The organism is Cupriavidus sp. D384 (assembly GCF_001652915.1).
Classification (GTDB): domain Bacteria; phylum Pseudomonadota; class Gammaproteobacteria; order Burkholderiales; family Burkholderiaceae; genus Cupriavidus.
On record NZ_BBQI01000090.1, the window covers coordinates 1 to 56092 of the forward strand.

55 protein-coding genes (1 of these 55 cut by a window edge) are annotated in these 56092 nt (G+C 65.6%); 22 read left to right on the top strand and 33 right to left on the bottom strand.

Annotated features, from left to right (window positions below; translation table 11 throughout):
• Window positions 1-1255: mechanosensitive ion channel family protein (locus A9J21_RS17740; RefSeq protein ID WP_066737982.1), on the bottom strand; the 1255-nt coding region annotated here is incomplete at its 3' end.
• 104 nt (window positions 1256-1359) lie between these two features.
• Complete coding sequence (locus A9J21_RS17745) at window positions 1360-1677, bottom strand: multidrug efflux SMR transporter (RefSeq protein ID WP_066737984.1); 318 nt, start codon at window positions 1675-1677, stop codon at window positions 1360-1362.
• 108 nt (window positions 1678-1785) lie between these two features.
• On the opposite strand from A9J21_RS17745, the gene A9J21_RS17750 reads away from it, so the two are divergent.
• Window positions 1786-2679 carry a LysR family transcriptional regulator gene (locus A9J21_RS17750; RefSeq protein ID WP_066737986.1) on the top strand — a complete coding sequence of 298 codons (894 nt, stop codon included), beginning with the start codon at window positions 1786-1788 and terminating at the stop codon, window positions 2677-2679.
• Between the two features lie 39 nt (window positions 2680-2718).
• On the opposite strand, the gene A9J21_RS17755 is transcribed toward A9J21_RS17750, so the two are convergent.
• Window positions 2719-3909, bottom strand: coding sequence for an HD-GYP domain-containing protein (locus A9J21_RS17755; protein WP_066737988.1), 1191 nt, complete (start codon window positions 3907-3909; stop codon window positions 2719-2721).
• A 492-nt stretch (window positions 3910-4401) separates the two neighbouring features.
• Here A9J21_RS17755 and A9J21_RS17760 point away from each other — a divergent pair, with 492 nt between their 5' ends.
• Entirely contained in the window at window positions 4402-5499 is a 1098-nt protein-coding gene (locus A9J21_RS17760) for a J domain-containing protein (protein ID WP_066738896.1), read from the top strand.
• A gap of 115 nt (window positions 5500-5614) precedes the next feature.
• On the opposite strand, the gene A9J21_RS17765 is transcribed toward A9J21_RS17760, so the two are convergent.
• The 7 genes from A9J21_RS17765 to mltG all read right to left on the bottom strand — a co-directional run bounded on the left by A9J21_RS17765 (window position 5615) and on the right by mltG (window position 10988).
• Window positions 5615-6358 (bottom strand): ankyrin repeat domain-containing protein, encoded by a 744-nt coding sequence (locus A9J21_RS17765; RefSeq protein ID WP_066737991.1) that lies wholly within the window; start codon window positions 6356-6358, stop codon window positions 5615-5617.
• Complete coding sequence (locus A9J21_RS17770) at window positions 6351-7148, bottom strand: TatD family hydrolase (protein ID WP_066737993.1); 798 nt, start codon at window positions 7146-7148, stop codon at window positions 6351-6353. Before A9J21_RS17770 ends, A9J21_RS17765 begins: the two co-directional genes overlap by 8 nt.
• A gap of 16 nt (window positions 7149-7164) precedes the next feature.
• Complete coding sequence (locus A9J21_RS17775; RefSeq protein ID WP_066737999.1) at window positions 7165-7674, bottom strand: GNAT family N-acetyltransferase; 510 nt, start codon at window positions 7672-7674, stop codon at window positions 7165-7167.
• Between the two features lie 43 nt (window positions 7675-7717).
• Window positions 7718-8137, bottom strand: a complete 420-nt coding sequence (locus A9J21_RS17780; RefSeq protein ID WP_066738001.1) for a PilZ domain-containing protein — start codon at window positions 8135-8137, stop codon at window positions 7718-7720.
• Between the two features lie 128 nt (window positions 8138-8265).
• Complete coding sequence (locus A9J21_RS17785; RefSeq protein ID WP_066738003.1) at window positions 8266-9297, bottom strand: DNA polymerase III subunit delta'; 1032 nt, start codon at window positions 9295-9297, stop codon at window positions 8266-8268.
• Window positions 9298-9382: 85 nt separating this feature from the next.
• Complete coding sequence (tmk, locus tag A9J21_RS17790) at window positions 9383-9985, bottom strand: dTMP kinase (RefSeq protein WP_066738005.1); 603 nt, start codon at window positions 9983-9985, stop codon at window positions 9383-9385.
• Window positions 9986-9989: 4 nt separating this feature from the next.
• Complete coding sequence (gene mltG, locus A9J21_RS17795; RefSeq protein WP_066738007.1) at window positions 9990-10988, bottom strand: endolytic transglycosylase MltG; 999 nt, start codon at window positions 10986-10988, stop codon at window positions 9990-9992.
• Window positions 10989-11240: 252 nt separating this feature from the next.
• Here mltG and A9J21_RS17800 point away from each other — a divergent pair, with 252 nt between their 5' ends.
• The 3 genes from A9J21_RS17800 to A9J21_RS17810 all read left to right on the top strand — a co-directional run bounded on the left by A9J21_RS17800 (window position 11241) and on the right by A9J21_RS17810 (window position 13482).
• Entirely contained in the window at window positions 11241-12251 is a 1011-nt protein-coding gene (locus A9J21_RS17800) for a folate-binding protein YgfZ (RefSeq protein WP_066738009.1), read from the top strand.
• A 19-nt stretch (window positions 12252-12270) separates the two neighbouring features.
• Complete coding sequence (locus tag A9J21_RS17805) at window positions 12271-12561, top strand: DUF4936 family protein (RefSeq protein ID WP_066738011.1); 291 nt, start codon at window positions 12271-12273, stop codon at window positions 12559-12561.
• Window positions 12562-12624: 63 nt separating this feature from the next.
• The gene (locus A9J21_RS17810; RefSeq protein WP_066738013.1) at window positions 12625-13482 is read left to right on the top strand and encodes an NRDE family protein; all 858 of its coding nucleotides are present in this window, start codon (window positions 12625-12627) and stop codon (window positions 13480-13482) included.
• Between the two features lie 114 nt (window positions 13483-13596).
• Here A9J21_RS17810 and A9J21_RS17815 read toward each other — a convergent pair whose 3' ends face one another.
• Window positions 13597-14250 carry a GntR family transcriptional regulator gene (locus tag A9J21_RS17815; protein WP_082926495.1) on the bottom strand — a complete coding sequence of 218 codons (654 nt, stop codon included), beginning with the start codon at window positions 14248-14250 and terminating at the stop codon, window positions 13597-13599.
• A gap of 78 nt (window positions 14251-14328) precedes the next feature.
• Between A9J21_RS17815 and A9J21_RS17820 the strand changes: the two genes are divergently transcribed.
• The 3 genes from A9J21_RS17820 to A9J21_RS17830 all read left to right on the top strand — a co-directional run bounded on the left by A9J21_RS17820 (window position 14329) and on the right by A9J21_RS17830 (window position 17332).
• On the top strand, window positions 14329-15090 hold the full coding sequence (locus A9J21_RS17820) for an enoyl-CoA hydratase/isomerase family protein (RefSeq protein ID WP_066738017.1): 762 nt from the start codon (window positions 14329-14331) through the stop codon (window positions 15088-15090).
• A 64-nt stretch (window positions 15091-15154) separates the two neighbouring features.
• The gene (locus A9J21_RS17825; RefSeq protein ID WP_066738019.1) at window positions 15155-16141 is read left to right on the top strand and encodes a tripartite tricarboxylate transporter substrate binding protein; all 987 of its coding nucleotides are present in this window, start codon (window positions 15155-15157) and stop codon (window positions 16139-16141) included.
• Window positions 16142-16177: 36 nt separating this feature from the next.
• On the top strand, window positions 16178-17332 hold the full coding sequence (locus A9J21_RS17830) for a CaiB/BaiF CoA-transferase family protein (RefSeq protein WP_066738020.1): 1155 nt from the start codon (window positions 16178-16180) through the stop codon (window positions 17330-17332).
• 28 nt (window positions 17333-17360) lie between these two features.
• Here the strand turns inward: A9J21_RS17830 and A9J21_RS17835 are convergent, their stop codons facing one another.
• Window positions 17361-17795, bottom strand: coding sequence for a GNAT family N-acetyltransferase (locus tag A9J21_RS17835; RefSeq protein WP_066738022.1), 435 nt, complete (start codon window positions 17793-17795; stop codon window positions 17361-17363).
• Between the two features lie 187 nt (window positions 17796-17982).
• Here A9J21_RS17835 and A9J21_RS17840 point away from each other — a divergent pair, with 187 nt between their 5' ends.
• The 7 genes from A9J21_RS17840 to denD all read left to right on the top strand — a co-directional run bounded on the left by A9J21_RS17840 (window position 17983) and on the right by denD (window position 24924).
• Window positions 17983-18726: a FadR/GntR family transcriptional regulator gene (locus A9J21_RS17840; RefSeq protein ID WP_066738025.1), complete on the top strand. Its 744-nt coding sequence runs from the start codon at window positions 17983-17985 to the stop codon at window positions 18724-18726.
• A 21-nt stretch (window positions 18727-18747) separates the two neighbouring features.
• Window positions 18748-19647, top strand: a complete 900-nt coding sequence (ltnD, locus tag A9J21_RS17845; RefSeq protein WP_066738027.1) for an L-threonate dehydrogenase — start codon at window positions 18748-18750, stop codon at window positions 19645-19647.
• Between the two features lie 4 nt (window positions 19648-19651).
• Window positions 19652-20926, top strand: coding sequence for a 3-oxo-tetronate kinase (gene otnK, locus A9J21_RS17850; RefSeq protein ID WP_066738029.1), 1275 nt, complete (start codon window positions 19652-19654; stop codon window positions 20924-20926).
• Window positions 20923-21564, top strand: a complete 642-nt coding sequence (locus A9J21_RS17855; RefSeq protein WP_066738030.1) for an aldolase — start codon at window positions 20923-20925, stop codon at window positions 21562-21564. The genes otnK and A9J21_RS17855 overlap by 4 nt, the downstream gene beginning before the upstream one ends.
• Before the next feature lie 187 nt (window positions 21565-21751).
• A complete protein-coding gene (locus A9J21_RS17860) occupies window positions 21752-23110 on the top strand; it encodes an MFS transporter (protein WP_066738032.1) in 1359 nt (452 codons plus the stop codon).
• 28 nt (window positions 23111-23138) lie between these two features.
• On the top strand, window positions 23139-23921 hold the full coding sequence (gene otnI, locus A9J21_RS17865; protein ID WP_066738034.1) for a 2-oxo-tetronate isomerase: 783 nt from the start codon (window positions 23139-23141) through the stop codon (window positions 23919-23921).
• A gap of 31 nt (window positions 23922-23952) precedes the next feature.
• Window positions 23953-24924: a D-erythronate dehydrogenase gene (gene denD, locus A9J21_RS17870; protein ID WP_066738036.1), complete on the top strand. Its 972-nt coding sequence runs from the start codon at window positions 23953-23955 to the stop codon at window positions 24922-24924.
• Between the two features lie 196 nt (window positions 24925-25120).
• Here denD and A9J21_RS17875 read toward each other — a convergent pair whose 3' ends face one another.
• The 3 genes from A9J21_RS17875 to A9J21_RS17885 all read right to left on the bottom strand — a co-directional run bounded on the left by A9J21_RS17875 (window position 25121) and on the right by A9J21_RS17885 (window position 27720).
• Entirely contained in the window at window positions 25121-25558 is a 438-nt protein-coding gene (locus A9J21_RS17875) for a YbgC/FadM family acyl-CoA thioesterase (protein WP_066738038.1), read from the bottom strand.
• A 61-nt stretch (window positions 25559-25619) separates the two neighbouring features.
• A complete protein-coding gene (locus tag A9J21_RS17880; protein WP_066738040.1) occupies window positions 25620-26603 on the bottom strand; it encodes a tripartite tricarboxylate transporter substrate binding protein in 984 nt (327 codons plus the stop codon).
• 118 nt (window positions 26604-26721) lie between these two features.
• Window positions 26722-27720, bottom strand: a complete 999-nt coding sequence (locus tag A9J21_RS17885) for an alpha/beta hydrolase (RefSeq protein WP_066738042.1) — start codon at window positions 27718-27720, stop codon at window positions 26722-26724.
• 284 nt (window positions 27721-28004) lie between these two features.
• On the opposite strand from A9J21_RS17885, the gene A9J21_RS17890 reads away from it, so the two are divergent.
• Entirely contained in the window at window positions 28005-28526 is a 522-nt protein-coding gene (locus A9J21_RS17890; RefSeq protein WP_066738044.1) for an O-acetyl-ADP-ribose deacetylase, read from the top strand.
• Window positions 28527-28589: 63 nt separating this feature from the next.
• Here the strand turns inward: A9J21_RS17890 and A9J21_RS17895 are convergent, their stop codons facing one another.
• The 17 genes from A9J21_RS17895 to A9J21_RS17980 all read right to left on the bottom strand — a co-directional run bounded on the left by A9J21_RS17895 (window position 28590) and on the right by A9J21_RS17980 (window position 48674).
• Entirely contained in the window at window positions 28590-29510 is a 921-nt protein-coding gene (locus A9J21_RS17895) for an alpha/beta fold hydrolase (protein WP_066738897.1), read from the bottom strand.
• A 66-nt stretch (window positions 29511-29576) separates the two neighbouring features.
• The gene (locus A9J21_RS17900; RefSeq protein ID WP_066738046.1) at window positions 29577-30479 is read right to left on the bottom strand and encodes an SDR family oxidoreductase; all 903 of its coding nucleotides are present in this window, start codon (window positions 30477-30479) and stop codon (window positions 29577-29579) included.
• A gap of 87 nt (window positions 30480-30566) precedes the next feature.
• Entirely contained in the window at window positions 30567-31502 is a 936-nt protein-coding gene (locus A9J21_RS17905) for a glutathione S-transferase family protein (RefSeq protein ID WP_066738047.1), read from the bottom strand.
• 40 nt (window positions 31503-31542) lie between these two features.
• Window positions 31543-32385: a class II aldolase/adducin family protein gene (locus A9J21_RS17910; RefSeq protein ID WP_066738048.1), complete on the bottom strand. Its 843-nt coding sequence runs from the start codon at window positions 32383-32385 to the stop codon at window positions 31543-31545.
• Window positions 32386-32422: 37 nt separating this feature from the next.
• On the bottom strand, window positions 32423-33436 hold the full coding sequence (locus A9J21_RS17915) for an NADP-dependent oxidoreductase (protein ID WP_066738049.1): 1014 nt from the start codon (window positions 33434-33436) through the stop codon (window positions 32423-32425).
• A gap of 86 nt (window positions 33437-33522) precedes the next feature.
• Complete coding sequence (locus A9J21_RS17920) at window positions 33523-33954, bottom strand: PaaI family thioesterase (protein WP_066738051.1); 432 nt, start codon at window positions 33952-33954, stop codon at window positions 33523-33525.
• An 81-nt stretch (window positions 33955-34035) separates the two neighbouring features.
• Complete coding sequence (locus A9J21_RS17925; protein ID WP_066738898.1) at window positions 34036-34818, bottom strand: SDR family oxidoreductase; 783 nt, start codon at window positions 34816-34818, stop codon at window positions 34036-34038.
• A 76-nt stretch (window positions 34819-34894) separates the two neighbouring features.
• Entirely contained in the window at window positions 34895-36754 is a 1860-nt protein-coding gene (locus A9J21_RS17930; protein WP_066738053.1) for an acyl-CoA dehydrogenase, read from the bottom strand.
• 123 nt (window positions 36755-36877) lie between these two features.
• Window positions 36878-38056 (bottom strand): acetyl-CoA C-acyltransferase, encoded by a 1179-nt coding sequence (locus tag A9J21_RS17935; protein ID WP_066738055.1) that lies wholly within the window; start codon window positions 38054-38056, stop codon window positions 36878-36880.
• Between the two features lie 78 nt (window positions 38057-38134).
• Complete coding sequence (pncA, locus tag A9J21_RS17940) at window positions 38135-38800, bottom strand: bifunctional nicotinamidase/pyrazinamidase (RefSeq protein ID WP_066738056.1); 666 nt, start codon at window positions 38798-38800, stop codon at window positions 38135-38137.
• A gap of 39 nt (window positions 38801-38839) precedes the next feature.
• Complete coding sequence (locus tag A9J21_RS17945; RefSeq protein WP_066738057.1) at window positions 38840-40921, bottom strand: 3-hydroxyacyl-CoA dehydrogenase NAD-binding domain-containing protein; 2082 nt, start codon at window positions 40919-40921, stop codon at window positions 38840-38842.
• Window positions 40922-41770: 849 nt separating this feature from the next.
• Window positions 41771-42484 (bottom strand): ABC transporter ATP-binding protein, encoded by a 714-nt coding sequence (locus tag A9J21_RS17955; RefSeq protein WP_066738061.1) that lies wholly within the window; start codon window positions 42482-42484, stop codon window positions 41771-41773.
• The gene (locus A9J21_RS17960) at window positions 42481-43257 is read right to left on the bottom strand and encodes an ABC transporter ATP-binding protein (RefSeq protein WP_066738063.1); all 777 of its coding nucleotides are present in this window, start codon (window positions 43255-43257) and stop codon (window positions 42481-42483) included. Before A9J21_RS17960 ends, A9J21_RS17955 begins: the two co-directional genes overlap by 4 nt.
• Window positions 43254-44567, bottom strand: a complete 1314-nt coding sequence (locus A9J21_RS17965) for a branched-chain amino acid ABC transporter permease (protein WP_066738064.1) — start codon at window positions 44565-44567, stop codon at window positions 43254-43256. The genes A9J21_RS17960 and A9J21_RS17965 overlap by 4 nt, the downstream gene beginning before the upstream one ends.
• A gap of 3 nt (window positions 44568-44570) precedes the next feature.
• Window positions 44571-45518 carry a branched-chain amino acid ABC transporter permease gene (locus tag A9J21_RS17970; RefSeq protein WP_066738071.1) on the bottom strand — a complete coding sequence of 316 codons (948 nt, stop codon included), beginning with the start codon at window positions 45516-45518 and terminating at the stop codon, window positions 44571-44573.
• A 105-nt stretch (window positions 45519-45623) separates the two neighbouring features.
• Window positions 45624-46883, bottom strand: coding sequence for a branched-chain amino acid ABC transporter substrate-binding protein (locus A9J21_RS17975; RefSeq protein ID WP_066738073.1), 1260 nt, complete (start codon window positions 46881-46883; stop codon window positions 45624-45626).
• 162 nt (window positions 46884-47045) lie between these two features.
• Window positions 47046-48674 carry a 3-(methylthio)propionyl-CoA ligase gene (locus A9J21_RS17980; RefSeq protein WP_066738074.1) on the bottom strand — a complete coding sequence of 543 codons (1629 nt, stop codon included), beginning with the start codon at window positions 48672-48674 and terminating at the stop codon, window positions 47046-47048.
• 444 nt (window positions 48675-49118) lie between these two features.
• Here A9J21_RS17980 and A9J21_RS17985 point away from each other — a divergent pair, with 444 nt between their 5' ends.
• The 6 genes from A9J21_RS17985 to A9J21_RS18010 all read left to right on the top strand — a co-directional run bounded on the left by A9J21_RS17985 (window position 49119) and on the right by A9J21_RS18010 (window position 53469).
• The gene (locus A9J21_RS17985; RefSeq protein ID WP_066738076.1) at window positions 49119-50678 is read left to right on the top strand and encodes a YdiU family protein; all 1560 of its coding nucleotides are present in this window, start codon (window positions 49119-49121) and stop codon (window positions 50676-50678) included.
• Between the two features lie 46 nt (window positions 50679-50724).
• Window positions 50725-51132, top strand: coding sequence for a peptide-methionine (R)-S-oxide reductase MsrB (gene msrB, locus A9J21_RS17990; protein ID WP_066738078.1), 408 nt, complete (start codon window positions 50725-50727; stop codon window positions 51130-51132).
• A gap of 94 nt (window positions 51133-51226) precedes the next feature.
• On the top strand, window positions 51227-51781 hold the full coding sequence (locus A9J21_RS17995; protein ID WP_066738080.1) for a septation protein A: 555 nt from the start codon (window positions 51227-51229) through the stop codon (window positions 51779-51781).
• Window positions 51782-51822: 41 nt separating this feature from the next.
• Entirely contained in the window at window positions 51823-52107 is a 285-nt protein-coding gene (locus A9J21_RS18000; RefSeq protein WP_066738083.1) for a BolA family transcriptional regulator, read from the top strand.
• A gap of 35 nt (window positions 52108-52142) precedes the next feature.
• The gene (locus A9J21_RS18005) at window positions 52143-52937 is read left to right on the top strand and encodes a peptidylprolyl isomerase (RefSeq protein ID WP_066738085.1); all 795 of its coding nucleotides are present in this window, start codon (window positions 52143-52145) and stop codon (window positions 52935-52937) included.
• Between the two features lie 199 nt (window positions 52938-53136).
• Window positions 53137-53469 carry a hypothetical protein gene (locus A9J21_RS18010; RefSeq protein WP_066738087.1) on the top strand — a complete coding sequence of 111 codons (333 nt, stop codon included), beginning with the start codon at window positions 53137-53139 and terminating at the stop codon, window positions 53467-53469.
• A gap of 148 nt (window positions 53470-53617) precedes the next feature.
• On the opposite strand, the gene purL is transcribed toward A9J21_RS18010, so the two are convergent.
• A protein-coding gene (gene purL / locus A9J21_RS18015) for a phosphoribosylformylglycinamidine synthase (protein WP_231906980.1) crosses the window boundary here: on the bottom strand, window positions 53618-56092 show its 3' portion. 1512 nt of this gene lie beyond the right edge of the window; 2475 of the gene's 3987 nt are visible here — the last part of the coding sequence; the start codon falls outside the window, past its right edge; it ends in the stop codon at window positions 53618-53620.

The following is a 56092-nucleotide window of genomic DNA, read 5'->3' on the forward strand; positions in this document are numbered from 1 at the left end:
CATGCGCGCCGCGTGGCGAATCGCGCAGCCCGCTCAAATCCGCCCCCGAAGGCGCCTGGTACAGGCGCAGGCCCAGTTCCGGCAGGATCGCAAACAGGTGGTCGAAGATGTCGCCCTGGATGCGCTCGTAGTCCATCCAGCCCGTGCGCGTGCTGAAACAGTAGACCTCGATCGGAATGCCCTGCGAGTCTGGCTCCATCATGCGCAGGTTCAGCAACAGGTCGCGGTGGATATCGGGGTGCGCCCGGAGGAACGCGATGCCATAGGCGCGGAACGTGCCCAGATTGGTCAGGCGCCGGCGGTTCACGGGATCGGTGTCCTGCCCCTGCAACGCGCGGTTGGTCTGCTCCACTTCCTGCTGCTTGACCTCCAGATAGTCGTGCAGCAGCCGGAAGCGCATCAGCGCCTTCACTTCGGTATCGTCCAGGAACCGTACCGACGTGGCGTCGATGCGCAGCGTGCGCTTGATGCGGCGCGCGCCGGACTCGAACATGTGCCGGTAGTTGCGGTAGCTCTCGGAGAACAGCTTGTAGGTCGGCACCGTGGTCACGGTGTTGTCCCAGTTCTTGACCTTGACCGTGTGCAGCGCGATATCCATCACGAAGCCGTCGGCGTTGGACTGCGGCATCTCGATCCAGTCGCCGATGCGCAGCATGTCATTCGATGTGAGTTGCGTGCTGGCCACCAGCGACAGCAGCGTGTCCTTGAACACCAGCAGCAGCACCGCCGACAGCGCACCGATACCGGACAGCATCCAGAGCGGCGAGCGGTCGATCAGGATCGACAGCACCAGCACGCCGCACACCAGCCACAGCGCCAGCTGGGCAATCTGCACATAGCCCTTGATCGACCGCGTCTGCGCGCGGCGGCTGTTGGCGAAGACGGTCTGCCAGGCACCGAGCACGCCTGACAGCATCAGGAAAACGCTGACCCACGTGCCGGCATGCGCCAGCCGCTCGATCAGGATCGAGAACTTGCCAAGGTCCGGCACCTGGCTGATGCCGACCGTGATCACGGCCAGGAACACCGCGTAGCCAAGCCGCCGGTAAGTGCGATGGCGCATCAGCGCGGCCGCCCATTCGCGGTTGCCCGACAGGCTCAGCACACGATAGACCACACGGCCCACCACACGGGCCACCAGCCATTGCGCGACGGCGGCAATCAGCGCCAGCGCCAGCACATATAGCGAGATCTGCGCCCACGGATGGGCGGGAATGCGTTGCTGGAACAGATCCAGCAGGGCGTCAAATGTCATCAAGGCAATGCAAGGAGATTCGGTTCGGAACAGCCGACAAGTCTACTAGCCATGCGTCCCGGCGCCACACTTTGTATGCCTGACCCTGCAAATTCGGATTTGTCTTACGCCGGCAGCAGCTTCAGCCCGCCAATGCCGACGAAGATCAGCGCCATCAGCAACAGCCGCGCCGGCGACGCGCTTTCGCCCAGGAACACGATGCCGATCAGCGTCACGCCGATGGCCCCGATGCCGGTCCACACCGCATAGGCGGTGCCCACGGGCAGATGCCGCAGCGCCGCGCTGAGCAGGTAGATGCTGGCCAGCGCCGCGCCAATGCCCAGCAGCGTCGGCCCCGGACGCGTCCAGCCGTCGGTGTGCTTCAGGGCCAGCGCCATTACGATCTCGATCAGTCCCGCCACGACCAGCAGCGTCCACGCCATGTTGCTCTCCTCGCATCGGGCAACCCCGGTTGCCCTTCCTGGAGCCACACTGTAGGCTCTGCAGATTGGCATAACCATTCGCACAAATCGCGGAAAGGCAATGCAAAAATGCAGGAGGCAGATTGGGACGACCTGCGCGTTTTCCTGGCCGTAAGCCGGCGCGGGTCTTTGGCGGCGGCGGCGCGGGCGCTGCGGGTCAATCATTCCACCGTGTTGCGGCGGCTGAACAAGCTTGAGGAAGACCTTGGCACGCGGCTGTTTTCGCGCGATCTGGGCGGCTATGTGATAACCCCGGCCGGTGAAACGCTGGCCGGGCAACTCGATGGCGTGGGCGAACAGATCGATGCCGCGCAACGCGTGCTGGCCGGGCGCGACACCGAACTGAGCGGGCCGCTGCGCGTGACCACCACCGATACCCTCGCCTACGGCCTGCTGATGCCGGTTCTGGCCGATTTCCGGGTCCGGCATCCCGGCATCGAGTTGCAGGTGGTGATCCACAACACCTTCCTGAACCTGACCCGCCGCGAGGCCGACGTGGCCGTGCGCCCGGCTGCGGCACCGCCCGAGCACCTGCTGGGCCGGCACGCAGGACGGCTGCAGACCGCGCCCTATGCGTCGCGCGACTATCTGCAGCGGATGGAAGCGCCCGCCCAGGCGCACTGGGCCGGCCATTGGTGGGTGTTGCCGGACGACAGCCTCGCGCACCTGGCGCAGGCGCGCTGGGCGCTTGCCAACGTGGCCGCCGACCGCTGCGCGGTGCGTGCCGACAGCCTGGTCGCCATGGCGCAGGCCGTGCGGCTCGGCATGGGCGCGGGCATGCTGCTATGTATGCTGGGCGACGCCGATGCATCGCTGGTGCGCCTGGCCGAGCCGGAGCCCGCGCTCGACACCCCGCTCTGGCTGCTGACCCATCCGGATCTGCGCCATAGCGCACGTGTGCGCGCCTTCAACGACTTCGTAACCGACGCGCTGCGGCAGTCGCCGTGGGTGCTCCAGGACTGAAGCACCCACCGTGCGTTGCCGCGCCCTGCCCTGCGCGACCTACCTTGCGTGCGGCGCGTACATCGCCATCAGCTGGTCGTCGCTGAAGCCCCATTGGCGAGCGTCCTCGAACGCAATCACCGTATCGTCGGCCTGGGTCAGGTCCAGCACCTCGGGCGGCAACGGCTTGGCGTCGGTCACCGAGTAGAACACCATCACGCGCGGCCGCAGCGGCTCGCCTTCGTTCTGGCCGCAGACCACCGCCAGCCGGCCCGAGCGCAGCCGCAACACGGTGCCCAGCGGGTAGATGCCGATGGTGCGCGTAAACGCCTTGAACACGCGGCGGTCGAACAGCGTATCGACGCGTACCGCGATGTATTCCATGGCACGCGCCGGCGACCACGCCAGGTGGTTCGGGCGCGGCGAGGTCAGCGAATCGTAGGTGTCGCAGATGGCCGCGATCTTGGCGTGGACGCTGATCTCGTGCTCCAGCAACCCGAACGGATAGCCGCGCCCGTCCACCCGTTCATGATGGTGGACGCAGACATCGAGCGGAATGTTGGTATAGAGCCGCGCCTCGTTCAGTATCCGGTAGCCGGCCGACGGATGGCGGCGCATCTGCTCCGCTTCGGACGGCGACAGGTCGCCGCCCTTCATCAGCAGCGATTCGGGCAGCGTCAGCTTGCCGATATCGTGTACCAGCCCTGCCAGCCCGAGTTCGCGCACCTCGCCGTCGGGCAGCTTGAGGTTGCGGCCCACGGCGATCATCAGCGCGCAGACCGAGAACGAATGCAGGTACGTGTAGTCGTCCTTGACCTTGAGCCGGGCCATCGCCAGCAGCGCCTGGGAATGGCGCGACAGCGATGTCGAGGCCGAATCCACCAGCAGCAGCGCGCCGTTGGTTTCCAGCGCGCGGCCCATGCGGACGTCGTTGAACAGGTTGCCGACCAGCGCGCGGCCGGTCTTGATCAGCTCGCGCGCGCGCTCCAGTTCGTCCTCGAAGCTCGCTTCCGGATCGTCGGTGGCGTCGTCGGCCTCCATCATGTCCGGCGCCGCCGGTGTCGGCAGGTTCCGGCCCTTGAGGATGTCGATCCAGACGTCCTGCACGTTGGCGGACTGGATCTGCTCCACCTGCTCGTCGCTGGTGACCAGAAAACGCGATCGCCAGAACGGATGGTTGATCCACGGCCCGCCCAGCCTTGCCACGAACATGCCAATCTGCAGCTGTTCCGCCTTGATTCTTCTCAGCATGCAATCGCCCCTATCAAATGGCGCACGAAGCCCATGCCTCGCGTACCCGTTCAAGCGGGGCTCTGGTCGGGCCGGCCCCTTGCTCTGATTCTTATCGTTGGCCGCCATTATCGGCAGGCTGCCGGATTTCTTTAGTGTTTTCTGTTCGGACGCCGATTCCGCGGCATCTGCCCGATCCCACGCCACCTGCTCTTCGCCAGGCAGACGGTTGGTGCAAGGCCGCATTTGCGCGCCGACGGACAGCATGCCAAAAGTCAGACCCATCCAGACCATGTTGCCCCAAAAAACAACACCAGCGGCCACGGCGCGATGCGCACGACCATCGCGCCGCCGGGCGGGCGGCCTGGCTGCTTTGTTCGGCACCCCGCAGACCCCATCCCCCGGTTGCGTGAAACTTGTCGGCGCCAGGCCTGGCCTGCGCGTTCAGGCTTGATATTCGCGGCGAATTGCCGTTATCTGTTGTCGACCACCGCCATTGCGTCTTTCTGCTTGATGCACACCCACTACGACAACCTCAAGGTTTCACGTGACGCCCCGACCGAAGTGATCCGGGCCGCCTACAAATCCTTGAGCCAGAAATATCATCCCGACCGGCACGCGGACAGCGAGGAAGCCAATCGCATCATGCGGCTGCTGAACGCGGCCTACGAGGTGCTGAGCGACCCGGAACGCCGGGCCGAGCACGACCAGTGGATCATTGCCGAAGAAAAGCGCGAGGCCGAGCGGACGCTACGGCAGGCGCAGGCCCAGCGCGCATCGGCGGCCCAGGCCCAACGCCAGGCCGCGCAGCGTCAGCAGGCCGCGCGCCAGTCGGCCGCCCGCCCGGCGCAGCAGGCCCGAGCCGCCGAGCCGGAGCCTGCCGACGCGCCGCCGTTCCGTTCACGCAAGGCACGTCCGGAACGGCAGGAGCGCCAGGAACGCACCCGCCGCGCCGCCCGCGAGCGCGGCGCCGACGGTCCCGCCGTGCCGCTGCCGAAATATGGATCGATCGCACTCTATGCCGCCATCGGCGCGATCATCGTCATCATGCTTGGAGACTGGTCGGGCCCCGGAGAGGCGACGGCCAGCGGTACCGATGCCCGCCCAGTGCCCGCCAGCGCGGCGCAGGCGCAGGCGCCCGCATTGGTCAGGACTGTGTCGCCGGGCGTGCAGCTCGCCAGCCGCGAGCGCGGCTATACCCGGCCGTCGATGACGCCGCGCGGCATGCCATGGCCCGATCATTCGGGCTACCTGCCGGGGTATCCGGTACTGAACGGGAATGGGTTGTCGACGCTGACGGTGGACAATTCGGGAAGCGCGTCCGACGTGCTGCTGAAACTGGTGGCCGTCGACGGCAATGCGCCGCTGCCGGTGCGCACCAGCTTTGTGCGCGGCGGTTCGTCGTTCACGATGGAGAATATTTCGCCCGGCGCCTACGACCTGCGCTACCAGAGCCTGGATTCCGGCGAGATCTTCCGCTCGGAACGCTTCGATCTCTCGGAAGTCCGCGAGGCAGCGGGCACCAGTGCCAATCGCAATGTCTTCAAGCTGTACGCGGTGCCGGGTGGCACGTCGCGCTCGGTGACAATCTCCGAGCGCGAATTTCCCTGAGGCGGAGCCGGGGCTGGACACCGGCTCGGGCGGCCCTGCACGCGATGGCGGCAGGGCTCAAGACTTCAAAGACCTCTGCAGGCCCAGGTAGAGACCTTTTAGGCCTCGGTAGACCTTAGTAGGCCTTGGGCTGCGGCTGGCTGTTCGGCGCCACATAGGGCTTCGGCTTGGGTGCCGGAGCCGGCACATTGCCGTAAAGTTTCTGCCAGCGGGACTTCAGGCCGTCGGCGATTTCCTTCTGGTTGTACTGCTCGGCGAAGTCGACCACCGTCATGCCTTGCTGGTTCTTCAGGCGCATGTCCGCACCTTCGTCCAGCAACAGCTTGACCGTCTCGATATGCCCGCCACGCGCCGCCATCATCAGCGGCGTGGTGCCATTGGGGCTCTCGGCGTCCAGATAGGCGGCATGGTCGACCAGGTACTTGACCACGTCGTTGTGCCCGTTCGTCGCGGCGTAGTGCAGCGGCGCCCAGCCCTTCTTGTTGACCTCGGCCTCTTCGCCATCGACCATCAGCTTGATCATGTCGAGATCGCCATTGAGCGCCGCCATCATCAGCGCGTTCTCGCCGGCCGGGTTGGTCTTGTCGAAGTCGATGTTCTTGGCCTTGATCAGCGCCGTGGCCGCCTTCTTCGACTTTTCGCGCAGCGCCACCACCAGCATCGGATTGCCGCGGTTATCCACCAGGTTGGGGTCCACGCCCTTGGCCAGCAGCTTCTGCACGGTATTGCCGTCGTCGAATTCCACGGCCTTGCGCATGTCATCGGCCGGTGCAGCCTGCACCAGCGCGCAGCCGGACATCGCCGTCAGGCCTACCAGGGCCATTGCCGATGCCAGGCGTCGAATCTTGATATCAAGCATGAGAATTCCTGTCTATGTGCTTGAAAAGACGAAAGAAGTTATCCGTCGTCTGCTCTGCCACGGCCTCCACGGGCACGTCGCGCAGCCTGGCGATGAATTCGCCCACATGGCGAACCCAGGCCGGCTCGTTGGTCTTGCCGCGATACGGCACCGGCGCCAGATACGGCGAATCGGTTTCGATCAGCATGCGGTCCAGCGGCACCTTCTTCGCGGTTTCCTGCAGGTCTGCCGCGCTCTTGAACGTGACGATGCCCGAGAACGAGATGTAGAAACCTTCGTCAAGCGCCTGCTTCGCAATGTCCCAGGTCTCGGTAAAGCAGTGCATGACACCGCCGGCCTCGCGCGCATTTTCCTCTCGCATCAGGCGGATCGTGTCGTCGGCCGACGACCGGGTATGGATGATCAGCGGCTTGCCGGTCTGGCGCGCGGCGCGGATATGGGTGCGGAAACGTTCCCGCTGCCATTCCATGTCATCGACACTGCGGCCATTGAGCCGGTAGTAGTCCAGGCCGGTCTCGCCGGTGCCCACCACGCGCGGATGGGCGGACAGCGTCACCAGCCGCTCCAGCGTCGGCTCTTCGGCATCTTCCTCGTAGTCGGGATGCACACCCACCGACGCGTAGAGGTTGGGGTGCTGCTCGGCCAGCGCCAGCACGCGCGGAAAATCCTCCAGCGTCACGGAAATGCACAGCGCATGCGTGACCTGGTTGGTCTTCATGTTTTCCAGCAGCTGGGGCAGACGCTGCGCCAGTTCCGGAAAATCGATATGGCAGTGGGAATCGACAAACATGGTGCGTACTCCGCGCTCAGCCCAGGCGGCGGCCCAGGATGACGAGGTCGCGCTCGACCCCATCCAGTACGGCCACGCGCGGCAGGTCGCCCCAGCGCGAGAAGCCGTGGCGCTCGAACAGGGCCAGGCTCGGTGCGTTGTGGCCGAAGATAAAGCCCAGCAGCGTGTTGACGCCCACCCGGGGTGCATGCGCGATGGCCTGTTCCAGCAGGAAGCGGCCCAGGCCCTTGCCACGGAAGTCCTCGTGCAGGTAGATCGAGACTTCGGCGGTGGCGCCATACGCCGGGCGGCCGTAGAAATCCGAAAAGCTGACCCAGCCGGCCATGCGGCCATCGGCGGCTTCGCATACCCAGAGCGGGCGGCGTTCGGGCAGGTGCGCCGCAAACCACGCCTCGCGCGAAGCCACGGACACCGGCTCCGTATCGGCCGTCACCATGCGCGACGGCACGGTACTGTTGTAGATGTCGACGATGCCAGCCAGGTCGTCACGCGTCGCCAGACGCACCGCAAAACCGCTATTACTCATAAAAACAGACACTTGCGAAGCAAGCTTCGCATCTCGCATGAGGTTACAAGGTCTGCGTGGGCCGCCCCGATTCGATGGTCTTGCCCAGCAGTTCTTCCACCGCGCGCTTGAGCGCACGGCCATTGTCGTCGTCCGGCAGATGCACGCCCACACCAGGGGTCTTCATCGGCGTGCCAGCCGGCGTGATCCAGGCAACAGTGCCCTGCACCTGGTATTTCTGCGGCCGGTCCAGCAAGGAAAGCACCAGGAAGACCTGCTCGCCCAGCCGGAACGGGCGGTTCGACGGCACGAAGATGCCGCCGCGTGCCAGGAACGGCATATAGGCGCCGTAGAGCCCGGCCTGGTCCTTGATCGACAGCGACAGCACATTCGGCCGCTGCGGCGCGCCACCTGTGGCGGGCCCCGCCGGATTGACTGGCGCGGCTGGCGCTGGACGCGCCGGCATCGTGACTGGTGCATTCATGTTTGACCCCTGCAGTGCTTTGCCCGCTTGGGCGGGCTATGGAATATGGGAAATGCGTGGCTCGACTTTTACCACGTGTGCCCATCGATGCCTATGTTTTTGGCTTCGCCCTGCCGGTTTTGTCGCTTTCAGCGGAACAATTGCCGGTAATCGAGAAAAACCGATTCCATGACCAGCCGCGCCGCCAATGGGTGGTTCTCGCTGCGCCGGTGGTTGACCAGCCGGGCGGCAAACCCCTGCAGCCGATGGGCGTCGGTGGCACCGGCGCAGCGTCCCAGCGCCGCCTGCTCCTTCGGAAAATAGCGCACGGCGCCCGTGCCCAGGCTCAGCGCCAGCAGGTCGTAGGTCCAGCGCTGCAGCACGCCCAGCACGGCCGGGACCGGCAGCTTCTGCAGTTGCTCGGCCGCCGCCAGCGGATCGAACGCGGCGCCGGCGCCCAGCTGGCCCACCAGCAAGCGCTGCAGCGGCTGCTCTTCGGCTTCGGCGGCATGCAGCGCGGTCAGCGGCGCGCCGCCCGACAGCGCCAGTTGCGCCTCGACATCGGCCACGCCCTGGCTGCGCAGCCATTCCAGCGCGGCGGCCTGGGTCGGGCGCGTGACCGAGAACTGGCGGCAGCGCGACAGGATCGTCGGCAGCACGCGGTCGATCCGGTCTGTGACCAGCAGGAACACGGTTGACGGCGGCGGCTCTTCCAGCGTCTTGAGCAGCGCGTTGGCGCCCTCGGTCTGCAATGCGTCGAGCGGGTAGACCACCACCACGCGCAGGCCCGCCCGATGGGTACCCACGCCCACCGCCTCGATCAGCCCGCGCACCTGCTCCATGCGGATGATCTTGCTGGGCGCTTTCTTCTTGCTGCTACTGCTACTGCTGCTGCCACCTTCGCCGTCGCCATCGGCATCGCCCGCGCCAGCTTCCAGCGCTTCGGGCCGCACCACGGTGAAATCGGGGTGATTGCCCTGGCTGAACCAGTGGCAGGCGCCGCAGGTGTTGCAGGGCTGACCATCGGCCACCGGGGATTCGCACAGCAGGCCCTGGGCGAAATGCAGCGCCAGGTCGCGCTTGCCGATGCCTTGCTGCCCATGCAGCAGCAGCGCGTGCGGCAGCCGGTCGCGCAGCGCGGCCAGCCGTTGCCAGTCTTCTCGTTGCCAGGGATAAAGCATGCAGATCAGTCAGTTAGCGCGATCGTCTCATGTATTGTCCGAGCCTTGCCCGGCAACATCAGCGCGCGCATATATATTCGATAAATCAAAGACTTGAGATGATTTCCTCAAGCGTGACGCGAATTTCTTCGATCGAGCGCGTGGCGTCGATCACGCGGAAGCGCCCCGGCGCCTCGGCGGCCCGGCGCAGGTACTCGGCACGGGTCCGTTCGAAGAAGGCACGCGATTCGGCCTCGAACTTGTCTGGCTCGCGCGCATTGGCCAGGCGTTGTGCCGCCGTCTCCAGCGGTACGTCGAACAGCAGCGTCAGGTCCGGCTGCAGATCGCCCTGCACCCACTGCTCCAGCACTTCCAGCCGCTCGCGCGGCAGGCCGCGCCCGCCGCCCTGGTAGGCAAAGGTGGCATCGGTGAAACGGTCGGAAATCACCCAGTCGCCACGCGCCAGCGCGGGCTCGATGACGTCGGCAATATGCTCGCGGCGAGCCGCGAACATCAGCAGCGCCTCGGTTTCGAGGTCCATCTTCCGGTGCAGCAGCAGGCCGCGCAGGTCTTCGCCCAGCGGCGTGCCGCCCGGCTCGCGGGTCGTGACAACGGTGGCGCGTTCGCGCAGGCGGCCGGCTACCCATTCGATATGGGTGCTCTTGCCGGCGCCGTCGATGCCTTCAAAGGTGATGAATCTGCCGCGCATGAATTCAGGGCTTTCCGCGCTGGTACTTGTCGACCGCGCGATTATGTTCGGGGAGTGAGCTGGAAAAATGGCTGCTGCCGTCGCCACGGGCCACGAAGTACAGCGCATCGGAGGGCGCCGGCGTGGTGGCCGCGGCCAGCGAGGCCAGTCCTGGCAACGCGATCGGGGTCGGCGGCAGGCCGGTCCGGGTGTACGTATTGTAAGGGGTGTCCGACAGCAGATCCTTCTTGCGCAGGTTGCCGTCGAAGGTCGGGCCGATGCCATAGATCACGGTCGGATCGGTCTGCAGCATCATGTTCTTGCGCAGCCGGTTGACGAACACGGCGGCAATCAGCGGCCGCTCGGCAGCCTGGCCGGTTTCCTTCTCGACGATCGACGCCATGACCAGCGCCTCGTACGGCGACTTGTATGGCAGGTCGGGCGAGCGGGCGTTCCAGGCGTCGTTCAGGCGCTTCTGCATGGCCCGGTAGGCATGCTTGTAGAGTTCGACGTCGCTGCTGCCACGCGCGAACAGGTAGGTATCGGGAAAGAACATACCCTCCGGCGACGCCTCGGCCGCGCCGATCGCCTTCATCAATTCGGCATCGGACATGTTCTGGGTGTCGTGCTTCAGGGCCGGATTGGCGTCCACGGCCGCCCGCATCTTGCGGAATTCCCAGCCTTCGATCACGGTGACCACATAGTGCGTGACCTCACCCTTGGCGAGCTTTTCGATCACATCGAGCGGCGTCACGCCGGTTTCGAACTGATAGCCGCCCGCCTTGAGTTCGGCGGCGTGGCCCGTGACGCGGGCCAGCAACTGGAACAGGCGCGGGTCCATGCCCACGCCGCCGCGCTGGATCTGGCGGCCAACGCTCGCCACGGCGGAATTCGGCTTGATGATGACTTCGACGGGGGATGCGGACAGGCTCAGCGGCTGGCGGGCCCACCAGGCAAAGCCGCCGGCGGCAGCCATGGCAAAGACCAGCAACACCCCGACCAGGCGCAGGAACAGACGTTTCATGGAGTAAGAATAAAGACCGGCCGCCATGCCCCCGCCGGCGGGTCGGGATCATTGGAGCGGCCGGCCGGAATGGCGACAGGCCCATATAATACCGGGAGCCTTGTGCCCGATGTGTCACCGAGCGTTACGCAGCGGCCTGCAGTGTCGATTGCGTGCCGCGCCGGTATCGTGATCGCGCCTGCACCGCCATACGTTGTGTTCTGCACTTGTGCCCCCAATTCATCCATCCACACGTTTTCCAGGACCGTCCGCATGTCCGCCACTGAATTCCCGCCCCTCGCCGACAGCTTCGCCGCCCTGCCCGCCGCCGCTATCGTGACCGCGCCCGCCGGCCTGGGCCTGATCCGCGTGGCCGGCGACGATGCCGCCAGTTTCCTGCATACCCAGCTGACCAATGCCGTGGAAGACCTGACCGCCGATGCGGCGCGGCTGGCCGGCTACTGCTCGCCCAAGGGTCGCCTGATGGCCAGCTTCCTGGCGTGGCGCGATGCCGAAGGCATCGTGCTGCAACTGTCGGCCGACATCCAGCCGGCCATCCAGAAGCGCCTGACCATGTTCGTGCTGCGCGCCAAGGCCAGGCTGTCTGACCTGTCCGCCACGCACCGCGTGCTGGGCGTGGCCGGCGCCGGTGCCGAAACCGCGCTGCGCCAGGCTGGCCTGCCCGCGCCGCAAGGCCCGCTGGCCGTGGCGCATGCCGATGGCGTGACCGTGATCCGCCTGGCCGACGCCGAAGGTGAAGCGCGCTGGCAAATCGTGGCCGCCGCCGACCGCGCCGATGCACTGCAACAGACGCTGGGCGCCACGCTGGCGGCGGCCGCCCCGGCGTTCTGGGACTGGCTCGACATTGGCGCGGGCATCCCGCGCATCACGGCCCCCACGCAAGAGCAGTTCGTGCCGCAGATGATCAACTTCGAACTGGTGGGCGGCGTGAACTTCCGCAAGGGCTGCTATCCCGGCCAGGAAGTGGTGGCGCGCAGCCAGTATCGCGGCACGCTCAAGCGCCGCATGTGGCGCGTGCAGGGCGAAGGCGCGGTGCCCGCCGCCGCCGCCGAGATTTTCCGCCCCGAGGACCCGGAACAGCCGTGCGGCATGATCGTCAATGCCGCGGCGTCGCCGCTGGGCGGCTGGGACGGCCTGGCCGAACTGAAGATCGACGCCGCCGCCGGCGCGCTGCACCTGGGCGCCGCCACCGGGCCGGCACTGGTCACGCGTGCGCTGCCGTACGAAGTACCGCTGCCGAACGAGGCCGAAGCGGCCAGCTGAACGCCACGGGAACTCTGCCATGAGCGATCATCTCTACGTCTACTTCAAGGTACCCGATGCGCACGCGGCGGACGCGCTGCCGCACTGGCACCGCTGGATGGAAACGGTCGCCGAGGCGACCGGGATTGGTGGTACGCTGATGCGCAGGCCCGAGACCCGCGCGGGCCTGCAGACGTGGATGGAGTGTTACGCCGATGTGCCGCCCGCGTTCGATGCCACGCTCGACGGGCTGTGGCGCCAGAGCGGGCTGGCGCAGTGGATCAGCGGCGAGCGGATGGCCGAACGGTTCATCGACCTGGACGTGCTCTGACCGTGCAGGTCGCATTCACAACGGCATGGCAAGACGGTAGCAAGCAGTAAGAGGAAGCCCCCCATGTGTCTGATACTGGTGGCCTGGCAATCGCACCCGGACTATGCCCTGGTGGTAGCTGGCAACCGCGACGAATTCTATGCCCGCCCGGCGGCGGCCGCGCACTGGTGGCACGATGCCCACGAAGTGCTGGGCGGTCGCGACCTGGCGGAGGTGATTGGCGATGCCGGCACGTGGATGGGCGTCTCCAACGCCGAATCGCCTGAATGGCCGGATGATTCGCGCGCCCGTTTCGCGGCGCTGACCAATTACCGCGCGCCTTCCGAAAAACGTACCGATGCGCGCTCGCGCGGCGAACTGGTATCGCATTTCCTGCGCGGCAACCAGACGCCCGACGAATACCTGCACGACCTGGCCCGCGCGCCCGGCGCGTACAACGGCTTCAACCTGCTCGCCAGCGATCTGCACGATCTCTGGTGGTATAGCAACCGGTCCAAATCGCGCCAGCCGCAGAAGCTCAAGCCGGGCCTGTATGGCCTGTCCAACGCGCTGCTCGATACGCCCTGGCCCAAGGTGCGCAGCCGTGTGGGCGCGCTGTGCGAGGTGCTGGCCGCCGACCGCGGACAGCTAGGATCGGACCCCGAGCCGTACCTGCAACTGCTGGCCGATGAAAAGCAGGCGCCGGACTGGGAACTGCCGAGTACCGGCGTGGCACCCGAATGGGAAAAGCTGCTGTCGTCGGCGTTTATCCGATCGCCCAACTACGGCACGCGCGCCAGCACCATACTGCGCGTGCGGCACGATGGCCGCTTCGATTTTGTCGAGCGCAGCTTCGACGCCGACGGCCAGACCGGCGAGGTGTCATACCAGGGCCGCCTGAACGTGGCCCGCGATACCGGAACCGTGCCGGCGCCACGCTAATCGCCGCCGCCGGGCCGCCCTGGCCTGGCTGGCACGATGGTCTCCGGATTCATGCATGGACGGCCGGGCCATCCCGCAAACCCCGTTCCTCCACCACCTGCCACGCTTCGGCCGCTACGCCGACGCGTCGGCCAATAGCACCAGATCGGCCAGCGCCCTGCCGCCCGCAGAGATATGCGTCCGCATGGCCTCGGCCGCGGCGTCGGCCTGGCCGCTCAGAATGGCCTCCACCACGTGTCCGTGCTCGCGATACGACGTGGCTATGCGGGCCTCGTTGATCAGATCCTTGCGCTGCCAGTAGATCGCCAGGCGGCGCCGCAACTGCACGATCTGCTCCGACAGGAACGGGTTGGCCGCCGCCTGGTACAACACCTCGTGGAAGGCCCGATTGGCCTCGACGTAGGCCGCCGCATCGCGTGCGCGCGCCGGAATGCCGGCGGCCTCGTGCGAATCTGCCAGTGCCTTGCGCCCTTCGGCCGAAATGCGCCGGGTGGCAAGCCGTGCCACCACCCCCTCCATCTCCGCCAGCGTCTCGAACATGGCCACCAGCTCGGCAGCGCTCGGCTTGTGGACGAACATGCCGGCACGCGGCGCGATCGACACCAGCCCCTGGGCCGCCAGCATCAGCAGCGCCTCGCGCACCGGCGTGCGCGAACTGTCGAACTGTTCGGCCAGCATCTTCTCGTCGATCTGCGCCCCGGGCCGCAGCTCTCCCGCCTGAATGGCGGCGATCACGCTTTCGCGAATCCGATCTTGTAGCGATTGCACGGGTATACCCTCTATTTTCCTTAGAAAAATATCTGTAGCCTTTTTTGATATATCAATTCGGCTTTGAGATATAACGAGATGGATGATACCTCACCCTCCCTGGCCGTCGAAGGACGCGTTGCCACGATAACGCTGCGCCGGCCCAAAGTGGCCAACCGGCTCAGCCCCGCCGACCTGATCGCGCTGCGCGACCACGTGGCCGCCGTCAATGCCATGTCCGAAGTGCTGGTGCTGTGCTTCACCGCCGAGGGCAAGTACTTCTGCAGCGGCTACGACATTGGCTCGCTGGGCGGCAAGCCCGAGGAAGGCGCTGCCAATTTCGGCGACGTGATCGATGCCATCGAGGCGGCACGGCCCGTCACGATTGCCGCGATCCAGGGCGGCGTCTATGGCGGCGCCACCGACCTGTGCCTGGCGTGCGATTTCCGGATCGGGGTGCCGGGTTGCGACATGTTCATGCCCGCTGCCCGGCTGGGGCTGCATTTCTATCGCGGCGGCATGGAGCGCTATGTATCGCGGCTGGGCCTGAACGCGGCCAAGCGGCTGTTCCTGACCGCCGACCGCATCGAGGCCGACGAAATGCTGCGCATCGGTTTCCTGACCGAAATGGTGCCCGCCGATGCGCTGGCCGCGCGCGTGGCGGCACTGAGCACCCAGCTGGCCGGCATGGCGCCGATCGCGCTGATCGGCATGAAACGCCACCTCAACGACATCGCCTGCGGCCGGCTTGATGGCGGCGCGCTGCAACACGACATACACCGCTCCGAAACCTCGGAAGACCTGCGCGAGGGTGCGGCGGCATGGAAGGAGAAACGAACCCCTGCGTTCCGCGGCCGATAGCCACGCCAGGCCCAGCCGCGTCCATTCACTCAAGTGGCGAAACAGCTACGGAGGAGACATCATCATGACCATCACCCTGACCCATCGCGCCGCGCTCGCCATCTTCGGCACGCTGTTCGCGGCATTGCCCGTTGCCGCCTCGGCGCAGGCGGCCTACCCCAACAAGCCGATCCGGCTCGTGATCGGCTTTCCGGCCGGCGGCGGCGCGGACAACACGGCGCGGCTCTACGGCGATGCACTGAGCCGCGAGCTTGGACAACCGGTGGTGGTCGACAACCGGCCCGGCGCGGGCACCACGATTGCCGCCGAATACGTCGCCAAGTCGGCGCCCGACGGCTACACGCTCTACATCGCCACGGCCAGCCTGATGGGTGGTGACAAGGTGCTCTACAAGAACATCCGCTACGAGCCGTCCGACTTCGCGCCGATCACGAAGCTGTCGGCCGCGCCGCTGATCCTGGCCGTCAACAAGGACAGCGGCATCAAGAACGTGCAGGACCTGATCGCCCAGGCCAAGGCGCATCCAGGCACCATCAATTACTCGTCCTCGGGCAATGGCGTGATCACGCACCTGGCAGGCGTCTACTTCACCAAGCTCACCGGCGTGCGCATGACGCACGTGCCATACAAGGGCGGCGCGCCGTCGGCCCAGGCCGTGGCCGCCGGCGACGTGCAGCTGACGTTCGGCACGGCGCCTTCGGTCAAGCCGATGATCGACACCCACAAGGTGGTGCCGATCGCCGTGACTTCGGCCCAGCGCTCCAACGCCAATCCGCAATTGCCGACCATCGCCGAAAGCGGGGTCAAGGGCTACGACCTGTCGGCCTGGTACGGGCTTTTCGCGCCCGCGAAAACGCCGCCGGAGATCATCGACAAGCTGTTCGCGGCCACGGCCAAGGTCATGGCCGACCCCGAACTCCGCAAGCGCTTTCTGGCGCAGGGCGACGAGGTGTCGGTGTCGGCTTCGGTCGCCGACTTCCGCGACTTCGCGGCCCGCGAAGGCAAGATCGGCGTCGACCTGGAGCAGTCGAGCGGCGCAAAGATCGACTGATGCCCGCCCGCGCATCGAACCTCAAGGAGTAAAAGCATGACTACGCCAAACGGCCCCCTGCACGGCATCACGGTTGTCGACCTGACGCGCGTGCTGGCCGGCCCGTACTGCACGATGATGCTGGCCGACCTGGGCGCCCGCGTCATCAAGATCGAGAATCCCGACCGGGGCGACGATTCGCGCCAGGTGGGGCCGTTTGTCGATGGGGAGTCGGCCTACTTTGCGTCGGTGAACCGCAACAAGTCGTCCATCGCGCTCGATCTGAAGGACGCGTCGGACCGCGCGGTACTGGAGCGGATGCTGGAAGGCGCCGACGTGCTGGTGGAGAACTTCCGCGCCGGTGTGATGGACAAGCTTGGCTATACATGGGAGATGCTGCGCGCCCGCTATCCGAGGCTGGTGTACGCGTCGATTTCCGGCTTTGGCCAGACCGGCCCCTACCGCAACCGGCCCGCCTACGACATGGTGGTGCAGGCCATGGGCGGCCTGATGAGCGTGACGGGCGAGCCCGGCGGCAATCCGGCGCGTGTCGGGGTGTCGATTGGCGATATCGGCGCCGGCCTGTATGCCACCATCGGCATCCAGGCCGCGCTGCTGCGCCGCACCGCCACCGGGCTGGGCGAACGGGTCGATATCTCGATGCTCGATTGCCAGGTGGCGCTGCTGGAAAACCCCATCGCCCGCTTCTCGGCCACCGGGAACGTGCCCAGGCCGCTCGGCACCCGGCATCCGTCGATCACGCCGTTCGACATGTTTGCCACGCAGGACGGCTTTGTCGTGATCGCCGTTGGCAACGACGCCCTGTTCGAACGGCTCTGTGGCGCACTCGGGCAACCGGAATGGGTCGACGATCCACGGTTTGCATCGGTCCCGGCCCGCAACGAGCATCACGCCGAACTGAAGCAATGCCTGGAGGCGCGCCTGGGCGAGGCGCCGACAGCCGAATGGGAAGCTGTGCTGGAGGCCGCCGGGGTGCCGCATGGCCCGCTGAACGGCGTGCCGCAGATCATGGACAACGCCCACGTGGCAGCCCGGCAGATGTTGCTGGACGTTGGCATCGGCGCCGACAAATCGCTGCGCGTGGCCGGCAATCCAATCAAGATCGGCGAGACGTGGCAGTCCGGCGCGATACGGCCGGCGCCCCGGCTCGATCAGGATCGCGAGGCGCTGCTGGGAGAGTTTGGCGCGTAGCCCGAGGGCCGGCCGACGCGGCCCGGCCTTAGCCGATGCGCTTGCGCATCTCGATGTGCGGAATGCCGGCTTCCTCGAATTCCGCCCCTATCTGCTCGAAACCCACGCGCGCGTAGAACGGCGCGGCGTGGGTCTGCGCGTTGAGGATCAGCTCCGGATAGCCCAGTTCTGCGGCCTTGGTCATCAGTGCATCGAGCACCTTCGCACCCATGCCGGTGCCGCGCGCCACCCTCAGCACCGCCATGCGCCCGATATGGCCATCCGGCAGCAGCCGGCCCGTCGCCACCGGCGTGCCGTCCTGGGCAAACGCCAGCGCGTGCCAGCTCGGGGCATCCATGTCGTCCCATTCCAGTTCCACCGGTACACCCTGCTCTTCCACAAAGACGCTGTAGCGGATGGCGCGCGCGCGTTCGCGGGCTTCATCCCAGGCGCACACCAGTACGGAATCGGGGCAGACGGACATGATTTTCTAGGGCGGAAAGTCTTGGAAAGGCGCAATGATACGCCGACGGCCGGGCGACGGCGGTCAAGGCCGCCCTGCAGACCCGTGCGATTATCGGCCATCCGCTGCACCAGCCTAGGGATTACCCCCCCTGCCATCCCTTGATGAAATTTGTATGATGACCTGACTACCCGATGACGTGATAACGATGTTCCAGAAGATTCCCGCCCGTGCGCTGACCGACAGCGTGGCCGAACAGTTACTCGAGAAGATCGAAGGCGGCGTGTTTCCGCGTGGCGCCAAGCTGCCCACCGAAGCCGTGCTGTCCGAGGAATTCGGCGTCAGCCGCACCGTGATCCGCGAGGCCATTGCGCGGCTCAAGTACGAAGGCCTGGTGGAATCGCGCCAGGGCAGCGGCGTATTCGTGACCGAACAGGCCGGCATCCGTCCGCTGCGCATCGACTACACCGACGTCGACACGCTGGAATCGGTGCTGCAAATCGTTGAACTGCGACGTTCCATCGAGGCCGAGGTGGCCGCGCAGGCCGCCCGCCGCCGTACGGACGCGGCCATGGCCGGCATCGATGCCGCGCTGGCCCGCCTGGATGCCGAGGTGGCCGCCGGCGGTGACGGCGTGGACGCCGACGTGGGTTTCCACCGCGCCATCGCCGAAGCCACCGGCAATCCCTACTTCCTCAAGACGCTGGCGTTCCTGAGCCAGTACCTGGAAACCGCCACGCGCGTCACGCGAACCAACGAGGCGCGCCGCGAGGACTTCTCGCGCCAGGTGCGCGAGGAACATCAGGCCATCGTCGCCGCCATTCGCGCGGGTGACCCCGACGCCGCGCGCAATGCCGCGCAGAACCATATGTACAACGCGGCGCGCCGCCTGTCGCAACTGGGCGACGACGACGCAGCCGCCGGCGACCTGCCGCAAGGCCCGTCGCATTAATCCCGCTTTCAGGAGATTTCCATGTCCAGGAATATTGGTGTCATCGGCTTGGGTGCGATGGGCTATGGCGTGGCGCAGTCGCTGCTGCGCGCCGGCTTCAAGGTCCATGCGTTCGATCTGCGCGATGAGGTGCTGCGCCGCTTTGCCGACGCCGGCGGCGTGCCGTGCGGCAGCCCGGCCGAACTGGGCGAGCGCTGCGACGTGGTGATCACGCTCGTGGTCAACGCCGCGCAGACCGAATCGGTGCTGTTCGGCGAACAGGGTGCGGCACCGGCCATGGCCGCCGGCAAGCTCGTGATTGCCAGCGCCACCGTGCCGCCCGGCTTTGCCGAAGCCCTGGGCAAGCGGCTGGCGCAAAAGGGCCTGCTGCTGCTCGACGCGCCGGTCTCGGGCGGCGCCGCCCGCGCTGCCACTGGCGAAATGACGATGATGACGTCGGGCCCTGCCGAAGCCTACGCGCTGGCCGAGGACGTGCTGGGCGCCATTGCCGGCAAGGTCTACCGCCTGGGCGACGCCCATGGCGCCGGCTCGAAGGTCAAGATCATCAACCAGCTGCTGGCCGGTGTGCATATCGCTGCAGCAGCCGAAGCCATGGCGCTGGGCCTGCGCGAAGGCGTGGACCCCGACGCGCTCTACGACGTCATCACGCACAGCGCCGGCAACTCGTGGATGTTCGAAAACCGCGTGCCGCATATCCTGGCGGGCGACTACACGCCGCTGTCGGCCGTCGACATCTTCGTCAAGGACCTGGGCATGGTGCTGGATACCGCGCGCACCAGCAAATTCCCGCTGCCGCTGTCGGCCGCCGCACACCAGATGTTCATGATGGCGTCCACCGCCGGCCATGGCGGCGAGGACGACTCCGCCGTGATCAAGATTTTCCCGGGCATCGAACTGCCCGCCGGCAAGGCCAAGGAGTAATGCAATGACGACGGATCGTCCCCTGCTGGGCTGTATCGCCGACGATTTCACCGGCGCCACCGACCTGGCCAACACGCTCGTGCGCAATGGCATGCGCACCGTGCAGACCATTGGCGTGCCCACCTCGGCGGTGCAGGCCGACGCCATCGTCGTCGCGCTGAAATCGCGCACGATTCCGGCGGCCGACGCGGTGGCCCAGTCGCTGGCCGCGCTGGCCTGGCTGCGCGAGCAGGGCTGCCGCCAGTTCGTGTTCAAGTACTGCTCGACGTTCGATTCGACCGACGCCGGCAATATCGGCCCGGTGGCCGAGGCCCTGCTCGACGCCCTGGGCAGCGATTTCACGATCGCCTGCCCGGCCTTTCCCGAAAACGGCCGCACGATCTTCCGCGGGCACCTGTTCGTGGCCGATGCCCTGCTTAGCGAATCGGGCATGGAGCACCATCCGCTCACGCCGATGACCGATGCCAGCCTGGTGCGCGTGCTGCAGCGCCAGAGCCAGTCCAAGGTGGGCCTGCTGCGTTATGACACCGTGGCGAAGGGCCCGCAGGCCGTGCGCGCCCGTATCGACGCGCTGCGCGCCGAAGGCGTGAAGCTGACGATTGCCGATGCAATTTCCGACGCCGACCTGTTCGCGCTGGGCGAAGGCTGCGCGGCGCTGCCGCTGATTACGGGCGGCTCGGGCATCGCACTGGGCCTGCCTGAGAATTTCCGCCGGGCCGGGCTGCTGCCCGCGCGCACCGACGCGGCCGAAGTGCCGGCCGTCAACGGCCATGGCGTGGTGCTGGCGGGCAGCGCATCGCGCGCCACCAACGGCCAGGTCGCGCACTGGATCGCACAGAAGCGACCCGCCCTGCGGATCGATCCGCTGCGCCTGGCGCGTGGCGAGGCCGTGACCGACGAGGCGCTGGCCTTTGCCCGCGATCACGACGAACCGGTGCTGATCTATGCGACGGCGCAACCCGAGCAGGTCAAGGCCGTGCAGGCCGAGCTTGGCGTGGCACGCGCAGGCGAACTCGTGGAACACGCGCTGGCCTGCATCGCCGCCACGCTCAAGGCCCGCGGCACGCGCCGCTTTGTGGTGGCCGGCGGCGAGACGTCGGGCGCCGTGGTGCAGGCGCTGGGCGTGGAGTCGCTGCGCATCGGCCGCCAGATTGCCCCGGGCGTGCCAGCCACCGTCACGCTCGATGCCGAGCCGCTGGCGCTGGCCCTGAAATCGGGCAACTTCGGCGGCGAGAACTTCTTCGACGAAGCGCTGCAGGTGCTGGGAGCCACGCGATGAGCCAGAACGAAAGCGCACTGCGCGAAGAGATCTGCCGCGTCGGCGCCAGCCTGTTCCAGCGCGGCTACATGGTCGGCACGGCTGGCAACATCAGCGCCCGACTGGAAGACGGCTGGCTGATCACGCCCACCGACGCGTGCCTGGGCACGCTGGACCCCGCCAGGGTCGCCAAGGTGGCGACCGACGGCACCTGGGTATCGGGCGACAAGCCGTCGAAGACGCTCACGCTGCACCGTTGCGTCTACGACAACAACCCGAACGCCCATGGCGTGGTGCATACCCATTCCACCCACCTGGTGGCCCTGACGCTGGCCGGTGTGTGGCAACCCGACGACGTGCTGCCGCCGATCACGCCGTACTACGTGATGAAGGTGGGCCATATCCCGCTGATTCCGTACCACCGCCCGGGCGACCCGGCCGTGGCGGCCCGCGTGGCGCAGCTTGCAAACGAGGTACGCGGCGTGCTGCTGGCGCGGCTGGGTCCGGTGGTGTGGGAAGACAGCGTGTCGCGGGCCGCCTGGGCGCTGGAGGAGCTGGAAGAAACCGCCAGGCTCTGGATGATGCTCGGGGACAAATCCGCACCGCTCGATGAAACCGCGCTGGCGGAACTGCGCGACACGTTCAAGGCGAGGTGGTAGCGCCGCAGGAATCTACCCCATTGCTTTGCTCCCCTCTCCCGCTACGCGAGAGAGGGGTTGGGGGAGAGGGCAAGCGCCAGACTCTGGCGACATCTCATAACAACGCCCCGCCCTCTCCCCAGCCCTCTCCCGCAACGCGGGAGAGGGCGACACCCTCAGCCGGTTCAAGACCAAGGAGACCTTTCAAATGACCGCATCCAACCCCGCGGTGGGGACCACTGCCGCCGACGCACGGCTGGACACCGACGCCGCCACCGAAAAGAGCGCCTACAACAAGGTGTTCTGGCGCATCATGCCGTTCCTGATGCTGTGCTACGTGATCGCCTATCTCGATCGCGTCAACGTGGGCTTCGCCAAGCTGCAGATGGCGCAGGACCTGCAATTCTCGGAGACCGTGTTCGGCCTGGGCGCCGGCCTGTTCTTCATCGGCTACTTCCTGTTCGAGGTGCCCAGCAACCTGCTGATGCACCGCATCGGCGCGCGTATCTGGATTGCGCGGATCATGATCACGTGGGGCATCATCTCGGCCGCTTTCGTGTTCGTGCAGACGCCCACGCAGTTCTACGTCATGCGCTTCCTGCTGGGCCTGGCCGAGGCGGGCTTCTATCCGGGCGTGATCCTGTACCTGACGTACTGGTACCCGTCGCACCGCCGCGCCAAGATGATCGCGCTGTTCATGTCGGGCATTCCCGTGGCGGGCATGTTCGGCAACCCGCTGTCGGGCTGGATCATGGACGCGTTCCACGACACCCACGGCTGGGCCGGCTGGCAGTGGATGTTCTTTATCGAGGCGCTGCCCGCATTTGCCATCGGCATCGTGACGGTCTTCGTGCTGCGCGACGGCATCGACAAGGCACCGTGGCTCAACAACGACGAGAAGGCCCTGCTCAAGCGCAACATCGAGGAAGACGAGCGCGCCGCCTCTGCCGCAGCCGCCGCCAATGGCCAGCGCGACATGCATTCGCTGGGCGCCGTGTTCAGCGACCGCCGCGTCTGGTGGATGTGCCTGATCTATTTCTGCTTCGTGACCGGCCAGTACGCACTGACGTTCTGGATGCCGACGCTGGTCAAGGCCAGCGGCGTGACCGGCAACCTCAATATCGGCCTGCTCTCCGCCATCCCGTTCATCTGCGCGATTGTCGTCATGAACATCCTGGGCCACAGCGCCGATGCCCGCCGCGAACGCCGCTGGCACCTGATCGTGCCGGCACTGATGGGCGCCACGGGCTTTGCCATTGCCGCGTCGTTCACCCACAATACCCCGGTGGCCATTGCGGCGCTGTCGCTGGCCGCCGCCGGTGTGCTGACCTGCGCGCCGCTGTTCTGGTCGCTGCCGACCGCGTTCCTGAGCGGCGTTGCCGCCGCGTCGGGCATCGCCGTGGTCAACTCGGTGGGCAACCTGGCAGGCTTTGTGTCGCCGTACATGGTCGGCGCGCTCAAGGACCTGACGCAGAGCACGCAATTGCCGATGTACGTGCTGTCGGCCATCCTGATCGTGGGCGCCCTGCTGGTGTGGCTGACCCCGGCCAGGCTGGTCAACCGCTGATCGAACCTGAAGTTCAAGGAGACCTGACATGCCGCGCTTTGCCGCGAACCTCTCGATGATGTACACGGAGCACGACTTCCTGGACCGCTTTGCCGCTGCGGCAAAGGACGGCTTCCAGGCCGTGGAGTACCTGTTCCCGTACGACCATCCGGCCGCCGAGATCCGCCAGCGGCTGGACGCGCACGGCCTGACCCAGGCCCTGTTCAACGCGCCGCCGGGCGACTGGGGCGCCGGCGAGCGCGGCATCGCCGCCCTGCCCGGACGCGAGACCGAGTTCCGCAACGCGTTTGCAAAGGCGCTGGAATATGCGGCCGTGCTCGGCAACGACCGCGTGCACGTGATGGCCGGCATCGTGCCGGCCGACGCCGACCGCGCCCGCTGCCGCGCCGTCTACCTGGAGAACCTGGCCTACGCCGCCGCGTCGGCCGCCGCGCATGGCATCACGGTGCTGATCGAGCCGATCAACACGCGCGACATGCCGGGCTACTTCCTCAACCGCCAGGACGACGGCCAGGCCATCTGCCAGCAGGTGGGCGCCGCCAACCTGAAAGTGCAGTTCGACTGCTACCACTGCCAGATCGTGGAAGGCGATATCGCCAAGAAGCTGGAACGCGATTTTGCCGGTATCGGTCATATCCAGATTGCCGGCGTGCCCGAACGGCACGAGCCGGACATTGGCGAACTGAACTACCCGTACCTGTTCGACGTGATCGACCGGCTTGGCTACACGGGCTGGATCGGCTGCGAGTATCGCCCGCGCGCCGGCACGTCCGAGGGCCTGGGCTGGCTCAAGCCATACCTGAAGCGTTGATCCTCTGCAAACCCACCGGAATGCTGCAACCATGAACGTACTGATTACCGGCGGCGCCGGTTTCCTGGGCCTGCAACTGGCCCGCCTGCTGCTCAAGCGCGGCGCGCTGAGCCTGGACGGCAAGGCCGTGACCATCGGCAAGCTCACGCTGCTGGACGTGGTGGCGCCACAGATCGACGACGCACGCGTGCGCGTGGTGACGGGCGACCTGTCCGATCCGGCCGTGCTGGCGCAGGCCATCGACCGGGACACCGGCGCCATCTTCCACCTGGCTGCCGTGGTCAGCGGCCAGGCCGAGGCCGATTTCGACCTGGGCATGCGCGTGAATCTGGACGCCTCGCGGGCGCTGCTGGAAACGTGCCGCCAGCTTGGCCATGTGCCGCGCGTGGTGTTCACGAGTTCGGTCGCCGTCTACGGCGGCAAGCTGCCGCCCGTGGTGCAGGACGATACCGCGCTGAATCCGCAGTCCTCGTATGGCGCGCAGAAGGCCATCGGCGAATTGCTGCTGTCGGACTACAGCCGCAAGGGCTTTGTCGATGGCCGCGTGCTGCGCCTGCCGACGATCAGCGTGCGACCGGGCAAGCCCAATGCCGCCGCGTCGTCGTTCGCCAGCGGCATCATCCGCGAACCGCTGTCGGGCGTGGCCGCCAACTGCCCGGTGCACCCGGACACCGCGCTGTGGCTGCTGTCGCCGCGCGGCGCGATCCAGGCTCTGGTCAATGGCATCGAACTGGACGGCGCCCGCTTCGGCAACCGCCGTGTGGTAAACCTGCCGGGACTGTCGGTGACGGCCGCGCAGATGGTGGACGCGCTGCGCCGCGTGGCAGGCGATGCGGTGGCCGACCGCGTGACCTGGGAGCGCGAGGATCGCATCGAGAAGATCGTCGGCACCTGGCCGGCCGCCTGGGACCCGTCCCGCGCGCTGGAACTGGGTTTTGTCGGCGATGCCGACTTCGATTCGGTGATCCGGGCCTACGCGGAGGATGCGGGCCTGTCGCTCTGAGCGGCCAGCCCGTCGTGCCGGACGGCATCGGCGCCTGCGCGATACCGTCCGGCAGCCACTAACGGAACCGCGCCATTGCGCCGGCAGCAGCGAATCGGGTTCGCCCGTCCGCGCCTTGCCGGCGCACGCCGATCACCCGGCCGTCCGCCAGCAACACCCTCCTTCCAGGGGGCACCGGGGAATGCCACGGCAGACCTTACGCGGCGGGCTTCACCACCTCCCAGGCGTCGATGGTCTCGCGTACCTGCGCGGGAATCGGCGCCGACTTCTGCGTCTTCGGGTCGGCGCACACGTAGACGATCTCGCCGGTAATCAGGTGCTCGTCACCGCGATACATCTCCACGCGGAACAGCATGCTCGAACGCCCCAGGCGCGCCATGCGGCCGCGGATGTCCAGCATGTCGTCGAAGCGCGCCGAGGCGTGGTATTCGAGCGTGGACTTGACCACGAAGATGTCCACGCCATGCGCGTGCAGCACGTCTTCAGGGTAGCGGATGCCCACCGCGCGCCAGTATTCGGTCACGCAGATATCGCAGTACGTCAGGTAGTGCGCATTGAAGACGATCGACTGGGGATCGACCTCGGCCCAGCGCACGCGCAGCGGCATGCTGTGGCGGAAATCCTCTTTGGCCATCTGGCACAAGCTCCAAATGAAAAACGGGGCGCTCCGTGGAACGCCCCGTCCGGTGACAGGCTTATTGCGGCTTGTTCAGCCCCAGCTTTTCGATGATGGCGCGCTCGCGCTTGACCGTGTCGGCCGCAAAGGCAGCGTACTGGCTGCTGCTCATGTAGTACGGCTCCATGTCGAACTTTGCCAGCGATTCGCGGTAGTTCGGCATCTCCATGGCCTGCTTGAATGCGTCATGCAGCTTCTTGACGATGGCCGGATCGGTGCCCTTGGGCGCCACCAGGCCGAACGGCGAGGTCTGCACGATGCCCATGCCCAGTTCCTTCAGCGTCGGCACGTTCGGGAAGCGCGCCGAGCGCTTGTCGCCCCAGGTGGACAGCAGGCGCAGCTTGCCCGATTCCACGTACTGGGCCCAGGCCGGCGTATCGGCCACCGACATCACGTGACCGCCCAGCAGCGCCTGCATCGATTCCGAATTGCCCTTGTACGGGATATGCGAGAACTGCACGCCCTGACGCATCGCCAGGTCTTCCATGGTCAGGTGCAGCGTGGTCATCGAGCCTGGCGAACCGTAGGTCAGCTTGCCCGGATTGGCCTTGGCGTAGGCGATGTAGTCCTGCATCGTCTTGATCGGCGAATCGGCGGGCACCACCAGGCCAAACGAATAGCCAGCCAGGTTGATCACGTAATTCAGGTCCTTGACCGGATCCCAGTTGATCTTGGTGGTATACGGCAGACGGTACACGGGCATGGCCACCTGGGCCAGCGTGTAGCCGTCCGGCGCCGTCGACTGCATCATCTGGGCGGGCAGCACGCCGCCCGCACCGGGCTTGTTCTCGACGATCACGGGCTGGCCCAGGATCTTCGAGGCGTTGTCTGCCAGCACGCGGAACGGAATGTCGGTGGAACCGCCGGCCGTGTAGCCGATGATCAGGCGAATCGGACGATTCGGAAATTTGTCCGCCTGGGCGTGTGCCGGCATGGCGGCCAGTCCAACTGCGGCCGAAGCGGCGATCAGGCCCACCTGGGCCATAAAGTGGCGGCGTTGCATGAGTGTTGTCTCCTTCTGCTGCAAAAAATGCACTGTTGCGACTTCGATAAACCGTGAAACAGTTGCAGGCCAGCCCCGGTTGTTTTGGGAAGGGGTCAGGCCGAAATTCGTTGATGTACTACGTCTGGAACGCCTCCTGCAAGGCGGCGATGGCGTCCGCATGGGCGCCGGTCACCGCATGGATAAAGCGTCCCATCTTGAAGAAATCGTGAATCATCGTCGGGTAGTCGGCCAGCGTGGCTGCCACGCCTGCCGCCTGCAGCTTGGCCGCGTAGGCCACGCCTTCGTCGTGCATCGGATCGTAGCCAGCCACGGCGATCCAGGCCGGGCACACGCCCCGCACGTCGGCCCCCTGCCCGCCGCCATCGAGCGGCGCGAAGCGCCAGTCGTCGCGGCTGGCATCCTGGTCCAGATACTGGCCAAAGAACCATTGGATCATATCGGACGTCAGCAGGTAGCCGTCGGCCAGCGCGCGGTGCGACGGGGTGTCCTGGCGCGCGCTGGTGCCGGGATAGATCAGCATCTGCAGCACCGGCGCCAGGCCGGTATTGCGCGCCTCGACGGCACAGGCCGCCGCCAGCGTGCCGCCCGCACTGTCGCCGCCCACGGCGATCCGGGCCGGGTCGGCGCCAAGCCGGGCCGCTTCGTCGAATACCCAGTGCAGCACGTCGAAGGCGTCGTTGGCCGCGGTCGGGAATTTCCACTCCGGGCCCAGCCGGTAGTCGACCGACAGCACCAGGCAATCGGCGCCATTGCAGAACACGCGGCACAGCGAATCGTGCGAATTGATACTGCCAACCGTGAAGCCGCCGCCGTGGAAGTAGACCAGCAACGGCAGCGGATCGGCCCAGCTGGCCTCGCGCGGCGCATAGAGCCGCACCGGAATGGCGTGACCGTCGCGGGCCTTGACTGCGAAATCCTCGACGCTGTGCACCGCTGCCGGCGACAGGTCCAGGATCGGCGCGCTTTTTTCGTAGCCGATCTTGGCGTCCGCCGGGTCCATCGTATGGATCGCCGGCCGCTTGGCCCGCGCAATCAGTTCCAGCAGCTGCGCGACCTGGGGGTCGAGCGGCTGGGCGGGCAAGCCGGGAACGGACGGAGAAAGCTGAGCGGACATAGAGACAGTCAAAATCGGACAATCGGCCATGTTAGACCGTTACCGACCGGGGGCACACCAGGATCACAAGCTCACAAATATTCGAATTGTGAACGGTCGTTCGATTTCCGTATCATGCCAGCCTTTCCGGCATGCAGCATTACGAAATAACCCTCAAGACAACGCATGAAGCACCTTTTGCGCGATCACCGGCCATGCTTGCGATGCTGCCGGGCGCACGTTCCGCGCCTATGCTTGTAGGGCGTGCGACGCCAGCACGGCACCCCTACAAATCAGGAGACACCATGACAGGCGAACACTTGCAGGTTGTGCATGGGGATATCACCCGGATGGAGGTTGATGCCATCGTCAATGCAGCCAATAACGGGCTGCTGGGCGGGGGCGGCGTGGACGGCGCCATTCACGGCGCGGGCGGGCCTGCCATCGGGGCCGCGTGCCGGGCCATTCGTGACGCCCAGGGAGGATGCCCGACTGGCGAGGCGGTCATCACCACCGGGGGGCTGCTGCCGGCGCCCTATGTCATTCATGCCGTGGGGCCGGTCTGGCAAGGCGGCGCGCAAAACGAAGAGACGTTGCTGGCCAGCGCCTATCGCAACAGCATCCGGCTGGCGGCAGACCACAACCTGCGCACCGTGGCGTTTCCGAATATCAGCACCGGCATCTATGGTTTCCCGCGCGACCGGGCCGTGGACATCGCCATCGGGGCGGTACGCGAAGCGTTGGGCCGCGCCCCGTCGATCGAGCAGGTGACATTCGTCTGCTTCGACGACGAGAACTTCAAGCTGTATCGCGAGCGGCTCAAATAGGCGTCGGCGCGCTGGCGCCTGTTGTTCAAGCCGCCAGCGCCGCCCTTCCCCTGCTGGGTGCCATCACGGCAGCATGCTGCGGATCAGCAGGTTGATCCGCTCGGGCTGCTCGTGAATGATCCAGTGCGTGCCTTCGGGTATGCGTTCGAGCCGCAGGTCGGGCACGAAATCTTCCAGTCCGTCGACCAGCGACTTGGGCAGGGCGCGGTCGTTTTCGCCCCAGATCACCAGCGTCGGCACCCGGATCACGAACATGGCCGGGTCCAGCCGCGAGATATCGGGCGCGGTCTCGCCCGGTGCCGGCGGGTGCATTGGCGTGGCCCGGTAGTAATTGACGCCACCGGTCAGCGGATGCGACCCGTCGTCGCCAGGCGCCGACCATGCCGCGTGATACTTCGCGCGGGTCTCGCCCGTGAACCAGGCTGGCACGGTGCCGCCCTCGCCTGTCAGCATTTTCTCCAGCAGGGAAAAGTCGTTGGCCGCCAGCGCCTGCTCCGACCCGGGCTTGCGCAGCCAGTTCATATAGGCCGACGCCTGCTGCTGCGCCGGATCTGCCGACAGCGCCCGGGCAAACAGGTACGGATGGGGCGAGTTGATGATGACAAAGCGCTCGACCAGCTCCGGAAACTGCGCCACCAGGTTCCAGCAGACCGCCCCGCCCCAGTCGTGCGCCACGATCGTGCAGCGTTCGTAGCCCAGCACCCGGATCAGCTGCACCAGGTCTTCGACCAGCAGCTTCGGCTTGTAGGCATCGGGCGACGCCGGCTTGCTCGACAGGTTGAAGCCGCGCAGGTCGGGCGCCACCGCGAAATAGGTCTGGCCGAATTCCGCCAGTTGCCGCTCCCACGCGTACCAGAACTCCGGAAAGCCGTGCACGAACAGGATCAGCGGCTTGCCCGGCTCGCCCGCACTGCCGTAATGCAGCCGCGTGCCGTTGGGCAGGTTGGCGAACTGCAAATGGTGAATCACGGCGGGTGCGGTCATCGTTGTCTCCCTGGCCATTTCTGCCATCACAGGTCTCCCGATCGACGATGCAAGAAAGTGGCCAGGTCAGCCGCGCAGCGCGGCCACCAGGCCAGCGCGGACTTCGGGCTTGTCGCCGAACGCATCGCCAGGATTGGTCTGGCCGATGATGTGTTCCATGCGGTGCCGCACCGTATCCAGGGCCTGCGGGTGGGAATAAATATAGAAGCTTTCGTCGCGGACGGCGTCGAACGTCATCTGCGCGACATCAGCCGCCGTGACCTTGCCCGAACTGACTGCCTTGTCGGACAGCGCCTGCGACACCATCTGCGAGCGCGTGGGCGGCGCGTCGTTGGTCAGGCCGGACGGCCGGTTTCGGTGCGACTGGCTGATGCCGGTCGGCACGAAGTATGGGCACAGTACCGAGCACCGCACCTGTTCGGTGACCAGGCCAAGGTCGTGGTAAAGCGTTTCGGTCAGCGACACCACCGCGTGCTTGGACACGTTGTAGACGCCCATCGCCGGCGGGTTCAGCAGCCCGGCCATCGACGCGGTGTTGACGATGTGGCCCTGGAACGCCGGGTCCTTCCTGGCGGCCTCCAGCATCAGCGGCGTGAAGATCCGTACGCCGTGGATCACGCCGTACAGATTGACGCCCAGCACCCACTCCCAGTCCTTCTCGGTGTTTTCCCAGACGAAGCCGCCCGCACCCACGCCGGCATTGTTGAAGACCAGGTTGACCTCGCCGAAGGCCGTCATGGCCGCATCGGCCAGCGCCTGAACCTGTTCGGCTTTCGATACATCTGTGCGCAACCCGATCACCTGGGCGCCCTGCGCCTTGAGCGCCGCCACGGTGGTGTCGAGCGCGTCTTCCTGGACATCGGCCAGTACAAGCTTCATGCCCAACTGGGCGCCAATCCGCGCGAATTCCTTGCCGAATCCCGATGCGCCACCGGTAATGACGGCGACCTTGCCTTCGAACTGCTTCATGGGTGTCTCCTCCGTTTTCGGATTCTTGTCGGTTTGCTCCCCCCTCCTACAGGTGGGAGAGGGGAAAGAACTGCACCAGTCGATGCCTCAGCCTGCGGCCTGGACGTGGTAGCCCTGGCGCGGGAAATGCACGTTGACCGCGCCTGCGCGCGGGTCCTGCCGGCGAACCGTGACCACATGCTCGGTCAGCGTCAGCAACACGCCGGCCACCGGATTTTTCGCGTAGTCGGTGGGGGTGACGGTCACCGCATCGCCGGCCGAAAAACCGGCGCCGGGCAGGATGGTCGTGTCATGGGGCAGCGGGTCGTGATCGTAGGCATCGGCAATGGCTGACTCGGAAGGAATCACGCGCAGCTTGCCGTGGCCGTACGCCTGCATGCGCGCAAACCACGTCTTGACCAGCGGATACCCGTCGAGCAGCGCCGCCAGCGCCGGGGCCCGGCGGATAAACCAGGTGCAGTGGAACAGCGAGAAATCGGCAATCGACAGTTCCGGCCCGGCCACATGCTGCAGGCCGGTGGACAACTGCTCCTGCAGCCGTGCGAAGGTCTCGTGCAGCATTGCCGCCGCTTCCGGCAACGGCATGCGCAGCGCGTTGGTGTCGCCGCGCATGGCCTTGCGGTCGGCCATGAAGGCCTGGATCTGCCCGGGCGTCAGGTGCGCCAGCATGGCCTGCACCCCGGCCGGCTGCATCGCGTAGGTGACCGTGGCCGTGAACAGCGCGCTGTCGATCCACGCGGCCATGATGCGCGACTGCGCCGCCTGGGCAGCCGGATACAGCGGCGGATTGGGCGTCATCCGGTCCAGTACCGCGCAGATCAGCGCCGTATCGCAATAGATATCGGCGCCGATCTGCATGACCGGCGTGCGGCGGTAGCCGCCGGTCAGCGCCGTGACGTCCGGCTTGGGCATGATCGGCGGAATTTCCACCGCGCACCAGGACAAGCCCTTGGCGCCCATTACCAGCCGAACTTTTTCGGAAAACGGCGATGTTGCGTATTGATGAAGGATGATGTCGGGCATCTTGGCCTTTCAGGAGGAGATCAGGGAGATCGACTCCTTCTTAATCGAGCAGATCCGGCTGTTCTTTAACGATACGTGCGTATAACGGCTGGAACTGGAACCAGCCGGCCTGCGCGGTGCCGACGATCGAATAGGCCTGCCGGGCCGCCGCGTCGCCAATCAGCTTCGGTGCCTGACCCGTCCGGGCGGCCGCCGATTCGGCCAGGATCTGCACCTGGCACGACCGCTCCATCGTGATAAACCACCAGGCGGCCTCGTCCACGGTCTTGCCCACCGTCAGCAGGCCATGGTTCTGCAGGATGGCCGCCTTGTTGGCGCCCAGCGCATTGGCAATGCGCTGGCCTTCGTCCAGTTCGACCACCACGCCGCCAAAGTCGTCGTACAGCGCGTGGTCGTTGTAGAACGCGCAGACATCCTGCGTCAGCGGATCGAGCTTGCGGCCCAGCGTGGACCACGCGCGGCCGTAGGTGCTGTGCGAATGCGCGGCGGCCACGGCGTCTTCCCGCGTCTGGTGCACGCGCGAATGGATGGCAAAGGCTGCCGCATTCACCGGGTAGTCGCCCTCCACCACGTTGCCGTGGTGATCGCAGCGGATCAGGTTCGAGACCTTGACGTGGCTGAAATGCACGCCAAACGGGTTGACCCAGAACGTGTCGGTGAACTCGGGGTCGCGCGCCGTGATATGGCCCGCCACGCCTTCGTCGAAGCCAAATTTGGAGAACAGCCGGAACGCCGCCGCCAGCCGCTGCTTGCGATGCAGCCGTTCCTGTGCCGGCGTGTCGAACTTGGGCGGGCGCGGCAGGTTGCGGTAGCGGGCCTTGACCTCTTCGGACAGGCCAGCGGCCATGTCGTCCTTGTCAGTGGCGGTTTGCGGGGCGTTCATGGCTGTCTCCTGTTCTTTGATGGGGTTGGTGTGCCGGTCAGGCCAGCTTTACCAGTTGCTTGCCGAAGTTCTTGCCCTTGAGCAGTCCAATAAAGGCTTCCGGCGCGCTGGCGATCCCTTCGGCAATGCTCTCGCGGAACTTGATCTTGCGCTGCGCCACAAAGCCGCCCAGTTCCTTGAGCGCCTGCGGCCAGACGTCCATGTGCTCGGACACGATGAAGCCCTCGATCTTGCAGCGCGATACCAGGATGGCGCGCGGGTTGCGGATCGGCATGTCCTGGCCGTCGTAGCCGGCGATCAGGCCACACACGGCGATGCGCGCGAACGGATTCAGGCGGGCCAGCACCACGTCGAGGATGTCGCCGCCCACGTTCTCGAAGTAGCCGTCGATACCCTTCGGCGTCACGGCCTTGACCATCGCGTAAAGTTCCTTGGCGTCCTTGGCCGCCTTGTAGTCCACGCAGGCATCGAAGCCCAGTTCATTGGTCACGTAGTCGCACTTGTCCTTGCCGCCGGCCACGCCCACCACGTAGCAGCCCGCCAGCTTGGCAAGCTGGCCAACCACGCTGCCCACCGCGCCCGAGGCCGCGCTGACGACGATGGTCTCGCCCGCCTTCGGGGCGATGATCTTGTTCAGGCCATACCAGGCCGTCACGCCGGGCATGCCCACGGAACCCAGGTAGGCCGACAGCGGGATATGCGTGGTATCCACCTTCTGCATGCCGCCACCATCGGTCACGCCAATTTCCTGCCAGCCGAACATGCCGACGACCTTGTCGCCAACGTTCCATTTCGGGTTCTTGCTGGCGATAACCTCACCCACGGTGCCGCCGATCATGACTTCGCCCAGCGGTTGCGGATCGGCATACGACTTGCTGTCGCTCATGCGGCCGCGCATATACGGGTCCAGCGACAGGAAATGGTTGCGGACCATGACCTGGCCGTCGGCCAGTTCCGGCACGGCCACCTCTTCCAGGCGGAAGTTTTCGGGCGTGACGGCTGCGGTGGGACGCGATGCCAGAACGATGCGCTTGTAGGTTTGCTTCGACATGTGGGTTCCTTCGCTCGGTTTGCGCCTGGCTTGTGCCTGGTTTGCGCGGTTTGCGTAATGAAAGGACAACTTCGGGTGCAACGGGATCAGCCGTCGGCGCCCGAATCCGCCGCCCCGGTTTCCCGCTTGGGCGGCATGCGCTTGATGTACTTGAACGTGCCCGAGGCCTTCGACACGATCTTGCCGTCGGCGTCGACAATCTCGCCTTCGCAGAACACCATGGTCGACGTACGATGCACGGTCTGGCCGCGCGCCGTCAGCTTGCCGCGCCCCGGCGACATGAAGCTGGTCTTCATCTCGATGGTGACCACGCCCCGCCCATCGGCGTCCGACGAGCGGCCGGCGATCGCCATCGCCACGTCGAGCAGGGTCATGATCACGCCGCCGTGCGCCATGTCCCAGCTATTCTGGTGGCGCTTCTGCAGGTCCAGCTCGATCTCGCTGCGGCCGTCTTCCATGTAGTTGCACAGCACGCCGAGATCGGCCAGGAATGGGATGTTCAGTTGACGTTGGGTCATGGTTGGGGGCTAAGAAAATACGTGGCGTGATTATGCGCCCGTCGCCGGCATCGCCGGCATTCGGCCGCGCTCACACCGTACTTACACCGCGCTGACCCCGCCATCCACCGCCAGGATCTGCCCCGTGATGTGCTTGCCGGCATCCGACGCAAACAGCAGCGCGGCGCCCTTCAGGTCTTCGTCATCGCCCAGGCGGTGCAGCGGCACCCCCTCGCACATCTTGTCCACGCCCAGGCGGTCCAGCGAGCCCTTGGTCATCTTCGACGGGAAGAAACCCGGGGCCAGCGCGTTGACCGTAATGTTGTGCTCGCCCCATTCGCCGGCCAGCGTACGCGTGAAGTTGACCACGGCGCCCTTCGACGTGTTGTAGGCAATCGTCTCCATCGAGCCCGGCGGGTTGCCACCCAGGCCGGCAATCGACGCCACATTGATGATGCGGCCGTGGCGGCGCGGAATCATCGACAGCTTGCCGATCTTCTGCGACAGCAGAAATAGACCGCGGATGTTCAAGTTCATCACCTTGTCCCAGGCCTCGATCGGGTGATCCTCGGCCGGGGCGCCCCAGGTGGCACCCGCGTTATTGACGAGGATGTCGACGTGGCCGAGCTTTGCCAGGGCCTCGTCCGCCAGGCGCGCGATCTCGTCGTCCCGCGAGCCATCGGCGGCAATCCAATCGGCCTCGATGCCGCGGGCCTTCAGGTGCGCCTGCGCCGACTGCAGTTCGTCAGCCTTGCGTGCCGACAGCACCACTCGTGCGCCCTGCTCGCCCAGCGCCTCGGCAATCTGCAGGCCCAGCCCGCGCGAGCCGCCGGTAATCAGCGCGGTGCGGCCCTTGAGGTCGAACAGTTGCTGGATGGTTCTCATGGTTGTCTCCGTTTCTTTCTTGTGCATTTCCGCAAGGCGCCAGAAACAAAGCCAATCGTCTCTGGCGGCTTGCGATTCAGAACCAGGCGTCCTGCATGTCCAGCGTCGTCCGGTCCAGCGAGGCCAGCAGGTCGAGCTGCGGATACACCTTCGGCAGTTCGAACCGGAAGAAGTAAGCCGCGGCCGCGAGCTTGCCGCGATAGAAGTCGGCATCCTCGCCCGTGGCGCCGGTGAGCGCGGCTTGCGCCACCAGTGCCTGTTCAAGCCAGATCCACGACACCACGACATGGCCGAACGCTTCCAGATAGACCGATGCATTGGCAAGTGTCACGTTCGGATCGCCGGCCGACCACAGCGTACGCGTGACTTCGGCCAGCCGCGCGGCAGCGGCACCCAGCGCACGGGCCTGGTCGCCCAGCACCTTGTCGCCACTGGCTACGGCGCGTTCGCAGGTCGCCTGCACGCGCTGGCCCAGCAGCTGGAAGGCCGCCCCGTCCTGCATGACCACCTTGCGGCCCAGCAGATCCAGGCCCTGGATGCCGTGCGTGCCTTCGTGGATCGGATTCAGGCGGTTGTCGCGATAGAACTGCTCGACGTTGTATTCCCGCGTATAGCCGTAGCCGCCATGCACCTGGATAGCCAGGCTGTTGGCTTCCAGGCACCACTGCGACGGCCAGCTCTTGGCAATCGGCGTCAGGATATCGAGCAGCAGCGACAGCTCGCGTTGCCTTGCCGTCTCGCCGGCGGCCCTGGCAGCGTGTTCATCGTCCACCAGCCTCGCGCAGTACAGGTTCAGCGCCAGGCCGCCTTCGACATAGCTCTTCTGCGCCAGCAGCATGCGGCGCACATCGGCGTGCTCGACCAGCTTGACCTGCGGGCTGGCCGGGTCCTTGCCCTGCGGCCCCACCGGCCGGCCCTGCGGACGATTGCGCGCGTAGTCCAGCGCATGCAGGTAGCCCGTGTAGCCCAGCGCCACCGCGCCCAGCCCCACGCCGATACGCGCCTCGTTCATCATGTGGAACATGCAGGCCAGGCCCTTGTGCGGCTCGCCCACCAGGTAGCCGATGGCGCCGGCCTTGCCGTCCGGCTTGTACTTCATGCCCTCGCCGAAGTTCAGCAGGCAGTTGGTGGTGCCCCGGTAGCCCATCTTGTGGTTCAGCCCGGCCAGCACCACGTCGTTGTGTTCGCCCAGCGAGCCGTCTGCGTTGACCAGGTACTTGGGGACGATAAACAGCGAGATGCCCTTCACGCCCGGGATCAGCTTGCCGTCAGGGCCCGGAATCTTTGCCAGCACCAGATGCACGATGTTGTCGGACAGTTCGTGCTCGCCAGCCGAGATCCACATCTTGTTGCCGCGCAGCCGGTATTGCTGGCCCAGCGGCGATTCGCCTTCGTAGTCGGCACGGGTGGTGACATCCGACAGCGACGACCCGGCCTGGGGCTCCGACAGGCACATCGTACCGAAGAAGCGGCCTTCCAGCTCGGGGCGCACGAAGGTGTCGATCTGCGCCGGCGTGCCGTGGGTAAGCAGCAGGTTGGAATTGCCGATGGTCAGGAACGGATACGAACTCGTCCCGACATTGGCAGCCTTGAAATATGCAAACGCCGCCTTTTCCAGCGTGACCGGCAGTTGCATGCCGCCATACTCGTAGTCCTGCCCGGCGGCCATCAGGCCGGCCTCGCAGAACGCCTTCAGCGCGGTCTTGACTTCGGGGATGATCGTGACGGTGTCGCCGTCGAAGTGCGGCTCGTGGGCGTCGCTCTTCTTGTTATGCGGCGCAAACAGGTCCGTGGCGATCTTTTCGCAGGTATCGAGCGCGGCGTCGAAGGTTTCGCGCGAGTGGTCCGCAAAACGGGGAATCTGCGTCAGTGACTCGGCGTTGAGCCATTCGTACAGGACGAAATTGAGGTCACGACGGGAGAGAATCAGCGACATGGGAGGCAACACTCCTGGCTGAAAAAGCGCGGCAGACAGCCGTCGCAAGGGGGTAGGAAGCCACGCCCTCCCCGCATGGCGGAGAGGGCGCGAAACATCGTCAGTCCGATGACGCCAGCAGGCTTACAGGACTTCGAACAGGCCGGCGGCACCCTGGCCGCCGCCAATGCACATCGTCACCACGACGTACTTGACGCCACGGCGCTTGCCTTCGATCAGCGCATGGCCGACCAGGCGGGCACCGGACACACCGTACGGGTGGCCCACGGCGATGGCACCGCCGTTGACGTTCAGGCGATCCATCGGGATGCCGAGCTTGTCGGCGCAGTACAGCACCTGCACCGCAAACGCCTCGTTCAGCTCCCACAGGCCGATATCCTCGACCTTCAGGCCCGTCTTCTTCAGCAGCTTCGGCACCGCGAACACCGGGCCGATACCCATTTCATCGGGCTCGCAGCCGGCCACGGCAAAGCCGCGGAACACGCCCAGCGGCTGCAGGCCCTTGGCGGCCGCCACGCGGGCGTTCATCACCACGGCAGCCGAGGCGCCGTCCGAGAACTGCGACGCATTGCCGGCCGTGATAACGCCACCCGGCATGGCCGTGCGGATCTTCGACACGCCTTCCAGGGTGGTGTCGGCGCGGATGCCTTCGTCGGCGTCGATCGTCACTTCCCTGGTCATCAGCTGACCCGTAGCCTTGTCGGCCACGCCGGCCAGTACCGTCATCGGCACGATCTCGTCCTTGAACTTGCCGGCTTCCAGGGCCGCTGCGGCACGCAGCTGGCTCTGCACGCCGTACTCGTCCTGGCGTTCCTTCGAGATGTTGTAGCGCTTGGCCACGTTCTCGGCGGTCTGCAGCATGCTCCAGTAGATTTCCGGCTTGTTCTTGTTCAGCCAGCTTTCCTGGATCATGTGGCGGTTCATCTCCTGCTGCACGCACGAGATCGACTCCACGCCGCCAGCCACGAAGATATCGCCCTCGTCGGCGATCACGCGCTGCGCGGCCATGGCGATGGTCTGCAGGCCGGACGAGCAGAAGCGGTTCACGGTGGCGCCAGGCACGGTCACCGGGCAGCCGGCACGCAGGGCGATCTGGCGGGCGATGTTGGCACCGGTGGCGCCTTCGGGGTTGGCACAGCCCATCAGCACGTCTTCCACTTCACCGGCCTCGATCCTGGCGCGCGCGATGGCGTGCTGGACGGCGTGACCGCCCAGGGTGGCGCCGTGGGTCATGTTGAAAGCGCCCTTCCAGCTCTTGGCCAGCCCGGTACGGGCCGTGGATACGATGACTGCCTCGTTCATGTGTTGCTCCTCGGTATCTTGGTGTCTCTAGCTAACTAGCTAACTTGCGACAAATATTCGGTATGTCGACGTGAATCGTCAGGATTCGGGCAACCAGGGGTTGTGGTTCGGACTGCCGGCCAGCAACGCCGCGGACGTCGCGCGCTGGACGCCGGCCGCGGCCAGCTCCTGCCACGCGCGGGCCAGCGAGCCGTCCAGGTCGATCGCCCGGCAGGCGTCTTCCACGATCACTGCCTCGAAGCCCGCCGCGCGCGCATCGAGCGCGCTCCAGGCCACGCAGTAATCGGTCGCCAGCCCCACGCAGACCACCCGGCGAACGCCCTGCTCGCGCAGGTATCCCCCCAGGCCGGTCTTGGTCGTGCGATCCGCTTCCAGGAACGCGCTGTAGCTGTCCACGCCGGCGTGGTGACCCTTGCGGATCACCAGCCGCGCATGCGGTACACGCAGGTCCGCATGCAGCGCGGCGCCCGGGGTGTCCTGCACACAGTGGTCGGGCCACAGCACCTGCTCGCCATACGGCAGCGTGGTGGTCTGGAACGGCGCGCGCCCGGGATGGCTGGTGGCAAACGACGCGTGCCCGGCCGGATGCCAGTCCTGCGTCAGCACCACGTGGTCGAATACCGGCGCCAGCCGGTTGATCACGGGCACGACTTCGTCGCCCTGCGGCACGGCCAGCGCGCCACCGGGCATGAAGTCGTTCTGCACATCGATCACCAGCAGGCAGTCCTGCGCGCCGTAGGCCATGATTCCGCGTTCCCTTCCTTCGATTCAGGTCGTCGTGACTCAGCCGTTGAAGCCCTTGCCCTCGTCGGCCAGCTTCTGCAGCAGCGGGGCCACCTTCCAGGCTTCGCCGTGGTAACCCTTGGCGTAGCGCTTCATGGACTGGGCCACGTTGAACAGGCCAACCTGGTCTGCGTAGAGCATCGGGCCGCCACGGAACAGCGGGAAGCCGTAGCCGGTCAGGTAGACCATGTCGATGTCCGACGCCTTCGACGCAATGCCTTCTTCCAGGATCTTCGCGCCTTCGTTGACCAGCGCGAACACCAGGCGCTCGACGATTTCCTCATCGGAAATCTTGCGGCGCGTGATGCCGAGTTCCTTCGAATGCTCGACGATCATCTCGTTGACCTGGGCATTCGGGTACGGCTTGCGGTCGCCCGCCTTGTAGTCGTACCAGCCGGCACCGGTCTTCTGGCCGAAGCGGCCCAGCTCGCAGAGCTTGTCGGCGGTCTTCGAATACTGGATGTCCGGCTTGTCCACGGCGCGGCGCTTGCGGATGGCCCAGCCGATGTCGTTGCCGGCCAGGTCGCCCATGCGGAACGGGCCCATGGCGAAGCCGAACTTCTCGATGGCGCGATCCACCTGCTCGGGCAGCGCGCCCTCGTCCAGCAGGTAGCCGGCCTGGCGGCTGTACTGCTCGATCATGCGGTTGCCGATGAAGCCGTCGCAGACGCCCGATACCACGGCAGTCTTCTTGATCTTCTTGGCGATCTGCATGACCGTGGCCAGCACGTCCTTGCCGGTTTTCTCGCCGCGCACCACTTCCAGCAGCTTCATGACGTTGGCCGGGCTGAAGAAGTGCATGCCGACCACGTCCTGCGGACGGCTGGTGAACGAGGCAATCTTGTTCACGTCGAGGGTGGACGTGTTGGAGGCCACGATCGCGCCCGCCTTCATCACTTCGTCCAGCTTCTTGAACACGATTTCCTTGACGCCCATTTCCTCGAACACGGCCTCGATGACCATGTCGGCGTCCTTGATGTCGTCATAGGACAGCGTGGTGGTCAGCAGGCCCATGCGCTGCTCGACCTTTTCCTGCGTGAGCTTGCCCTTCTTGGCGCTGTTTTCGTAGTTCTTGCGGATCGTGCCCACGCCGCGGTCCAGCGCTTCCTGCTTGGTTTCCAGCATCGTCACGGGGATGCCGGCGTTCAGGAAGTTCATCGTGATGCCGCCGCCCATCGTGCCGGCGCCGATCACGGCAACGCGCTCGATCTTGCGGATCGGGGTATCGCCAGGCACATCGGGGATCTTGCTGGCGGCACGCTCGCCGAAGAAGGCGTGGCGCAGCGCGCGCGATTCCGGCGTGCCCACCAGGAACATGAAGCCTTCGCGCTCTTCCTTCAGGCCGGCTTCGAACGGCTTGAGCGAGGCGGCCACGGCCTCCACGCACTTCGACGGCGCCGGGAAGTTCTTGGCCACGGCTGCCACGGTGTTCTTGGCGAAGGCCAGGAAGCCCTCTGCGTTTTCGTGGCGTACCTTCAGGTCGCGCACCTTCGGGTACGGGCCGGGGGCCGCTGCCACGTTCTGGGCGAACTTGACGGCGGCAGGCAGCACGTCGCCATCGACCAGTTCGTCGAACAGCTTCGAACCCGCAAACTTTTCCGAGGGGATGGCCGTGCCGGACACGATCATGTTCAGCGCGTGCTCCAGGCCGATCAGGCGCGGCAGGCGCTGCGTACCGCCCGCGCCGGGCAGCAGGCCCAGCTTGACTTCGGGCAGCGCGATCTGCGCACCCTTGGCGGCCACACGGTAGTTACAGCCCAGGGCCAGTTCCAGCCCGCCGCCCATGGCAACGGAGTGGATGGCGGCCACGACCGGCTTGGTCGACGCTTCCAGCGCGCGGATCACCGAATGCAGGGTCGGCTCCTGCGTGGCCTTGGGGGTATTGAATTCACGGATGTCGGCGCCGCCCGAGAACGCCTTGCCTGCACCGGTAATGACGACGGCCTTGACGGCGGCATCGTCCAGCGCACGGGTCAAGCCTTCGACAATGCCCAGGCGGGTGCTGTGACCGAGGCCGTTGACCGGGGGATTGTCGAGCGTGATAACGGCTACGCCGTCCTGTACCTGATACTGCGCTGTCATACGCGTTCCTTTGGTATTTGCGAGCCCTTCGTCTTTCTAGGGGCTCATGGGTTGTCTCGGGATTCGAATTCTCGAATGCAGTGCTTGCTCTGGTCCTGCCGGAACTTCGGGCTGCTTGTCCAACGGCCCGCAATCCCTTGTGCCACAAGCCATCCGGCCTGAAAGCGGAACAAGCATACACAAAATAGCACGGTCGTTCAATTTCAATTTTCGACCATGTCAGGGCCATCATGCGCGGCCTTCATGGCAGCTTTATCCGCCGTTCATGTTGATCCTGCGACGGGGCTGAAACCCTCAGGGGGAACCCGTAGGGATCCAGCATCGGATTCGAAGTTTATGCTTCATAAACCACTTTAAATTCGAACACCCGACGACGCGCAAGTTTTTCGAGGCAGGCCTCCAAATCCCGGACCACGGCGTCATTCAGCTGGTTCGATGACGCTCACATCCCGCTTCCTGCCGAGTTGGCAATGGAACACAGGCCGATACTCGATACCGTCCGGCAACCACTTTGACAAATGGAAGGAACGGATGCGCTTCCTGGTGAGCGACGTCGTACGGGACATCGAGAGAAGCCGGCACCTGCGGATGGTGCCAACGGAGGCCCATCGCACAAGGTTCGGGGAGCACAGGGAATGGTCCGGCATCTGATTGCGGGCATACACAAGGAATACTTCTGGGCGATGCTGGCCTACCTGGCCGCTGCACTGCTTGCCCTTGCGGCCGCGGCGTTGCCCAGGCGTTGCCCAGGCGTTCCGATACGCGCCGGTGGCATGGTGCGCCCCATTCTTCGCCATCACCGCGATCGGCCTGGCCTACGCGTACTTGCCGTCCCGATGACCGGCGTCTTTACACCTCCAGCCACTCCTTCCGGATCTGCGCGTTTGCCTTGAGTTCGGTCGGCGTGCCTTCGAACACGATATGTCCGTGGCCCATCACGTAGACGCGCTGCGAGATATCCAGTGCGATGGCCAGTTTCTGTTCGATCAGCAGCACGGATACGCCGCGCTCCTTGAGCGTCTTGAGGAAGTCGCCCACCAGCGTGACGATCATCGGCGCCAGGCCCTCGGTGGGCTCGTCGATCAGGATCAGGTCGGGGTCACCCATCAGCGTCCGGCACAGCGTCAGCATCTGCTGCTCGCCGCCGGACAGCACGCCCGCCGACGTGTTCTCGCGTTCCTTGAGCCGCGGGAACATGCGGTACATGTCCTCCACGCGCCAGCGTGGCTTCTGCTGGCGCGGATTGCGCTTCTCGCCCAGCAGCAGGTTCTGCCGCACGGTCAGCGTCGGGAAAATGTCGCGGTTCTCGGGCACATAGCCAATCCCGGCATGGGCGATCTCGAAGGTGCGGCGCCCAAGGATCTCGTCGCCACGAAAGCGTACCGACCCTTCGGCCTTGACCATGCCGAGGATGGCCTTGGCCATGGTCGACCGGCCCACGCCGTTGCGACCCAGCAGCGCCACGATCTCGCCTTCGTCGACATGGGCATCCACGCCGTGCAGGATATGGCTCTTGCCGTAGTAGGCGTGCAGGCCGGTGACTTCCAGCATGGGCTTGCTCATTCGTGGGCTCCTGCCAGCGCGGGTTCGTCGAGCGAGGTGCCCAGGTAGGCCTCCTTGACGCGGCGGTTGTTGCGGATGGCCTCCGGCGTGTCGGTGGCGATCACCTCGCCATACACCAGCACCGAAATACGGTCGGCCAGGCCGAACACCACGCTCATGTCGTGCTCCACCATGACCAGCGTCTTGCCCACCGTCACCTTGCGGATCAGCTCCACGGCATGGTCCGATTCCGACCGGCTCATGCCGGCAGTGGGCTCGTCCAGCAGGATCACATCGGCGCCGCCCGCGATAGTGATGCCGATCTCCAGCGCACGCTGCTCGGCATACGTCAGCAGTCCGGCCTGGGTATTGCGGCGATGCTGCATGCCAATCAGTTCCAGCACCTCGTCGGCGCGCTCCTTTGCGTCGCGCAGCGCCGACAACCGGTGCCAGAACGAATACTTGTAGCCCAGCGACCATAGCACCGCACAGCGCAGGTTCTCGAACACCGACAGCCGGTGGAAGATATTCGTGATCTGGAAGCTGCGCGACAGGCCCATGCGGTTGATCTCGAACGGCCGCAGCCCGGCAATGCTCCGGCCGTTCAGTTTCACCGCCCCCGAGGTGGGCGCGAACCGGCCCGAGATCAGGTTGAATGTGGTCGATTTGCCGGCCCCGTTCGGGCCGATCAGCGCATGCCGCTCGCCCTTGCCGATGGTCAGCGTGACCCCCCGGATGATCTCGGTCTGCCCGAACCGCTTGCGGACCTCCGAAAGTTCGAGTGCGGCGTTCATGCCAGACCTCCCGTTTCCGCCTGGATGGCGTCCAGTTCGGCGCGCACCTTTGCCGCCGCCCAGCGCCATGCCGCATAGCCCACCGCCCACAGCGCTGCCGCCACGATCCACGGCAGCAACGTGCCGGCGTCGAATCCGATACCGAGCAGCAACATGGCCGTGCCGTTGGCACTGTCGACCTGCACCTTGTAGACCATCTCCACCGTCAGGATCATGGCCGCCAGCAGCACCAGGCCCGCCACGCCAGCCCGTGCGTACGACGGCAGCATGCGGCCGAACTGCCTTTTCGCCACCAGCGGCAGCTGCATCAGCAGCAGGCTGGCAATGCCGCCCGGCACGAACATCACCATGCCCACGAAAAACAGGCCCAGGTACAGCAGCCAGGCCTTGGTCAGGTCGGATAGCGCCACGGCGAACAGCGTGAAGACGATGGCGCCGATGACCGGGCCGAAGAACACGCCCGCACCGCCGATGAACGCGGCCAGCAGCACGCCGCCGGAACGGACGGCGCTGACGTTTTCGGCCGACACGATCTCGAAGTTGATGGCCGACAGCGCGCCCGCGATGCCGGCGAAGAATGCCGACAGGATCAGCACCAGGTAGCGCACGCGCTGGGTGTTGTAGCCGATGAATTCCACGCGTTCGGGATTGTCACGCACGGCATTGGCGATGCGCCCCAGCGGGGTCTGCGTCCATGCGTACATCGCCACCATCGACAGGAAGCACCAGATCGCGATCAGGTAGTAGACCTGCCGCCCCGGGCCAAACGTGATGCCCAGGATCGGCTCGCCGACCACGCGATTGGTGGAAATGCCCCCTTCGCCGCCAAAGAAATCGGGGAACATCAGCGAACTGGCAAACACCATCTCGCCGATACCCATCGTGATCATGGCAAACGTGGTGCCGGATTTCTTCGTGGTCACGTAGCCGAACAGCACGCCGAAGAACGCGCCGGCCAGCCCGCCCACCAGCGGCAGCATCGACACCGGCAGCCAGACCTTGCCCGCGCCGATCATGTTCAGCACATGTACTGCGATAAACGCGCCCAGACCCGAGTACACGGCATGCCCGAACGACAGCATGCCGGTCTGCCCCAGCAGCATGTTGTACGACAGCGCGAAGATGATCATGATGCCCATCTGGGACATCAGCGTCACGGCAAACCCGCCACTGAAGGCCAGCGGCATCACCAGCATCAGCAATGCCGTGGTGGTCCAGATGATCCAGCGCGCCAGGTTCAGCGGGCGGTAGCGCAGGGTGCGGCCGGTCACGACCGGCCGGGAGCTTTGTTGCATCGTCGTCGACTCCATCGCTCAGCTCTCCCGGGTGCCCATCAGCCCGCGTGGGCGGAATATCAGCATCACCACCAGCAGCAGGTACGGCAGCACCGGCGCCACCTGCGCCACGGTAAGCTTCCAGACCGAACTGAATGGCGTGGCATCGGTAACGGCCATGCCGAAGCTGCCGAACAGGCCGGCCAGCGACGCATCGATGGTCACCGCGAAGGTCTGCAGCACCCCGATCAGGATCGATGCGATGAACGCCCCGACCAGCGAGCCCATGCCGCCCACCACCGCCACGACGAAGACGATCGACCCGACGGCCGCCGCCATCGACGGCTCGGTGACAAAGGCGTTGCCGCCGATCACGCCCGCCAGGCCGGCCAGCGCCGCCCCGCCGCCGAACACCATCATGAATACGCGCGGCACGTTGTGGCCCAATGCCTCGACCATCTCGGGGTGGGTCAGCGCCGCCTGGATGACCAGGCCGATGCGGGTACGCGTCAGCACCAGGTAGATCGCCACCAGCATGCCCAGCGACACCAGCATCATGAACGCGCGATATTTGGGAAACGACGACGTAAAGACCGTGAACAGCGGCCCGTCAAGTTCGGCCGGGATGCGATATGGCACCGCAGCCAGGCCCCAGACCAGCTTGACGCCTTCCTCGATCAGGTAGGCCAGCCCGAACGTGAATAGCAGTTCGGCCACGTGGCCGTACTTGTGGACGGTGCGCAGCCCGAAGCGTTCCACCAGCGCCCCGGCTCCGGCCACCAGCAGCGGCGCCAGGATCAGCGCCGGCCAGAAGCCGAGCTTGGTGGCGATGGTGTAGGCAAAGTAGGCGCCCAGCATGTAGAAGCTGGCATGGGCGAAATTGAGCACGCCCATCATGCTGAAGATCAGCGTCAGCCCCGATGACAGCATGAACAGCAGCAAGCCGTAGCTGACGCCGTTCAGTAGCGAGATGATGAAGAATTCCACGGCAAGTCCTCAGGGCCTGTTCCCGGAGCCGGAGCCTGACCCGACAAAAGCCATATTGTCAGGGGTTCCCGCGTGGCGGGGAACCCCTTTCCACCTGCCGCGGTGTCAGCTTCCGCTGCCTGGCCGCTTCATCTGGCACGACGTGGGCTGCGCCGCCACGAACTGGTCAAGCGTCGCATTGGTCTTCCAGCCAAAGCCGGTGTTTTCCTGGTCGTACTTGATGTCCTTGCCGTTGACCTTGGTCCAGGTAGCCACCACCAGCGGCTGCTGGGCCTGGTGGTCGCTGGCACGCATTTCCACGGTGCCGTTCATGCTTTCCACCTTCAGGCCTTCCATGGCCTTGGCCACCTTGACCGGATCGGTGGAACCGCTGTCCTTGATGGCCTTGGCCAGCATGGCAACGCCCGTGTACGACGCCATCACGTAGAAGTCGTCGTTGTACTTCTTCTTGTATCCCTCGACGATGTCTCCACCGCGGAAGGTGGCGTTGTTCGGGTTGTAATAGCCCACATACTTGACGTGCTCGGCGCCGGCCGCGCCCATGGCCGTGGGCACGCCGGTCGTGGCGGCGTAGTAGGTGTAGTAGTTGACCGGCAGGCCGGCGTCCTTGCCCGCCTTGATCAGCAGGGCCAGGTCGCTGCCCCAGTTGCCGGTGATCACCGTATCGGCGCCCGACGCCTTGATCTTGGCCGCGTACGGCGCAAAATCCTTGACCTGCGCCAGCGGGTGCAGGTCTTCGCCAACGATCTGGATATCAGGCCGCTTGCGCTTCAGGTAGTCCTTGGCCGCCCGCGCCACCTGGTGGCCGAACGAGTAGTTCTGGTTGATCAGGTAGACCTTCTTGACGTTGGGGTCCTTGGCCAGGTACGTGGTCAGGGCCTCCATCTTCATGTCGGAGTTGGCGTCCAGCCGGAAATGCCAGTAGCTGCATTTGCTGTTGGTCATGTCCGGGTCCACCGCGGCATAGTTCAGGTAGACGATTTCCTTGCCCGGGTTGCGCTCGTTGTGCTTGGCGACCGCGTCTTCCAGCGCCAGGCCCACCGACGAGCCGTTGCCCTGCACGATGTAGCGGATATTCTGGTCGACCACCTGCTTGAGGATGGTCAGGCTTTCCTGCGGGCTCAGCTTGTTGTCGAAGCCCACCACCTCGAACTTGTGGGCCCCGCCCCAGCCTTTCTGGTTGGCCACGTCAGCCACGTACTGCCAGCTCTTGAGCTGGTTTTGCCCCACCGGGGCCATCAGCCCCGACAACGGATCGATGAAGGCGATCTTTACCGTATCGGCCGCCGCGGCGCCCGATGCCAGCGCGGAACCCAGAGCAACAACTGCAGCCACACCTCGTACCAGCGGACGCAACCTTGTCATACCTGTCTCCTTCACTTGTTGTCATTGGCGATGGGCGGCGGCCCGTGCCCTCCTCGCGCCGGGCCGCCGCGTCTGCGTTGCGACCGCCATCGGACCACCCTGGCGGGACACCGCAAATGCCTGCTGCTGCCTTGTCAGTCCTGAGATTCCGGGGCGCGAACCTCAGGCGGCGCCGGGCAGCTTGTAGTCCTTGAACTGCTCGCGCAGCCTGAGCTTCTGCATCTTGCCGGTGGCCGTCAGCGGAATCTCCGTCACGAACGCCACGTCATCGGGAATCCACCATTTGGCGACCTTGCCCTCGAAGAAGCCCAGCAGTTCCTCGCGCGTGACGTCCATCCCGGGGCGCCTGACCACCACCAGCAGCGGCCGTTCGTCCCACTTGGGGTGGTACGCCGAGATACAGGCGGCCATATGCACGGCCGGGTGGGCCGCGGCCACGTTCTCGACGTCGATCGACGAAATCCACTCGCCGCCCGACTTGATCACGTCCTTGCTGCGGTCCGTGATCTGCATGTAGCCCTCTTCGTCGATCGTGGCCACGTCGCCGGTGGGGAACCAGCCATCCACCAGCGGGTTGTTGTCGTTGCGGTAGTAATGGTCGATGACCCACGGGCCGCGCACCAGCAGATCGCCGAAAGCCTTGCCGTCCCACGGCAGTTCCTGGCCTTCGCCGTCCACGATCTTCATGTCCACGCCGTAGATCACCCGGCCCTGCTTCTCGAGGATCTTGTGGCGCTCATCCTCGGACAGGTCCTTGTGGCGCGCCAGCAGCTTGCACGATGTGCCCAACGGCGACATCTCGGTCATGCCCCAGGCGTGGATCACCTCCACATCGAACGCCTCCAGCGTGCGGATCATCGCGGGCGGCGCGGCGGAGCCGCCGATCACCGTGCGGCGGAAGGTGGAGAACTTGAGCTTGTTGGCCTGCACGTATTGCAGCAGGCCCAGCCAGACGGTGGGCACGCCCGCCGAGAAGGTCACGCCCTCCTGCTCGAACAGTTCGTAGAGCGACGCGCCGTCGAGTCTGGCGCCCGGAAACACCAGCTTGGCGCCGACCAGCGGCACCGAATACGGCAGGCCCCAGGCGTTGACATGGAACATCGGCACCACGGGCAGGATCACGTCCTTGGCCGAGCAACCAAGCGCGTCGGGCAGCGCCGAGGCATACGAATGCAGCACGGTCGAGCGGTGCGAGTACAGCGCACCCTTGGGATTGCCGGTGGTGCCCGACGTGTAGCACAGGCTCGATGCCTGGTTTTCGTCGAATTCCGGCCATTCGTAGGCGCCATCGTGGGCGTCGATGAGGTCTTCGTAGCAAAGCAGGTCGACCTTCGATTCCGCCGGCATATGCGCGCGGTCGGTCATCATGACCCAGCCCTTCACGTTCGGGCAATGCGGCGCCACGCCTTCCACCAGCGGCAGGAACGTGGCATCGAAGAAGATGAACTGGTCTTCGGCGTGGTTGACGATATAGGCAATCTGCTCCGGGAACAGGCGCGGATTGATCGTATGGCAGACCGCGCCCATGCCCGACACGCCGTAGTAGATCTCCAGGTGCCGGTAGCCGTTCCAGGCCAGCGTGCCCACGCGGTCGCCCTGCGCCACGCCCAGTGCCTCAAGGGCCTGGGCCACCTTGCGGGCGCGCAGTTCACAGTCGCGATAGGTATATCGGTGCAGGTCGCCTTCGGTTCGCCGCGAGACGATTTCGGTGCTGCCGTAGTAGCGCGCAGCGTGCCGGATGATGGAGGAAATGAGCAGCGGCGCGCTCATCATTTGACCCATCAATGCCATGAAACGGTCTCCTTGGTTCGAGAAAAAACGAACAACCGTTCTTATTTTTGGCCGACTATCCCACACCCTGCAAAAGCATCGACAAAAAATGAAGAAACTTGTTGGTGTTGTTGGTGGACTGACGCGTAGTGGGACGCCTTCTTTGAAACCCACTCGCTGACCCTGTCATGCACGGGATTGATGTCCAACATTTGCGTCGTTTTTTGACTGGTCTACGAGCAGCGGACAACCCTTGGCCGGCAGGGGAAAACTGGTGCAAGTACAATACTGCGAGCCCTGATGCGTCTCAATATGTCGTTTTCCCCTAGCGTCATGCACGCCGTCTATGTACACGCGAACACCACGCGCCACGGCGCGCCGCGCAGACCGGCCCGCATGGCCGGCGAACAAGGCGGAACCGAGCGTAATCACAGGCCACCCACCCGCCCCTAGCCAGTGCATCCGATGCCTACCGAATCCAACGACGCCCTGCCCCGCATGACATTCCCCGTACCGTTCGCCACGGAGCCGGGCATGGCGGCGCTGGGCGAGCGCTTTTTTACGCGGCTGGCGCCGACCGCGCTGCCTTCGCCTTATGTAGTCAGCGTGGCGCCCGCCGCCGCAGCCTTGCTGGGCTGGAATGACGATGGCCTGCGCGCCGCTGCGCAGGACCCGAAGTTCATCGACACCTTTGCGGGCAATGCCGTGCCGGACTGGGCAGACCCGCTTGCCACGGTCTATTCCGGCCATCAGTTTGGCGTCTGGGCCGGGCAGCTTGGCGATGGCCGCGCCATCCGCCTGGCAGAGGCCGCGATGCCCGACGGCCCCTGGGAGATCCAGCTCAAGGGTGCCGGCCTGACGCCTTATTCGCGCATGGCCGATGGCCGCGCGGTGCTGCGCTCGTCAATCCGCGAATACCTGTGCTCGGAAGCCATGCACGCGCTGGGCGTGCCCACCACGCGGGCGCTGGCGATCATTGGGTCGGATGCCCCCGTGCGGCGCGAAACCATCGAGACATCGGCCGTGGTCACGCGGCTGGCGCCGAGCTTCATCCGCTTCGGCCATTTCGAGCATTTCGCCGCCCGCGAGGACCACACCTCATTGAAGCAGCTGGCCGATTTCGTGATCGACCGCTTTTACCCGGCCTGTCGCGACGCCGCCAGCCCGTACCAGGCACTGCTGCGCGAGGTGTCGCTGCGCACGGCGGACATGGTGGCGCACTGGCAGGCGGTAGGCTTCTGCCATGGCGTGATGAACACCGACAACATGTCGATCCTGGGTCTGACCATCGACTATGGTCCGTTCGGCTTCCTGGACGCGTTCGACGCCAACCATATCTGCAACCATTCCGACCAGCAGGGCCGCTATGCGTACAGCCAGCAGCCGCAGATCGCCTTCTGGAACCTGCATTGCCTGGCCCAGGCCCTGCTGCCGCTGTGGCGCGACGCGGACGCCGCCGATGCCGAAGCCGCCAAGGACGCGGCCGTGGAGGCCGCACGCGAGGCACTGGACCCGTTCCGCGACCGCTATGCCGAGGCCTTCTTCCGCCACTATCGCGCCAAGCTTGGCCTGCGTACCGCCCACGAGCAGGACGAGACGCTGATGACGAACCTGTTCCGCGTCATGCATGCCAACCGCGTGGACTACACCTTGTTCTGGCGCAACCTGGCCCAGGTGGGCTCGCAGGACGGCTCGCGCGACGCACCGGTGCGCGACCTGTTCCTGGACCGCGCCGCCTGGGACGCCTGGGCGGCCGAATACCGCGCCCGGTTGCAGGCGGAACAGCCCGACCCGTCGCACGATGACGCACGCGGGGTTGCAATGCGCCAAGTCAACCCGAAATACGTGCTCCGGAATCATTTGGCCGAAACCGCGATCCGTGCCGCGCGCGACAAGGATTTCTCGGAAGTGGACCGCCTGCTGGGCGTGCTGTCGAAACCGTTCGACGAACAACCCGAGGCGGAACACTACGCCGCCCTGCCGCCCGACTGGGCGTCGGGGCTCGAAGTCAGCTGTTCGTCGTAAGCCAGGCAGCCGGCCCCCCAGCCGGGAATCGCACCAAGGAAACGAGATGACCACCACCAAGACCGACGCCGAATGGCGTGACCAACTGTCCGACATCGAGTACCGCGTGACGCGCGAGGCTGCCACCGAGCGCCCGTTCACGGGCCGCTACTGGGACCACTGGAACCAGGGCATCTACCATTGCGTGGGCTGCGGCACCCCGCTGTTCGAGTCGGCCACCAAGTTCGATGCGGGCTGTGGCTGGCCCAGCTATTTCCGCCCGATCAACGGCGAGGTGATTGCCGAGCATGTGGACCACAGCCACGGCATGACACGGGTGGAGGTTCGCTGCAAGGAATGCGGCAGCCATCTGGGCCATGTCTTCGAGGATGGCCCCGCCCCGACCGGCCTGCGCTATTGCATCAACTCGGCTGCGCTAAAATTCGACGATCGCGATCCGGCTGACCGCGGGTGACGCCACCCGCACACCGGACGCCACGTCCAATCCGCCCGGCGGATTGCCAGCAAGCCCGGCCGCGTGCCGGGTTCGCCAACCTGATTTGGTCCGCATGAAATTCCTGTTCGACCTGTTCCCGGTCATCCTGTTTTTTGTCGCCTTCAAGCTGTTCGGCATCTATCCGGCCACCGCGGTGGCCATCGTGGCCACTGTGCTGCAGATTGCCTGGGTACGCATCCGCCATGGCAAGGTGGAACCGATGCAATGGGTCAGCCTGTTGATCATTGGCGTGTTCGGCGGCGCGACGATCGTGCTGCACAACGAAACGTTCATCAAGTGGAAGCCAACGGTGCTGTACTGGCTGTTCGCGGTCACGCTGATCGGCTCGGTCATCGGCTGGCGCAAGAACCTGATCCGCGCCATGATGGAAAAGCAGGTCACGATGCCGGACGCCATGTGGGGCCGCCTGAACGTCGCCTGGGCCGCGTTCTTCGCCGCGATGGGTGTGCTGAACCTGTATGTGGCCTATCAGTTTTCCACCGACACCTGGGTCAATTTCAAGCTGTTCGGCAGCATGGGCCTGATGGTCGTCTTCATCGTGGCGCAGAGCATCTGGCTGTCGCGCCATATCGAGGAAAACCCCTCGCAGGAAGGCCGCTCCGAATAGCCGGAACCGCCCGCCCCAATCCCACTCCCGAAGGACTACCGATGGCAGCCGATCCCGCCACCATCGACGCGCTGCTCCGTGCGGCGCTCGAACCCTCCCATCTGCACGTTCACGATGACAGCGCGGCCCATGCTGGCCATGCCGGCGCGGCGTCGGGTGGGGGCCATTACAACGTTCTGATCGTCAGCGACCGGTTCGCCGGCCATTCGCGCGTGACCCGTCACCGTATGGTGTATGATGCGCTGCGCGAACTATTCCCCTCGCAGATCCATGCGCTGGCCGTCAGCGCGTACACCGACCAAGAATATCAATCCCGCGAAGCATGACGCGACGCGCTCTCGCTACTCTCAGACCTGACTCCATGAAGACCACCGTCCTCTCGTTCAGCCTGGCGGCTGTGCTCGCTGCTGGCAGCCTGCCCGTGTTCGCCCAGAACGCCGCCGTTGTGAATGGCAAGCCCATCCCGTCGGCCAAGGTGGACAAGCTGATCGCCGGTACCGGCCAGCCCGCCTCGCCCGAACTGCGCGACCGTGCCCGCACCATGCTGATCGACCGGGAACTGCTGACACAGGAAGCCTCCAAGCGCGGCATCCTGCAACGTGACGACATTCAGGACCAGCTGGAACAGGCCCGCCTGAACGTGCTGGCTGGCGCCGTATTCGAGGACTACGTCCGCACCCATGGTGCCAGCGACGACGAACTGCGCAAGCAATACGAGAAGATCAAGGGCCAGTTCGGCAACGGCAAGGAATACCACGCCCGCCATATCCTGGTGGAGAAGGAAGCGGACGCCAAGGCACTGATCGCCAAGATCAAGGGCGGCGCCAAGTTCGAGGACGTGGCCAAGGCATCGTCGAAGGACACCGGCTCGGCAGCCAATGGCGGCGACCTGGACTGGGCCAACAGCGGCAGCTACGTACCCGAGTTCTCCGCAGCCATGGCCGGCCTGAAGAAGGGCCAGATGACCGATACGCCGGTCAAGACCCAGTTTGGCTGGCACATCATCGAGCTCGTGGACGTGCGCGACCAGAAGATCCCGACGTTCGAGGAAGTGAAGCCCCAGCTTCAGCAAATGCTGATGGGCGACCAGGCATGGCAGCGCGAGCAGTTCCAGGCGATGATGAAGTCGCTCAAGGACAAGGCAAAGATCCAGTAATCACGCTGCCTTGTCACAAGAAACCGGCGCCCCGTGCGCCGGTTTTTATTTCGGGCGTGCGCTTTGGCGCGCTCGGTAACACTCTGGTGCACTTTGCGGGTTCCATCGCCCTTCCGCCCTCAGTAATATCTGAAAGCTCGACGAGCCCGGACACCCGTCCCGGCAGGGTATCGAGCGCGAAGATCGAAGGCATATGGCAATGGGCGTGACGAGCGGCTACTGGTACATGTGGCATCTCTATTCCAGTGGAGTGGTCTACTGCGCATTGGGAATGCCCCATATCGAATGCACTGGCGGCCGCTGGCGCGAACTTCATCCACATCTTCCGGCACGTGACCGGTACGCCCAGTCGAAGCTGCTGCAGGCGACCATCGCATTCATGGAGGTACGCGGCGAGATTCCCGTGCCGCCCGGCGCAGACCGCATGCGCCTGCTCTATTCCCGCTACCTGCCGTGGAGCGACCGGCTGCGCACCCAGGCCCCGCAAACTGGCGAAAATCCCTCTGATCTCCCCACCCCTGTTGCAGTCTGAGACCTTTCTCATGACCTGACACAAGCGCCCGGTTTTTGGACACACAAGTTCACGGTATGGCTCTATATGGTCAGACGATGACCCCGCACCGTTAGGCAAACAAAAACGCCCGCTTGCGCGGGCGTTTCGTTCGAAGCAGCGGGCTCGATCAACCGACCCACTTGCGCGCATTGCGGAACATGCGCATCCACGGGCTGCCGCCGTCGGCGATGTCCTTCCAGGCGTCGGGTGCCCAGCTCATCGTTGCGGCACGGAACACGCGCTCCGGGTGCGGCATCAGCGCGGTAAAGCGGCCATCGACCGTCGTCACCGACGTGATGCCCTGCGGCGAGCCATTCGGGTTCAGCGGATAGTTCTGCGTCACGGCACCGCGGTTGTCGACGAAGCGCAGCGCCACGTCCACCTTCGCGATATCGCCCTGTTGCGAGAAATCGGCAAAGCCTTCGCCGTGCGCCACGGCGATGGGGATGCGGCTGCCTTCCATGCCGGCAAAGAACATCGACGGCGACTGCTGAACTTCCACGGTGACGAAGCGTGCCTCGTACTGTTCCGACTGGTTGCGCGTGAACTTCGGCCATGCGCCGGCACCCGGGATGATCGGGGCCAGGTTGCTCAGCATCTGGCAACCGTTACACACGCCGAGCGCGAACGTGTCCTGGCGATTGAAAAACGCCGCGAACTGCTCGGCCATCTGACCGTTGAACAGGATTGTCTTCGCCCAGCCCTCGCCAGCGCCCAGCACGTCGCCGTAGCTGAAGCCGCCGCAGGCAACGAAACCCTTGAAATCGGCCAGGTTGGCGCGGCCGGCGATCAGGTCGCTCATATGCACGTCGACCGTATCGAACCCGGCCATGTCCATGCTGTAGGCCATTTCGATCTGCGAATTGACGCCCTGCTCGCGCAGGATCGCCACTCGCGGACGATTGCCCGTGGCAATGAACGGCGCGGCAATGTCCTGCGCCGGATCGAAGGTCAGCACGGGGCTGATGCCAGGATCGGCGGCGTCCAGCACGCTGTCGTACTCGCTATCGGCACAGGCAGGGTTGTCGCGCAGGCGAGCGATGCGCCAGCTTACCTCGGTCCAGGTGCGCTGCAGGTCGGCACGGGCTGCGCCGAAGACCTTCTTCGCGTCGCGATAGATCTCGATCTGGTCGTTCGTGTTCGGCTTGCCGATCACGTGGCTGCACGCCGACAGGCCGGCCTCGCGCAGCACCGCGAATACGGCATCGCGCTCTTCCGCACGCACCTGGATCACGGCGCCCAGCTCTTCGGAGAACAGTGCGCGCAGCGTCTGGTCGTTACGACGTTCGGCAACCTGCTGCGCCCAGTTCTTGGCGTCGCCGTAATCCTGCTCCTGGTTCGGGTCCAGCGTCAGCATGTCGACGTTGAGCGACACGCCGGTATGGCCCGCGAATGCCATTTCCGCCACGGTCGCCATAAAGCCACCGTCGGAACGGTCGTGATAGGCCAGCAGCTTGCCTTCGCGGTTCAGGCGCTGGATCACGTTGAAGAAGTTCTTCAGGTCTTCCGGGCTGTCCACGTCCGGAGCGCGGTCGCCCACCTGCTGCGTCACCTGCGCCAGGATGCTGCCGCCCATGCGGTTCTTCGCACGGCCGAGATCGATGGCGATCAGCGTGGAGTCGCCAAGGTCGGTACGCAGTTGCGGGGTGAGCGTCTTGTTGGTGTCATCCACGGCGGCAAACGCCGAGATGATCAGCGAGACCGGGGCGACCACTTCCTTGTCGCCATCGGCATCCGACCACTTGGTGCGCATCGACAGCGAATCCTTGCCCACCGGAATGCTGATGCCCAGCGCCGGGCACAGTTCCATGCCGACGGCATGCACGGTGTCGTACAGCTTGGCATCTTCGCCAGCCACACCGCAGGCGGCCATCCAGTTGGCCGACAGCTTGACCTTGTTCAGGTCCTTGACCGGGGCGGCCGCCAGGTTGGTCAGCGCCTCGCCAATCGCCATGCGGCCCGAAGCCGGAGCGTCGATCACGGCCAGCGGCGTGCGCTCGCCCATCGTCATTGCCTCGCCGGCACGACCCTTGTAGTCGAGCGTGGTCACGGCCACGTCCGCCACCGGCACCTGCCACGGACCAACCATCTGGTCACGTGCATTCATGCCGCCCACGGTACGGTCGCCGATGGTGATCAGGAACGACTTGCTGGCCACGGTCGGATGACGCAGCACGTCGCTCACGGCCTGCTCCAGCGCGATGCCGGTCACGTCCACCGGCGGCAGCTCGCGCTCCACGCGCTGCACATCGCGGTGCATGCGCGGCGGCTTGCCCAGCAGCACGTCCATCGGCATGTTGACCGTGAAGTGCTCCTTCAGCGCGGCGTCCACATCGGCGTCCACCAGCTGCAGCTGCTTTTCCTCGGTGGCGATGCCCACCACGGCAAACGGCGAGCGCTCGCGCTCGCACATGGCCTGGAAGCGCGGCAGGTCGTTCGGGGCGATTGCCAGAACATAGCGTTCCTGCGACTCGTTGCACCAGATTTCCGCGGGCGACAAGCCCGATTCTTCCAGGTGCACCTGGCGCAGTTCGAAACGCGCGCCGCGGTCGGCACCGTCAACCAGTTCCGGGAACGCATTCGAGATGCCGCCCGCGCCAAC

Bases quoted from the DNA above. Each gene is read 5' to 3' on its own strand.
- A9J21_RS17745 (WP_066737984.1), bottom strand. From the start codon at position 1,677: ATGGCGTGGACGCTGCTGGTCGTGGCGGGACTGATCGAGATCGTAATG.
- A9J21_RS17750 (WP_066737986.1), top strand. From the start codon at position 1,786: ATGCAGGAGGCAGATTGGGACGACCTGCGCGTTTTCCTGGCCGTAAGC.
- A9J21_RS17755 (WP_066737988.1), bottom strand. From the start codon at position 3,909: ATGCTGAGAAGAATCAAGGCGGAACAGCTGCAGATTGGCATGTTCGTG.
- A9J21_RS17760 (WP_066738896.1), top strand. From the start codon at position 4,402: ATGCACACCCACTACGACAACCTCAAGGTTTCACGTGACGCCCCGACC.
- A9J21_RS17765 (WP_066737991.1), bottom strand. From the start codon at position 6,358: ATGCTTGATATCAAGATTCGACGCCTGGCATCGGCAATGGCCCTGGTA.
- A9J21_RS17770 (WP_066737993.1), bottom strand. From the start codon at position 7,148: ATGTTTGTCGATTCCCACTGCCATATCGATTTTCCGGAACTGGCGCAG.
- A9J21_RS17775 (WP_066737999.1), bottom strand. From the start codon at position 7,674: ATGAGTAATAGCGGTTTTGCGGTGCGTCTGGCGACGCGTGACGACCTG.
- A9J21_RS17780 (WP_066738001.1), bottom strand. From the start codon at position 8,137: ATGAATGCACCAGTCACGATGCCGGCGCGTCCAGCGCCAGCCGCGCCA.
- A9J21_RS17785 (WP_066738003.1), bottom strand. From the start codon at position 9,297: ATGCTTTATCCCTGGCAACGAGAAGACTGGCAACGGCTGGCCGCGCTG.
- tmk (WP_066738005.1), bottom strand. From the start codon at position 9,985: ATGCGCGGCAGATTCATCACCTTTGAAGGCATCGACGGCGCCGGCAAG.
- mltG (WP_066738007.1), bottom strand. From the start codon at position 10,988: ATGAAACGTCTGTTCCTGCGCCTGGTCGGGGTGTTGCTGGTCTTTGCC.
- A9J21_RS17800 (WP_066738009.1), top strand. From the start codon at position 11,241: ATGTCCGCCACTGAATTCCCGCCCCTCGCCGACAGCTTCGCCGCCCTG.
- A9J21_RS17805 (WP_066738011.1), top strand. From the start codon at position 12,271: ATGAGCGATCATCTCTACGTCTACTTCAAGGTACCCGATGCGCACGCG.
- A9J21_RS17810 (WP_066738013.1), top strand. From the start codon at position 12,625: ATGTGTCTGATACTGGTGGCCTGGCAATCGCACCCGGACTATGCCCTG.
- A9J21_RS17820 (WP_066738017.1), top strand. From the start codon at position 14,329: ATGGATGATACCTCACCCTCCCTGGCCGTCGAAGGACGCGTTGCCACG.
- A9J21_RS17825 (WP_066738019.1), top strand. From the start codon at position 15,155: ATGACCATCACCCTGACCCATCGCGCCGCGCTCGCCATCTTCGGCACG.
- A9J21_RS17830 (WP_066738020.1), top strand. From the start codon at position 16,178: ATGACTACGCCAAACGGCCCCCTGCACGGCATCACGGTTGTCGACCTG.
- A9J21_RS17835 (WP_066738022.1), bottom strand. From the start codon at position 17,795: ATGTCCGTCTGCCCCGATTCCGTACTGGTGTGCGCCTGGGATGAAGCC.
- A9J21_RS17840 (WP_066738025.1), top strand. From the start codon at position 17,983: ATGTTCCAGAAGATTCCCGCCCGTGCGCTGACCGACAGCGTGGCCGAA.
- ltnD (WP_066738027.1), top strand. From the start codon at position 18,748: ATGTCCAGGAATATTGGTGTCATCGGCTTGGGTGCGATGGGCTATGGC.
- otnK (WP_066738029.1), top strand. From the start codon at position 19,652: ATGACGACGGATCGTCCCCTGCTGGGCTGTATCGCCGACGATTTCACC.
- A9J21_RS17855 (WP_066738030.1), top strand. From the start codon at position 20,923: ATGAGCCAGAACGAAAGCGCACTGCGCGAAGAGATCTGCCGCGTCGGC.
- A9J21_RS17860 (WP_066738032.1), top strand. From the start codon at position 21,752: ATGACCGCATCCAACCCCGCGGTGGGGACCACTGCCGCCGACGCACGG.
- otnI (WP_066738034.1), top strand. From the start codon at position 23,139: ATGCCGCGCTTTGCCGCGAACCTCTCGATGATGTACACGGAGCACGAC.
- denD (WP_066738036.1), top strand. From the start codon at position 23,953: ATGAACGTACTGATTACCGGCGGCGCCGGTTTCCTGGGCCTGCAACTG.
- A9J21_RS17875 (WP_066738038.1), bottom strand. From the start codon at position 25,558: ATGGCCAAAGAGGATTTCCGCCACAGCATGCCGCTGCGCGTGCGCTGG.
- A9J21_RS17880 (WP_066738040.1), bottom strand. From the start codon at position 26,603: ATGCAACGCCGCCACTTTATGGCCCAGGTGGGCCTGATCGCCGCTTCG.
- A9J21_RS17885 (WP_066738042.1), bottom strand. From the start codon at position 27,720: ATGTCCGCTCAGCTTTCTCCGTCCGTTCCCGGCTTGCCCGCCCAGCCG.
- A9J21_RS17890 (WP_066738044.1), top strand. From the start codon at position 28,005: ATGACAGGCGAACACTTGCAGGTTGTGCATGGGGATATCACCCGGATG.
- A9J21_RS17895 (WP_066738897.1), bottom strand. From the start codon at position 29,510: ATGACCGCACCCGCCGTGATTCACCATTTGCAGTTCGCCAACCTGCCC.
- A9J21_RS17900 (WP_066738046.1), bottom strand. From the start codon at position 30,479: ATGAAGCAGTTCGAAGGCAAGGTCGCCGTCATTACCGGTGGCGCATCG.
- A9J21_RS17905 (WP_066738047.1), bottom strand. From the start codon at position 31,502: ATGCCCGACATCATCCTTCATCAATACGCAACATCGCCGTTTTCCGAA.
- A9J21_RS17910 (WP_066738048.1), bottom strand. From the start codon at position 32,385: ATGAACGCCCCGCAAACCGCCACTGACAAGGACGACATGGCCGCTGGC.
- A9J21_RS17915 (WP_066738049.1), bottom strand. From the start codon at position 33,436: ATGTCGAAGCAAACCTACAAGCGCATCGTTCTGGCATCGCGTCCCACC.
- A9J21_RS17920 (WP_066738051.1), bottom strand. From the start codon at position 33,954: ATGACCCAACGTCAACTGAACATCCCATTCCTGGCCGATCTCGGCGTG.
- A9J21_RS17925 (WP_066738898.1), bottom strand. From the start codon at position 34,818: ATGAGAACCATCCAGCAACTGTTCGACCTCAAGGGCCGCACCGCGCTG.
- A9J21_RS17930 (WP_066738053.1), bottom strand. From the start codon at position 36,754: ATGTCGCTGATTCTCTCCCGTCGTGACCTCAATTTCGTCCTGTACGAA.
- A9J21_RS17935 (WP_066738055.1), bottom strand. From the start codon at position 38,056: ATGAACGAGGCAGTCATCGTATCCACGGCCCGTACCGGGCTGGCCAAG.
- pncA (WP_066738056.1), bottom strand. From the start codon at position 38,800: ATGGCCTACGGCGCGCAGGACTGCCTGCTGGTGATCGATGTGCAGAAC.
- A9J21_RS17945 (WP_066738057.1), bottom strand. From the start codon at position 40,921: ATGACAGCGCAGTATCAGGTACAGGACGGCGTAGCCGTTATCACGCTC.
- A9J21_RS17955 (WP_066738061.1), bottom strand. From the start codon at position 42,484: ATGAGCAAGCCCATGCTGGAAGTCACCGGCCTGCACGCCTACTACGGC.
- A9J21_RS17960 (WP_066738063.1), bottom strand. From the start codon at position 43,257: ATGAACGCCGCACTCGAACTTTCGGAGGTCCGCAAGCGGTTCGGGCAG.
- A9J21_RS17965 (WP_066738064.1), bottom strand. From the start codon at position 44,567: ATGGAGTCGACGACGATGCAACAAAGCTCCCGGCCGGTCGTGACCGGC.
- A9J21_RS17975 (WP_066738073.1), bottom strand. From the start codon at position 46,883: ATGACAAGGTTGCGTCCGCTGGTACGAGGTGTGGCTGCAGTTGTTGCT.
- A9J21_RS17980 (WP_066738074.1), bottom strand. From the start codon at position 48,674: ATGGCATTGATGGGTCAAATGATGAGCGCGCCGCTGCTCATTTCCTCC.
- A9J21_RS17985 (WP_066738076.1), top strand. From the start codon at position 49,119: ATGCCTACCGAATCCAACGACGCCCTGCCCCGCATGACATTCCCCGTA.
- msrB (WP_066738078.1), top strand. From the start codon at position 50,725: ATGACCACCACCAAGACCGACGCCGAATGGCGTGACCAACTGTCCGAC.
- A9J21_RS17995 (WP_066738080.1), top strand. From the start codon at position 51,227: ATGAAATTCCTGTTCGACCTGTTCCCGGTCATCCTGTTTTTTGTCGCC.
- A9J21_RS18000 (WP_066738083.1), top strand. From the start codon at position 51,823: ATGGCAGCCGATCCCGCCACCATCGACGCGCTGCTCCGTGCGGCGCTC.
- A9J21_RS18005 (WP_066738085.1), top strand. From the start codon at position 52,143: ATGAAGACCACCGTCCTCTCGTTCAGCCTGGCGGCTGTGCTCGCTGCT.
- A9J21_RS18010 (WP_066738087.1), top strand. From the start codon at position 53,137: ATGGGCGTGACGAGCGGCTACTGGTACATGTGGCATCTCTATTCCAGT.